General features: G+C 68.8%; 38 protein-coding genes (1 of these 38 running past the window's edge). 22 read left to right on the forward strand and 16 right to left on the reverse strand.

Going from position 1 to position 50,000, the window contains the following annotated elements:
- Nucleotides 1-121 precede the first annotated feature (121 nt).
- Nucleotides 122-766, reverse strand: a complete 645-nt coding sequence (locus ABE488_RS04550) for an OmpW family outer membrane protein (RefSeq protein ID WP_346447315.1) — start codon at nucleotides 764-766, stop codon at nucleotides 122-124.
- 401 nt (nucleotides 767-1,167) lie between these two features.
- Here ABE488_RS04550 and ABE488_RS04555 point away from each other — a divergent pair, with 401 nt between their 5' ends.
- The 7 genes from ABE488_RS04555 (at nucleotide 1,168) to ABE488_RS04585 (ending at nucleotide 13,945) form a co-directional block, all read left to right on the forward strand.
- Nucleotides 1,168-2,973, forward strand: coding sequence for a dihydrolipoyllysine-residue acetyltransferase (locus tag ABE488_RS04555; RefSeq protein WP_346447316.1), 1,806 nt, complete (start codon nucleotides 1,168-1,170; stop codon nucleotides 2,971-2,973).
- A 163-nt stretch (nucleotides 2,974-3,136) separates the two neighbouring features.
- Entirely contained in the window at nucleotides 3,137-4,753 is a 1,617-nt protein-coding gene (locus tag ABE488_RS04560; RefSeq protein ID WP_346445386.1) for a GNAT family N-acetyltransferase, read from the forward strand.
- Complete coding sequence (gene lpdA / locus ABE488_RS04565) at nucleotides 4,753-6,597, forward strand: dihydrolipoyl dehydrogenase (RefSeq protein ID WP_346447317.1); 1,845 nt, start codon at nucleotides 4,753-4,755, stop codon at nucleotides 6,595-6,597. Before ABE488_RS04560 ends, lpdA begins: the two co-directional genes overlap by 1 nt.
- Before the next feature lie 750 nt (nucleotides 6,598-7,347).
- Complete coding sequence (locus ABE488_RS04570; protein WP_346447318.1) at nucleotides 7,348-10,491, forward strand: TonB-dependent receptor; 3,144 nt, start codon at nucleotides 7,348-7,350, stop codon at nucleotides 10,489-10,491.
- A gap of 129 nt (nucleotides 10,492-10,620) precedes the next feature.
- Nucleotides 10,621-11,376 carry a SapC family protein gene (locus ABE488_RS04575; RefSeq protein WP_346447319.1) on the forward strand — a complete coding sequence of 252 codons (756 nt, stop codon included), beginning with the start codon at nucleotides 10,621-10,623 and terminating at the stop codon, nucleotides 11,374-11,376.
- Between the two features lie 5 nt (nucleotides 11,377-11,381).
- On the forward strand, nucleotides 11,382-12,395 hold the full coding sequence (locus ABE488_RS04580; RefSeq protein WP_346447320.1) for a cupin-like domain-containing protein: 1,014 nt from the start codon (nucleotides 11,382-11,384) through the stop codon (nucleotides 12,393-12,395).
- A gap of 20 nt (nucleotides 12,396-12,415) precedes the next feature.
- On the forward strand, nucleotides 12,416-13,945 hold the full coding sequence (locus ABE488_RS04585; protein ID WP_346447321.1) for a tryptophan halogenase family protein: 1,530 nt from the start codon (nucleotides 12,416-12,418) through the stop codon (nucleotides 13,943-13,945).
- A gap of 77 nt (nucleotides 13,946-14,022) precedes the next feature.
- On the opposite strand, the gene ABE488_RS04590 is transcribed toward ABE488_RS04585, so the two are convergent.
- Nucleotides 14,023-14,943 (reverse strand): hypothetical protein, encoded by a 921-nt coding sequence (locus ABE488_RS04590; RefSeq protein ID WP_346447322.1) that lies wholly within the window; start codon nucleotides 14,941-14,943, stop codon nucleotides 14,023-14,025.
- Between the two features lie 642 nt (nucleotides 14,944-15,585).
- Here ABE488_RS04590 and ABE488_RS04595 point away from each other — a divergent pair.
- From ABE488_RS04595 to ABE488_RS04635, 9 genes are all read left to right on the forward strand, one after another.
- Nucleotides 15,586-15,963 carry a hypothetical protein gene (locus ABE488_RS04595; protein ID WP_346445393.1) on the forward strand — a complete coding sequence of 126 codons (378 nt, stop codon included), beginning with the start codon at nucleotides 15,586-15,588 and terminating at the stop codon, nucleotides 15,961-15,963.
- Nucleotides 15,964-16,006: 43 nt separating this feature from the next.
- Nucleotides 16,007-16,804 carry a F0F1 ATP synthase subunit A gene (atpB, locus tag ABE488_RS04600; protein ID WP_346447323.1) on the forward strand — a complete coding sequence of 266 codons (798 nt, stop codon included), beginning with the start codon at nucleotides 16,007-16,009 and terminating at the stop codon, nucleotides 16,802-16,804.
- 84 nt (nucleotides 16,805-16,888) lie between these two features.
- Nucleotides 16,889-17,179 (forward strand): F0F1 ATP synthase subunit C, encoded by a 291-nt coding sequence (gene atpE, locus ABE488_RS04605; RefSeq protein ID WP_183427994.1) that lies wholly within the window; start codon nucleotides 16,889-16,891, stop codon nucleotides 17,177-17,179.
- Nucleotides 17,180-17,286: 107 nt separating this feature from the next.
- Nucleotides 17,287-17,757 carry a F0F1 ATP synthase subunit B gene (locus tag ABE488_RS04610; protein ID WP_346445394.1) on the forward strand — a complete coding sequence of 157 codons (471 nt, stop codon included), beginning with the start codon at nucleotides 17,287-17,289 and terminating at the stop codon, nucleotides 17,755-17,757.
- 10 nt (nucleotides 17,758-17,767) lie between these two features.
- On the forward strand, nucleotides 17,768-18,289 hold the full coding sequence (locus tag ABE488_RS04615) for a F0F1 ATP synthase subunit delta (protein WP_346447324.1): 522 nt from the start codon (nucleotides 17,768-17,770) through the stop codon (nucleotides 18,287-18,289).
- A 142-nt stretch (nucleotides 18,290-18,431) separates the two neighbouring features.
- Nucleotides 18,432-19,982, forward strand: a complete 1,551-nt coding sequence (gene atpA / locus ABE488_RS04620; RefSeq protein ID WP_346445396.1) for a F0F1 ATP synthase subunit alpha — start codon at nucleotides 18,432-18,434, stop codon at nucleotides 19,980-19,982.
- A 123-nt stretch (nucleotides 19,983-20,105) separates the two neighbouring features.
- Nucleotides 20,106-20,966 carry a F0F1 ATP synthase subunit gamma gene (gene atpG / locus ABE488_RS04625; RefSeq protein WP_183427990.1) on the forward strand — a complete coding sequence of 287 codons (861 nt, stop codon included), beginning with the start codon at nucleotides 20,106-20,108 and terminating at the stop codon, nucleotides 20,964-20,966.
- A gap of 99 nt (nucleotides 20,967-21,065) precedes the next feature.
- Nucleotides 21,066-22,466 (forward strand): F0F1 ATP synthase subunit beta, encoded by a 1,401-nt coding sequence (gene atpD / locus ABE488_RS04630; RefSeq protein WP_346445397.1) that lies wholly within the window; start codon nucleotides 21,066-21,068, stop codon nucleotides 22,464-22,466.
- Between the two features lie 104 nt (nucleotides 22,467-22,570).
- The gene (locus ABE488_RS04635) at nucleotides 22,571-22,993 is read left to right on the forward strand and encodes a F0F1 ATP synthase subunit epsilon (protein ID WP_047137719.1); all 423 of its coding nucleotides are present in this window, start codon (nucleotides 22,571-22,573) and stop codon (nucleotides 22,991-22,993) included.
- A gap of 82 nt (nucleotides 22,994-23,075) precedes the next feature.
- On the opposite strand, the gene ABE488_RS04640 is transcribed toward ABE488_RS04635, so the two are convergent.
- Both ABE488_RS04640 and ABE488_RS04645 read right to left on the reverse strand, forming a co-directional pair.
- The gene (locus ABE488_RS04640; RefSeq protein WP_346445398.1) at nucleotides 23,076-23,459 is read right to left on the reverse strand and encodes a GtrA family protein; all 384 of its coding nucleotides are present in this window, start codon (nucleotides 23,457-23,459) and stop codon (nucleotides 23,076-23,078) included.
- A gap of 7 nt (nucleotides 23,460-23,466) precedes the next feature.
- Nucleotides 23,467-25,479, reverse strand: coding sequence for a hypothetical protein (locus tag ABE488_RS04645; RefSeq protein WP_346447325.1), 2,013 nt, complete (start codon nucleotides 25,477-25,479; stop codon nucleotides 23,467-23,469).
- 60 nt (nucleotides 25,480-25,539) lie between these two features.
- Here ABE488_RS04645 and glmU point away from each other — a divergent pair, with 60 nt between their 5' ends.
- Nucleotides 25,540-26,910 (forward strand): bifunctional UDP-N-acetylglucosamine diphosphorylase/glucosamine-1-phosphate N-acetyltransferase GlmU, encoded by a 1,371-nt coding sequence (gene glmU, locus ABE488_RS04650; RefSeq protein ID WP_346447326.1) that lies wholly within the window; start codon nucleotides 25,540-25,542, stop codon nucleotides 26,908-26,910.
- 76 nt (nucleotides 26,911-26,986) lie between these two features.
- Here glmU and ABE488_RS04655 read toward each other — a convergent pair whose 3' ends face one another.
- The 12 genes from ABE488_RS04655 to ABE488_RS04710 form a co-directional block, all read right to left on the reverse strand.
- On the reverse strand, nucleotides 26,987-28,291 hold the full coding sequence (locus tag ABE488_RS04655; RefSeq protein WP_346447327.1) for a HAMP domain-containing sensor histidine kinase: 1,305 nt from the start codon (nucleotides 28,289-28,291) through the stop codon (nucleotides 26,987-26,989).
- Complete coding sequence (locus ABE488_RS04660; RefSeq protein ID WP_346447328.1) at nucleotides 28,291-29,625, reverse strand: sigma-54 dependent transcriptional regulator; 1,335 nt, start codon at nucleotides 29,623-29,625, stop codon at nucleotides 28,291-28,293. The genes ABE488_RS04655 and ABE488_RS04660 overlap by 1 nt, the downstream gene beginning before the upstream one ends.
- A gap of 90 nt (nucleotides 29,626-29,715) precedes the next feature.
- Complete coding sequence (locus ABE488_RS04665) at nucleotides 29,716-30,972, reverse strand: FtsX-like permease family protein (protein ID WP_346447329.1); 1,257 nt, start codon at nucleotides 30,970-30,972, stop codon at nucleotides 29,716-29,718.
- 11 nt (nucleotides 30,973-30,983) lie between these two features.
- Entirely contained in the window at nucleotides 30,984-32,312 is a 1,329-nt protein-coding gene (locus tag ABE488_RS04670) for an ABC transporter permease (protein WP_346447330.1), read from the reverse strand.
- A 20-nt stretch (nucleotides 32,313-32,332) separates the two neighbouring features.
- The gene (locus ABE488_RS04675) at nucleotides 32,333-33,556 is read right to left on the reverse strand and encodes an FtsX-like permease family protein (RefSeq protein ID WP_346447331.1); all 1,224 of its coding nucleotides are present in this window, start codon (nucleotides 33,554-33,556) and stop codon (nucleotides 32,333-32,335) included.
- A gap of 26 nt (nucleotides 33,557-33,582) precedes the next feature.
- Nucleotides 33,583-34,881, reverse strand: coding sequence for an ABC transporter permease (locus ABE488_RS04680; RefSeq protein WP_346447332.1), 1,299 nt, complete (start codon nucleotides 34,879-34,881; stop codon nucleotides 33,583-33,585).
- An 11-nt stretch (nucleotides 34,882-34,892) separates the two neighbouring features.
- On the reverse strand, nucleotides 34,893-36,119 hold the full coding sequence (locus ABE488_RS04685; RefSeq protein WP_346447333.1) for an FtsX-like permease family protein: 1,227 nt from the start codon (nucleotides 36,117-36,119) through the stop codon (nucleotides 34,893-34,895).
- A 47-nt stretch (nucleotides 36,120-36,166) separates the two neighbouring features.
- Nucleotides 36,167-37,471: an ABC transporter permease gene (locus tag ABE488_RS04690; RefSeq protein ID WP_346447334.1), complete on the reverse strand. Its 1,305-nt coding sequence runs from the start codon at nucleotides 37,469-37,471 to the stop codon at nucleotides 36,167-36,169.
- A 19-nt stretch (nucleotides 37,472-37,490) separates the two neighbouring features.
- Complete coding sequence (locus ABE488_RS04695; protein ID WP_346447335.1) at nucleotides 37,491-38,708, reverse strand: FtsX-like permease family protein; 1,218 nt, start codon at nucleotides 38,706-38,708, stop codon at nucleotides 37,491-37,493.
- An 11-nt stretch (nucleotides 38,709-38,719) separates the two neighbouring features.
- Complete coding sequence (locus tag ABE488_RS04700; protein WP_346445410.1) at nucleotides 38,720-40,042, reverse strand: ABC transporter permease; 1,323 nt, start codon at nucleotides 40,040-40,042, stop codon at nucleotides 38,720-38,722.
- A gap of 20 nt (nucleotides 40,043-40,062) precedes the next feature.
- Entirely contained in the window at nucleotides 40,063-40,755 is a 693-nt protein-coding gene (locus tag ABE488_RS04705) for an ABC transporter ATP-binding protein (protein WP_346445411.1), read from the reverse strand.
- Nucleotides 40,756-40,813: 58 nt separating this feature from the next.
- A complete protein-coding gene (locus tag ABE488_RS04710) occupies nucleotides 40,814-42,115 on the reverse strand; it encodes an efflux RND transporter periplasmic adaptor subunit (protein ID WP_346447336.1) in 1,302 nt (433 codons plus the stop codon).
- 313 nt (nucleotides 42,116-42,428) lie between these two features.
- Here ABE488_RS04710 and ABE488_RS04715 point away from each other — a divergent pair, with 313 nt between their 5' ends.
- The 5 genes from ABE488_RS04715 to ABE488_RS04735 all read left to right on the forward strand — a co-directional run.
- Nucleotides 42,429-43,079, forward strand: coding sequence for a TonB family protein (locus ABE488_RS04715; protein ID WP_346447337.1), 651 nt, complete (start codon nucleotides 42,429-42,431; stop codon nucleotides 43,077-43,079).
- A gap of 77 nt (nucleotides 43,080-43,156) precedes the next feature.
- Nucleotides 43,157-44,989 (forward strand): glutamine--fructose-6-phosphate transaminase (isomerizing), encoded by a 1,833-nt coding sequence (gene glmS / locus ABE488_RS04720; protein ID WP_346447338.1) that lies wholly within the window; start codon nucleotides 43,157-43,159, stop codon nucleotides 44,987-44,989.
- Between the two features lie 120 nt (nucleotides 44,990-45,109).
- On the forward strand, nucleotides 45,110-46,558 hold the full coding sequence (locus ABE488_RS04725) for a Wadjet anti-phage system protein JetA family protein (RefSeq protein ID WP_346445822.1): 1,449 nt from the start codon (nucleotides 45,110-45,112) through the stop codon (nucleotides 46,556-46,558).
- A complete protein-coding gene (locus tag ABE488_RS04730; RefSeq protein ID WP_346447339.1) occupies nucleotides 46,555-47,199 on the forward strand; it encodes a DUF4194 domain-containing protein in 645 nt (214 codons plus the stop codon). The genes ABE488_RS04725 and ABE488_RS04730 overlap by 4 nt, the downstream gene beginning before the upstream one ends.
- Nucleotides 47,186-50,000: the 5' portion of an SbcC/MukB-like Walker B domain-containing protein gene (locus tag ABE488_RS04735; protein WP_346447340.1), read on the forward strand. It continues 614 nt past the right edge of the window; 2,815 of the gene's 3,429 nt are visible here — the first part of the coding sequence; its start codon is at nucleotides 47,186-47,188; the stop codon falls past the right edge of the window. The genes ABE488_RS04730 and ABE488_RS04735 overlap by 14 nt, the downstream gene beginning before the upstream one ends.

Here is a 50,000-nt window from a genome sequence, read left to right on the forward strand (position 1 = left end):
TCCTGCGGCCCCTCTCTGTAATGTCGCCCCCTACAATCCACCCCCCCCCCCGGGTTCTTGGCCAAACAAAAACGGCCCCGCACAAGGCGGGGCCGCTGGGCACGCTCTGGGAGAGAGAGGATCAGAAGCGTGCGCCGATACCCACACCCACGGTCCACGGGTCGAGCTTGAGGTCGCGCTGCACCGTCTGGCCGGCCTGCTTGACGTCCGCACGGCTGCGCAGGTAGCGCGCATCGGCACGGGCGAACCAGGTGGAGTTGATGTTCATATCGACACCGACCGTGCCGATCGCGCCCTTGGGCGTGGTCAGGCTGACATGGTCACCACCGCCGCCGAGGTCTTCCCTGCTGATGTTGGACTGGTGGTAGCCCAAACCGACGAACGGACGGAAGGTGTTGTCGACGTCACCGAAGTGGTACTGGCCGCTCAGCGCGATGGGCTGCTGCTCGACAGTGCCGATCTTGCCGCCGTCCTGCTTGACGCGATGATCGAACGAATCGAGTGCGCCCCACAGCTCGGCGCTGATGTTGTCGGTGAAGTTGTATGACACCGAGGCGGTCGGCGCCGGGCCGCCATCGACCTTCAGCCCGTTGTTCCGCTCGCTGTCGTTGGTCGGCTGCAGCAGCGTGACGCCGCCGACGACCGAGAAACGCTTGCCGGCCGCGGTGTCGGTGTCCTGGGCGAAGGCCGCGGACGAGACCGCGAGCGATGCCAGGGTGGCGAGGATGAGGCTGCGCTTGTTGAGGATGGACGCGTTCGGCTTCATGGGGGAGTTCTCCTTATGCTTGTTGCCTTTGGCGCCGGCAGCGCGAACGCGCCGGCGGGATTCTCGCGGTCGGGACCGGAAGTCCTGTCGCGACCCTCCTCTTCGGGAAGGCGCGGCCATGCTGTCTGGGTCATCCTGAATCGGCGATTTGCGCTATCTGAAGCGTTCCTGACGCTTCACGCCGGCTTCGGAAATCTGCGCAGCGCGTTCATCGCAAGGCCCGTTGCCAAGCGGGTTCGTCGGGCGCGGGCCACAACCACCGTGGCTGTACCCCAGACGAACGCCATGGACGCGACGCAATGTTCCGCGATCGACTTGGGTGCCCGATGCGGCATCACGGCAGTTGGCGCCGGACCTGCGGGGCGCCACAATAGTGGGTCACGAGATGCTCGGAGGGCCGCATGGCCGACCTGAAAGAAGCGCGCGTTCCCGACATTGGCGGGTATGACGATGTCCCGGTGATCGAGGTGCTGGTCGCCGTCGGCGATACGGTGTCGGTCGACCAGGGCCTGGTCACGCTGGAATCGGACAAGGCCACGATGGAAGTGCCCTCGACCGTCGCCGGTGTGGTCCGGGAACTGAAGGTCAAGGTCGGCGACAGCCTGTCGGAAGGCAGCGTGGTCGCGCTCATCGAGGCCCAGGGTGACGCGGCTGATGCATCTCCCCCGCAAGCGGGGGAGGTCGACGCGCGCAGCGCGTCGGGTGGGGGCACGGCGCAGGACAAAGGCGGCACGGCACCCGCCCCAGCCTCCGCTGCCAGCGGGACCGCGCGTGAAGAAGCGCCCCAGGCGCCGGCCGGCGGCGGTGGCACGCAGGAATCGAAGGTGCCCGACATCGGTGGCTACGACGACGTGCCGGTGATCGAGGTGCTGGTGGCCGTCGGCGACACCGTGGCCAAGGACCAGGGCCTGGTCACGCTGGAATCGGACAAGGCCACGATGGAGGTGCCGGCCGCGGTCGCCGGCGTGATCAAGGAATTGAAGGTCAAGGTCGGCGACACCCTGTCGGAGGGCAGCGTGGTCGCGGTCATCGAGGCCCAGGGTGATACGGCGCAGGAGCGCGCGGCTGATGCATCTCCCCCGCGAGCGGGGGAGGTCGACGCGCGGAGCGCGTCGGGTGGGGGCGGGGCCGCCGCGCCCGCCAAGTCCAAGGACGACAGCGCGGTCGAGCCGGTCGCGCCGCAGGCCAAGGCCGATCCGATCGCGCAGGCCTCGATGGACCATCGGCCGGCCGGCAGCGGCCAACCGCCGGTCCGTTTCGATGCCGAGGCGATCCTGCCGGGCAACGTGCCCTACGCCAGCCCCGCGGTGCGGCTGTTCGCACGCGAGCTCGGCGTCGATCTGGCCCAGGTGCGCGGGACTGCACGCGCCGGGCGCATCACGCGCGAGGACGTGCAGCAGTTCGTCAAGGGCGTGCTGGCCGGCGGTGGCGCCTCGAAGGCCGGTGCACCGGCCGCGGCCGGCGGCGGCCTGAACCTGCTGCCGTGGCCGAAGGTCGACTTCGCCAAGTTTGGCGAGGTCGAGGTCCAGGAACTGGGCCGCATCCAGAAGATCTCGGCCGCCAACCTCGCGCGCAACTGGGCGATGATCCCGCACGTCACGCAGCACGACGATGCCGACATCACCGATCTGGAAGCGCTGCGCGTGCAGCTCAACAAGGAGAATGAGAAGGCCGGCATCAAGCTGACCATGCTCGCGTTCCTGATCAAGGCTTCGGTCGCGGTGCTCAAGCAGTACCCGCGCTTCAACAGCTCGCTCGACGCGGCCGGCGAGACGCTGACGCTCAAGAAGTACTTCCACATCGGTTTCGCCGCCGACACGCCCAACGGGCTGGTCGTGCCGGTGATCCGCGACGCCGACAAGAAGGGCGTGCTGGAGATCTCCCAGGAGATGTCGGCGCTGGCCAAGAAGGCGCGCGACGGCAAGCTCGGCCCGGCGGACATGCAGGGCGGGTGTTTTTCGATCAGTTCGCTGGGCGGCATCGGCGGCACCAGCTTCACCCCGATCGTCAACGCGCCGGAAGTGGCGATCCTGGGCGTGTCGAAGTCGGCGATCAAGCCGGTCTGGGACGGCAAGCAGTTCCAGCCGCGCCTGATCCTGCCGCTGTCGCTGTCCTACGATCACCGGGTCATCGACGGCGCCGCGGCCGCGCGCTTCACCGCGACGCTGGCGCAGTTGCTCGGCGATATGCGCCGGGTGCTGCTGTAAGAACCCGCTCAATGTCCTGCTGCGCTTGCCATCCGACGCGCGTGCGGTGCTCGGCATGCTCACGTACCCCACGTACGCTGCGCTTCCTGCCCGCCGCCACGCGCCACTTGGCGGTGCTCGCGACGGACCTTGACCGGGTGCAACGCAAGCACTGGTTGCCGGCATGAGCGATCCGTCCACGCGCGAGCGGGCGCGATTGACGTTGCGCCATGCCGGCATCGCCGATATTCCGGCGATCGTCGCACTGAGCGAGCGCGTCTACGGACGCGACAACGGCTACACGGCCGAGATGCTCAACGGCCAGATCGCACAGTTTCCGCAGGGCGTGTTCGTGGCGTTCTACGACGGCGTTGCGGTCGGCTACTGCGGCACGTTCCGCATCGACGAGCGCACCGCGATGGCGCCGCACCGCTGGCTGGAGATTTCCGGCGGCGGCTATGCCTCGCGGCATCTGTCGACCGGCGACTGGCTCTACGGCATGGAGGTCTGCGTCGACCCCGACCATCGCGGGTTGCGCATCGGCCGCCGGCTCTACGAGCTGCGCAAGCGGCTGTGCCAGGAGCTGCGGCTCAAAGGCATCGTGTTCGGCGGACGGCTGCCGGGCTTTTCGCGCCGCGCCCGTACCTATCGCGGCGACGTGCGCGCGTATGTCGCCGACGTGTGCGCCGGGCGCATCCGCGACCGCGCGCTGAGCTTCCAGCTGCGCAACGGCTTCGAGCTGATCGGCGTGTTGCCCGGCTACCTGCCGCAGGACACCGAATCGGCCGGCTACGCCGCGCACCTGGTCTGGCGCAATCCCAAGATCGACCCGGACGCCGACCCGCGCGGCACCGCGCGCCCGTTGCCCGATTCGGTCCGCGTGGCGACCGTGCAGTACCAGCAGCGCCGCGTGGCATCGTTCGAAGAGTTCGCCACCCAGGTCGAGTATTTCGTCGACATCGCGGCCGACTACCGCGCCGACTTCGTGGTCTTCCCCGAGCTGTTCACGCTGCAGCTGCTGTCGGTGGAGAACAAGCCGCTGTCGCCGGTCGACTCGCTGCTGGCGCTGACCGGTTACACCGAGCGTTTCGCCCAACTGCTGTGCGAGTTGGCGGTTCGCCACAACATCAACATCATCGGCGGCTCGCATCCGACCCGGACCAGCGACGACGACGACGGCAAGGTGCGCAACATCTGCTACGTCGCGCTGCGCGACGGCTCGCTGCATACCCGCGACAAGCTGCACCCCACGCCCAACGAGCGCACCTGGTGGGGGATCGGCGGCGGCGACAGCGCCCAGGCGATCATGACCGACTGCGGCCCGATCGGAGTGATGATCTGCTACGACAGCGAATTCCCCGAGCTTGGCCGGCACCTGGTCGACCAGGGCGCGATGATCCTGTTCGTGCCGTTCTGCACCGACACCCGCGAAGGCTACCTGCGGGTGCGCTACTGCTCGCAGGCGCGCGCGGTGGAGAACCAGTGCTACGTGGTGCTGTCGGGCAACGTCGGCAACCTGCCGGGCGTGAACAACTTCGATATCCAGTACGCGCAGAGCTGCATCCTCACACCCTGCGATTTCCCGTTCGCGCGCGACGGCGTCGCCGCCGACACCACGCCCAATGTCGAGCAGGTGGCGTTCGCCGACCTGCGCCTCAACGATCTGACGGTTGCGCGCAACGACGGCACCGTGCAGAACCTCAACGACCGCCGCCATGACCTGTATACGCTGAGCTGGGCCCGGCGCCCGGCATCGCGCGTGGCGGTGCCAGAACAGACGCAACCCCCGGAGAACGCGTGATGGCCAAGACCCTCGAAGTGACAGTCCCCGACATCGGCGGCTACGACGACGTGCCGGTGATCGAGGTGCTGGTCGCCGTCGGCGACACCGTCGCCAAGGACCAGGGCCTGGTCACGCTGGAATCGGACAAGGCGACGATGGAAGTGCCGTCCTCGCACGCGGGCGTGATCAAGGCGCTGAAGGTCAAGGTCGGCGACACGCTGTCGGAAGGCAGTGTGGTCGCGGTGATTGAAGCCGAGGGCGACACCGACGGCGATGCCAAGCCGGCTGCGGGATCTGCCAGCAAGGCGCCCCCACCCCAGCCCGCCCCCGCGAACGGGGGCGGCAGCAAGCGCGAGGCACCGGGCAGCCATCCGCCGGTCGCGCGCTCGCATCGCGCGCCGGCCGAGCCTGACGCGGTGAAGGCCGCCCCGTCGTCGGGCCGCAAGGCTGACGTGGAGTGCCGCATCGTCGTGCTCGGCTCCGGCCCCGGCGGCTATACCGCCGCGTTCCGCGCCGCCGATCTCGACCTGGACACTGTGCTGATCGAGCGTTACGACACGCTCGGCGGTGTCTGCCTCAACGTCGGCTGCATCCCCTCGAAGGCCCTGCTGCACGCGGCCGACGTCATCGACCAGGCGCAGCACGCTAGCGACTACGGCGTGGCGTTCGGTGCCCCGAAGATCTCGCTCGACAAGCTGCGCAGCTACAAGGACAAGGTCGTCGGCCAGCTGACCAAGGGCCTGGCCGGGATGGCCAAGCAGCGCAAGGTACGGGTGGTCGCCGGCACCGGCACCTTCGTGTCGCCGAACGAAATCGAGGTGGTCGCCCAGGACGGCAAGACCACGCTGGTGCGATTCGAGCAGTGCATCATCGCCGCCGGCTCGCAGGCGCTCAAACTCCCGGGCTTTCCCTGGGACGACCCGCGCGTGATGGATTCGACCGATGCGCTGGAGCTGGCCGAGGTGCCCAAGCAGTTGCTGGTCGTGGGCGGCGGCATCATCGGTCTGGAGATGGCCACCGTGTACCGCGCGCTCGGCGCGCAGGTCACCGTGGTCGAACTCGCCGACCAGCTGATGCCCGGCGCCGACAAGGATCTGGTCAAGCCGTTGGCCGACCGGCTCAAGAAGCAGGGCGTATCGGTGCACTTGAAGACCAAGGTCGTCGAGGCCAAGCCGGAGAAAACCGGCATCGTCGTCGCGTTCGATGGCGAGAGCATTCCCGACACGACGCTGTACGACCGCGTGCTGGTCGCCGTCGGCCGCTCGCCCAACGGCGCCAAGATCGGCGCCGACAAGGCCGGCGTGCGGGTGGGCGAACGCGGCTTCATCCAGGTCGACGCGCAGATGCGCACCAACGTGCCGCACATCTTCGCGATCGGCGATCTGGTCGGCCAGCCGATGCTCGCCCACAAGGCCACGCACGAGGGCAAGCTCGCGGCCGAGGTCGCGGCGGGCGAAAAGAAGGAATGGGTCGCGCGGGTGATTCCGTCGGTGGCCTACACCGACCCGGAGATCGCCTGGGTCGGCATCACCGAGACCGAAGCCAAGGCCAAGGGGCTCAAGGTGGGCGTGGGCAAGTTCCCGTGGGCGGCCAGCGGCCGTGCGATCGGCCTGGGTCGCACCGAGGGTTTCACCAAGCTGGTGTTCGACGAGGCCACGCATCGGATCGTCGGTGCCGGCATCGTCGGCGTGCATGCCGGCGATCTGATCGCCGAAGCTGCGCTGGCGATCGAAATGGGGGCCGAAGTCGCCGACATCGGCCACACGATCCATCCCCATCCCACGCTCAGCGAATCGGTGGCGATGGCCGCCGAGGTCTACGACGGCACGATCACCGATCTCTACCTGCCCAAGCGCAAGTAGTCGTCCAGCGCGGCGGATGCCGCGCATGCCGGTGCGTGCGTGCCGATGAACCGGGCAAGCCGCCGGCGCCATCGATCGACGGTGCCGCGCGGCCGGAGCGGGGCCTGTGTACGGCGTGCACGGGCCAGTGGCGGCGTCGACGCGATGCGTGCGGACAGCGCGCAGATCCGGCTTGCGGGCAAGTGCCCGACAGGCCGTGGAAGCGCGGAACCGAAAGACGCCTGTCAGGACACGAGTGCCGGCCGGGATGTTTGAATTGCTGTGCGATCGGCGCCGGCATCTCCAGGCCCGGTCGCGACAGGAACAAGCTCGCAGCCGCGCTTGCATGCCCGCAACTGTTCCGGTCGCGCGCGGCCAACGGGCGATACGCGACGGCGCCGTTTTGTTGCAGTGCATGGTGACAACGCCGGCCGTCCGCTATACACCTGCGTCCGAATGGTAGCGCTATCAGCCGGCTGCCTTTCGTGACACGTGGGTGAGCTGGGGGGCAGTGCGCCAGGCAGGGGGCCTGGATGCGGTGCGGGGTGAAGAAGGCCGTTTCGCCAGGATCGTTTGCACGACACAGCAAACGGGTGCTGCCGTGTTGGGGCGCCCGTTGCGGTGGGAAACGGACGCTTCGTCGAGCCCGAGCGCGCACGCGAGGTACAGAGGTCGGTAGTGCCGGATCCGCTGCCTGCGGAGACGGATCGTGACGTACGCCGGGAGCCGCCAGCTCGCGGTTGTTCCCATTCCGATGCTGAGGACCCGTCAATGAGCAAGAAGTTCAGGCGTTTGAAGTCGACGGCAATGTTCACCTTCGTGGGGGGGGTGCTGATCATCAACCCCGCGTTCGCACAACAACCGCCGACGCCGCCCAATCCGAGTGCGGACACACGTGCCGCCGCCGAGCCGCAGGACGCCACGACGCTCGATGCGGTCGTGGTCAGTGGCATCCGCAACAGCCTCAGCCAGGCGATGGACACCAAGCGCGACGCGGCGGGCGTGATCGATGTGATCAGCGCCGAGGACATCGGCAAGTTCCCCGACACCAATCTCGCCGAGTCGCTGCAGCGCATCACCGGCATCTCGATCGAGCGCCGTGACGGCGAAGGCGCGCAGGTCACGGCCCGCGGCTTCGGGCCGCAGTTCAACATGGTCACCCTCAACGGTCGCCAGGTGCCCGGCGCGGACGCCTTCGGCGCCGCCGGTCAGGTGGCGATCGGTGGCGTGGACGGCGGGACGCGCGCCTTCAACTTCGCGCAGTTGGCGGCCGAATCGATCAGCGGCATCGAGGTGTACAAGACCAGCCAGGCGCACGTGCCGAGCGGCGGTATGGGCGCGACCATCAACATCCTCACCGACAGGCCCTTCAACCACACGGGCATCGTCGCCAGCGCCGGCGCCAAGGCGGTATCGGATCGCAGCCAACTGTTCGACGACGACTTGACCCCCGAACTGTCGGGGATCTTCAGCTACACCAACGCCGACCGGACCTTCGGCGTGGGCTTGAGCGGCAGCTACCAGAAGCGCAAGGGCGGCTCGGTGCAGGCCACCGAGAACTATTGGAACGTCCAGCCGTGGACGGGCACGATGCCGGGCAATCCGCAGGTGACCAACGCGCCGGGCGTCGGCGACCTCTACGCGCGCCCCAACGACCTGCGCTACGCGTTTTCCGAGTTCGACCGCGAGCGCATCAACGGTCAGGCGGTGCTGCAGTTCGCGCCTACCGACAGCCTGACCCTGACCCTCGACTACACCTACTCCACCAACGAGATCACCGAAAATCGCGGCGAGCAGGGCATGTGGCTGCAGAACAGCGACTACACCCATGTCGAGTTCGACACCTCCGGTGCGGTGGCCACGCCGATCTACATCCGCGAGATCGCCGGCACCAAGGATTTCGGCCTCGAGCAACAGCGCAGCATGCAGAAGTATCGGCTGGGCTCGCTGGGCTTCAACGCGGTCTGGGACGTCAACAGTGATTTCCGGCTGAGCTTCGACGCGCACAACTCCAAGACCGAGAGCCTGCCCAATGATCCGCTCACCGGTGGCGGCTCGATCTTCATGAGCGTGGCGGGCACCAACAACTGCACCACCGGGCCCCATTGCGGCGGCTCGTGGGTGCAGGAGCTGGTCTTCAACAACGGCCTGCCGGTGGGCACCCAGACGTGGTACCCCACCACCGCCGATGCGATGGCCGGGACCAACGGGGTCGTCAATCCCGGCTTCGTCGCCGGCGAGATCGGCTCCCAGGTGCTGCGCGTCAATGCGCAGACCCAGGTCAGCGAAATCGAGCAGGCCCGGCTCGACGGCGAATGGATGTTCGATCAGGGCCGCTTCCAGTTCGGCGTGGATTCCAGCACCGCGAAGACCCATCGCCTGCAGGCGGCGGAGGCGTATTCGACGCTGGGCGACTGGGGCGTGGCCAACGTCGATGGGGATGTGGCAGGCGGCTTGATGGATCTGCTGCAGCCGCTCGACCTGGTGGGCCTGTTCCACGGGCGCAGCATCAGCAGTTGGCCGGCCTGGCGGGGCAATGCCGGTGCGCTGGCCCAATGGGCACGGGGGCAGTACGGCGTCGGCCTGGGCGTGAGCCCGCAGAATGCGGCGGACAACCGGGTGGAGGAGAAGACCCGCTCGGCCTACATGCAGGTCTCGCTGGACGGCGAACTGGGCGGCTTCACCACCAATACCCGCATCGGTGTGCGCTACGAGACCACCGATGTCGTCTCCACGTCGGTCATCGCCACCCCCGAGGCGATCGAGTGGCAATCCAACAACGATTTCCGCATCGTGCTGTCCGATCAACTCGAACCCTTCAGCGAGTCGAGCAGTTACAGCTACATCCTGCCGAACCTGGATTTCAGCATCGACTTCACCGACCAGCTCAAGGGCCGGGCCTCGTTCGGCAAGAGCATCGCGCGCGCGCCCTACGGCAATCTCTATGCAGGCCCCGGCGCGCAGCAGCCCTTCGGCTCGGTCCTGCTGGACCCGTCCAGCCGGGCCAGCGGCAACGCGCAGAATCCGTCGCTCAAGCCGCTGGAGTCGGACAACCTCGACTTCGCGCTGGAATGGTACTTCGCCGAATCGAGCTACGTCTCGCTGACCTACTGGAACAAGTCGGTCAGCAACTTCGTCGGCAATACGGTGAGCCAGGAGTCCCTTTACGGCTTGACCGACCCGACCTCCGGGCCCGACGCCCAGGCCGCGCTGGCGTTCTTGCAGAGCGCGCAGTGCCGCGAGCAGGTGGGGCCGGCCAACGCGGCGGCGTGCTCGGGCAATGACACCTCGCTGTTCACCGCGCTGGCGCTGCTGCGCAACGATCCAGCGGGTCTGGGCGCGTTCAACGGCACCGGTGCCCAGGCGCTGGCGACCGAGGCCGCCTACGACCTGTACGGCACGCCGGACGATCCGCTGTACCTGTTCAACGTCAACCGGCCGATCAACCAGAACCAGTCCAAGCTGCACGGGTGGGAGCTTGGAGGCCAGTACTTCTTCGGCGACAGCGGGTTCGGGATCCTGGCCAACTACACCATCGTGCAGGGCGATGTCGGCTACGACGATGGCGGCGATCCGGGCATCGACCAGTTCTCGCTCACCGGGCTGAGCGATACCGCCAACGTCATGTTCATGTACGAGAAGTACGGCTGGTCGGTCCGCCTGGCCTGGAACTGGCGCGACGAGTACCTGATCCTCGCCAACCAGGGCGCCAGCCGGAATCCCTATTACGTGGAGGCCTACCAGCAGTGGGATCTGAGCGTGAACTACGCGCTCGATGCGCACTGGTCGTTCGGGCTGGAAGCGATCAACCTGACCAGTGAGGAGGTGCGTTGGCACGCGCGTACCGATCAGCAGATCATGAAGCTGGCCGATCAGCGTCCGCGCTACATGCTGGGAGTCCGCTACAAGTTCTAGAGAGGGGGGCGCGCGGGCCGCCGGCCCCGTCGCTGGACTCGGCGTCGGTCGTAGACCGGCCGATCCGGCGGCGGGGGCCGCTGTGGATGGCCGGCGTCACAGGTGGGAAACCGGCACGACGGAGAGGTGATGGCGCGTTACGAACTGCTCAACAACGTGGCGCACAAGGACTTGCGCGTCGCGACCGGCTTCGGCGCGCAGTTCGGCGACGACGTGGGCATGGTGCCGGCGTTCCCCAGCGAGTACGCCGAACTGCAGCGCGAGTACCCGATCTTCTTCCGGAAGGACTCGGACGGGCAGTGGGGCTCGGTGGCGTTGCTGGGATTCGAACAACGGGAAAACCTGTACCTGCGCGACGGCCGCTGGAATGCCGCCTACCTGCCCGGTGCCGCGGCGAAGGGGCCGTTCCTCATCGGCTTCCAGGAGCAGCGCATCGATGGCGAGCTCCGCCGCGAGCCGGTGATCCATGTCGATCTCGATCACCCGCGGGTCCGCACGGACGAGGGCGAGCCGGTGTTTCTGCCGCAGGGCGGCAACAGCCCGTACCTCGATCATGTCGCCGGCGTGCTGCGCGGTATCCGCGACGGCGTCGAGTTCGGCGCAGCCATGCTCGCGGCCTTCGATGCCCTGGGGCTGATTCAGCCGGTCAAACTGGCGGTGGACCTGGACGATCGCCATCGGGTGGATGTCGGGGGGCTGCACAGCATCGACCGCGAGGGCCTGGCAGCGCTGGACGGACCGGCGCTGGCGCGGTTGAACCGGGCGGGTTACCTGGAAGGGGCGTACCTGGTGCTGGCCTCGCTGCACAACGTGCGTCGGCTGATGGCCGAGAAGCAGCGCCGCCTGCGCGAGCAGGACGCGGCGACGCCGCTCCCGGACGCCTGAGCGCCATGCCCGCGGTCATGCGCTCGATCGAGGTCCGCGACGCGGACGCACTGCCGCTCGATGCACTGGTGTCCGAGGGGCAGCCGGTGCTGCTCAAAGGCGTGGCGCGCGACTGGGGACTGGTACATGCGGGGCAGGTCTCCACCGCCTCGGCCATGGCGTATCTGCGCGGCTTCGACACCGGCCGGCCGGTCACCTATTCGTTTGGCGAACCCGCGATCCAGGGACGCCCGTTCTACAACGAGGATTTCACCGCTCTGAATGTCGAGGTCCGTCGCGGCGGACTCGGCGAGGTCCTGGATGCGATCGCAGCCCATCTCGACGACGCCCAGCCGCCGACCTACTACGTCGCCTCGCTGCCGGTGGCGGGCGCCTTGCCGGGGTTCGGCCAGGAGAACGACTTGCGCCTGGCCGACCGTGGCGTCCCTCCGGTGCCGGGTATCTGGATCGGCAACCGGGTCGTGGCCTCCTGCCATTACGACGTGCCCGACAACCTGGCCGTCTGCGCGGTGGGGCAACGGGCGTTCACCGTGTTCCCGCCCGAGCAGATCGACAACCTCTACCCGGGGCCGCTCGATCCCACGCCTGGCGGGCAAGTCGTGAGCCTGGTCGACTTCGACCGGCCCGACCCTGCGCGCCATCCGCGCTTTCACAAGGCGCTGGCCCATGCGCAGACCGCGCTGCTGGCGCCGGGCGATGCCATCTTCATTCCCGGCATGTGGTGGCATCACGTGCGCAGCCTCGCGCCGTTCAACGTGCTGGTCAATTACTGGTGGCGCAACGCGCCGGCATTCCTGCCATCGCCGGTGTCGGCGCTCCACCACGCGCTGTGGGCGATCCGCGACCTGCCCGAGCGGGACAAGGCGGCCTGGCGGCACGTCTTCGACTACTACGTGTTCGGGCCGAGCGCGCGCGCGGGCGAGCACATCCCCGAGCAGGCGCGCGATGTGCTGGGCACGATCGACGAGACCCGGGCGCGACGCATCCGCGCCCTGTTGCTGGGCCAATTGAACCGGTGAACGGACACGGAGGCGAGGCGATGGACGAGCACCAGGCAGCGCCTGGCCGGATACGCAAGGTGGTGATCGCCGGCGGCGGCACGGCGGGCTGGCTGGCCGCGTGCGCGCTCGCCCACCAGTTCCGCGATCGGCTGGACATCACGCTGGTGGAGTCGGAACAGATCGGTACGGTGGGCGTGGGGGAATCCACCGTGCCGCCGATCCGGACTTTCCACCGCTTCGTCCAGATCGACGAGCAGGCGTTTCTGCGCGCGGTGTCCGGCACATTCAAGCTCTCGATTTCGTTCGAGCACTGGCGGCGCCCCGGCGATCGCTACATCCACCCGTTCGGGGTCACCGGACAGGGGACGCGGGCGGCGGCCTTCCATCATTTCTGGCTCGACAGCCAACGACGCGGCATGCCGTCGGCGCTGGGCGACTTCTGCCTGGAGACGCTCGCCTCGCGCGCCGACCGGTTCTCGCTCGACACCGACCCGCAGGTCAACTACGCCTATCATCTCGACGCCGGCCTCTATGCGAAGTTCCTGCGCGCGCAGGCCGAGCGCCATGGCCTGGTGCGGGTCGAGGGCCGGATCGAGACGGTCGTGCGCCATGCGATCAGCGGCCATGTCGAGGCCCTGGTGCTGGATGGCGAGCGGCGGATCGACGGCGACCTGTTCATCGATTGCACCGGCTTTCGCGGTCTGCTGATCGAGCAGACCCTGCAGACCGGGTACGAGGACTGGAGTCAGTGGCTGCCCTGCGACCGGGCGGTCGCGGTCCAGACCGAGCCGGTGGGTCCGCCAGTGCCGTACACGCGCGCGATCGCACACGAGGCGGGCTGGCGCTGGCACATCCCGCTGCAGCATCGGGTCGGCTGCGGCCTGGTGTTCTCCAGCCGGTATATGTCCGACGATCAGGCCCGGGCCAAATTGCTGCGCGATGTCGGCGCGCGGCCGCTGCGCGATCCCTGGGTGGTGCCGTTCCGCACTGGCCGCAGGCGCAAGGCGTGGAACGGCAACGTGGTCTCGCTGGGCCTGGCCAGCGGCTTCATCGAACCCCTGGAATCGACCAGCTTGCACTTGACCATCAGTGCCGTCATGCGGCTGATCCAGCTGTTCCCGTTCGAAGGCATCTCGCCGACGCTGGTGGATCTGTTCAACGCGGTCAGCCGCGCGGAGATGGAGCACGTGCGGGATTTCATCATCCTGCATTACCACGCCACCCACCGCGACGAGCCGATGTGGGCGGCGTGCCGGGACATGGCGCTGCCGCCGTCGCTGGAGCTCCGCCTGCGGGCCTGGCGCGAGCGCGCCCATGCCTGGCAGGGCGCCGATGAACTCTTCCGGGTCGATTCGTGGACACATGTGCTGCTGGGGCAGGGCATCGTGCCCCGGCAGCATCACCCCCTGGCGCGCGCGCTGCGCGACGAGGATCTGGGTCATCTGCTGCGTGCGCTCCGCGAGCCGGTCGAACGCGCACTCGAGCAGATGCCCTCCCAGCAGGCCTTCATCGATCGCTACTGCAAGGCGGATGCCGCGATCTGGGGTGCGCGGTCCGCTGCGCAGTAGCCGGCTCGCCCGCAAAAAAGAGCGAAGCCGCGGCTCGGGCCGCGGCTTCGTCGTCCACTCGTTGCCGGCAGATCGGCTTAGAAGCGGAAGGTCACACCCGCCATCGGGCCGTGCACCTTCAGGTCGCCGGTCAGCTTGCCGCCGTAGGGGTAAGGGCCGGCGTCGATGCCCTCGGGCGCGCGCGCGGTGCCCTTGTAATCATCGGAGAGCTTGAGGCGGAACCAGTCGTAGCCGGCGTGGATGCCGAAGCGCTCGCTGACCATGTACTCGACGATCAGGCCACCGCGTTCGAAGTGACCGCGCTCGTCGAGGAAGTCGCCCCAGCGGGTGTCGAGGTACTGGGCTTCCAGGCCGACGGTCCAGCGTTCGGCGGGCGTCCAGGTCAGGCGGGTATGCAGGCCCGGCGAAAAACCGTCGCGCTTCCAGCGGACAGTTTCGAACTGCGGATCGACCAGGTCGGTGCCTTCGGAAGCGCCGTTGGCGAATGCCTCCAGTTCTGCATAGGTCACGCCCAGGCCCAGGCCCCACTGGAAGCTCTCGTTCTTCACCACGCTGTACTCGTAGTTGAGGCTGGCGAGGCTGAAGGACAGGCGGCCGTCGATGCGGGCAGCGGGGATGTCGATCGGCTCACCGCTGCCGCCGATCGTGCCGGTATCGAGCACGGTGCCGCCATAGTTCCAGGTCTCGTCGCGGCGGTAGTCGTAGTAATTGCCGACCAGCGCCTGGCGGTCGCTGATGCGGAAGCCGAACGCGCCGCGCGGACGCCACTCGCGGCCGGTGTCGAAGCTCTCGTTGAAACCGAACGTCGCCTCGTCAGTGCCGTCGGTGACGGTGCCGTTGCCCGAGAACCCCAACTCGGCCTCGGGATTGAAGGCGCTCAGGCGCAGGACGAAGCGATCGTCGCGGCTCTGGGCGTGGGCCGGCATCGCGAGCGTGGCCAGGACCACGGCGACCGGGAGGGCGGCCAGGGCGAGGGAGCGGAAGGGGGTCGAGGACATCGGCGTGCCAGAGTCGTGGGAGAGGAGGCGATGGTCGGTAAGTGAAGGTCTCGCTCGCGTGAAGTGATGGCGCGGATAACGAATGGCCTACTCACTGATGTCCCGGCCGGGCGGGGGATCTGGCGGTGGACGGGCGATCGACGCGCCGTGCCGGACCGGACCGATTCGTGCATCGGAAGCGGGCAAGCGCCCCAGTCGAGGCGGGGTAAGCCTGGATGGCCTGCGCGGCAGTGGCGCGCATCCACGCGAGCGCCACGCGTGCTTCGCGTGGTCGGACCGCGTCGCGGCCTTGCCGAGGGAAGAGCGACGACCGGGCAGCAGGCCGCTGCCCCTTCGGGGCAAAGGCAGAGCCAAAAAAGAGCCCCGGCGGCGGGCCAGGGCTCGGGTGACGATCTGCGGACACGACCGACGAGGAAAGTACGGCAGATCGGGCACGGTAGATGGGACCCTGCCGATGGGCACAAGTTCCGCATTGCACCGAAGAAAATTATGAATGGGGCGCGCGTTTTGCCCGCACCGGTGCCCGGCGCGGTAACGGGACCTTCGCCGGTTGTGGGTCAAATGGCTCCGCTGCTATACTTTTGCGGCTCGACGGGGCCGTTTCGACGCGTTCCGTGTCCCTCAGATGCCCAGGATCCTGATGTGTTGACATCCGTCGCTGTCGGTCGGCGGCTGGCACAGCGCGCACTCGTCTGGCAGGCGGTGGCGATCGCGGTGACGGCCCTGGCCTTCCTTGCAAAGGATGGCGCCTGGGCGCTGGCGGCCGTACTCGGCGGCGCGGCGATTGCGATCGGCGGCTGGCTGTCGAGCGCGATTGCGCTGGGGGGCGGGGTCAATCCTTCGGCAGGCGCGCTTGCGCGGCTGCTGGCGGGAATGGCGCTGAAGTGGGTCGTGGTGGTGGCCGTGTTGCTGCTGGGCACAGGGATGGCGGGCTTACCGCCGGTTCCGATGCTCGCCGGGGTCATCGTCGCGCTCTTCGCGCAGTTGCTTGCGATGGCCAGGCCTCCGGCCGGCTCCTGACACTTCGGCACTGAATTTCAAACACAGGCAGGTCTTCGATCTTATGGCGGCTGATTCGGAACTGACCCCAACCAGCTACATCCAGCATCACCTGCAGAACCTCACGGTTTCGACCGGTGAGGGCGGTTTCTGGACGTTGCACCTGGACACGCTGATCACCGCGCTGCTGATGGGCGGGCTGATGGTGCTGATGTTCTGGATGGCGACGCGCAAGGCCACGTCCGGTGTGCCGGGCAAGTGGCAGGCGTTCGTCGAGATCTGCCTGGAGTTCGTCGACAAGCAGGCGCGCGATACGTATCACGGCACCAGCAGGCTGGTGACGCCGATCGCGATCACGCTGTTCTTCTGGATCCTGCTGATGAACCTGCTGAAGATGATTCCGGCAGACTTCATCGCCAAGCCGCTCGAACTGGCCGGCGTGCATTATTGGAAGCCGGTGCCGACCGCCGACGTCAATGCGACGCTGGGCCTGTCGATCAGCGTGTTCTTCCTGACGGTCTTCTTTGCGCTGCGGTCCAAGGGCCTGGGCGGGTTGACCAAGGAATTTCTGACCGCGCCGTTCGGCAAGTGGATGGTGCCGTTCAACCTGATCCTCAACATCGTCGAGTGGCTGAGCAAGCCGATCTCGCTGGCGATGCGACTGTTCGGCAACATGTTCGGCGGCGAAATCGTGTTCCTGCTGATCTGGGTGCTGGGCGGTGCCGGCCTGCTGGGCATGCTCGGCGGCGGCGTGCTGGGCCTGGGCTGGATGCTGTTCCACCTGCTGGTCATCCCGCTGCAGGCCTTCATCTTCATGATGCTGTCGATCGTCTACCTCAGCCTCGCCGAGGACAGCCACTGATCGGCGGGCGGCACCCGGTTTCGTTCCACCTTTTGTCTCAATCCCAGTTCCACCCTTAACAAGCAATCCGTTCCGGAGAAAACAATGGAAATCGCACTGACCTCGTTCGCCCAGATCCAGGCTTCGACCGTTCTGGCCGTCGGCATCATGATCGGCCTGGCCGCGCTGGGCGCAGGTCTGGGCCTGGCCATCATGGCCGGCAAGTTCCTCGAGTCGGCCGCGCGTCAGCCTGAGCTGATCCCGGTGCTGCAGGTCCGCATGTTCATCACCGCTGGCCTGATCGACGCCGCGTTCATCATCTCGGTCGCCGTCGGCCTGCTGTTCGCGTTCGCTTCGCCGTTCGTCGGCCCGATCGCCGCCCAGATCGCCGGCTGATCCAGACGAGCGCAGGCGCTTCCGATGCGGCCGGCCTACGGCCGCATCGGCGGTGACAGCGGGCATGTACACATGCCCGGCCCTTCACGACAGGCAGCCACAAGCCCATGAATATCGGTCTGACCCTAATTGCACAGGCGATTGCGTTCGCCGCCCTGATCTGGCTCATCGCGACCAAGATCTGGCCGCCGTTGCTCAATGCCATCGAAGAGCGCCAGAAGAAGATCGCCGAAGGCCTGGCCGCCGCCGACAACAGCCAGCGCGCGCTCGCGCAGGCGCAGGAAACCGCCAACGAGGAACTCAAGGCCGCGCGTGCGAAGGCCAATGAGATCATCGAGCAGGCGCACCAGCGCGCCAACCAGATCGTCGATGCCGCCAAGACGGAGGCGGTGACCGAGGGCCTGCGCCAGAAGGCGCTGTTCGACGCCGAACTCCAGGCGTCGGCCACGCGGGCCCGCGAGGATCTGCGTCGCCAGGTCTCGCTGCTGGCGGTGACCGGCGCCGAGCGTCTGCTCAAGCGCGAGATCGACGCCGACGCCCACAAGGCGCTGCTCGACGAACTCGCTGCCGAGATCTGAGGCCGACACGATGACGCTGACGATCGCCCGTCCCTATGCCCGCGCCGCGTTCGCGATTGCGCGCGATGCCGGCCGGTTCGCGCCGTGGTCGGACGCGCTGGCGTTCTCGGCGCGCGTCGCCGCCGATCCGCAGGCCGCCCCGGTGCTGGGGCATCCGGCGCTGGCGCATGCCGATGCCGTCGCGCTGCTCGCTCCCGAGGGCGCGGACGAGGCGTTTGCCTCGTTCCTGGCGTTGCTGGCCCAGAACGGCCGGCTGCCGCAGCTGCCCGAGATCGCCGGACTCTACGAGCAGCTGCGCGCCGAGGCCGAACACGTGGTGCTGGCCAAGATCACCTCGGCCACCGCGTTGCCCGACACCGAGGTCGAGCAGATCCGGGCTGCGCTCAAGCGCCGTTTCGGTCGCGAGGTCCAGGTGGAGACCGCGGTCGACGACACACTGATCGGCGGCGCGGTGATCGCGGCGGGCGACGTGGTGATCGACGGCTCGCTGAAGGGCAAGCTGGCGCGCCTGCAGTCCGCGCTGGCGCATTGAAGCGGTGATGCATGATGGGGCGTTCGTGATTCGAAACAGCAGGCGCTGAGCCGCTCTTCCAATCGCCCATCACGAATCACCCGTCACGAACATACAGAAATCCGAATGCCGCACGTCGCGGCATGCGACCAGGAAACCAGACATGGCTACCACGCACCTCAATCCCTCCGAGATCAGCGAGCTGATCAAGTCCCGCATCGAGAAGGTCAAGCTGTCCGCCGAGTCGCGCAACGAAGGCACGGTCACCAGCGTGTCCGACGGCATCGTGCGTCTGCACGGCCTGGCCGACGTGATGCAGGGCGAGATGATCGAACTGCCCAACGACACCTTCGCGCTGGCGCTCAACCTCGAGCGTGATTCGGTCGGTGCGGTGGTGCTGGGCGACTACGAGCATCTGCGCGAAGGCGACGTGGCCAAGACCACCGGTCGCATCCTCGAAGTGCCGGTCGGTCCGGAGCTGCTGGGCCGCGTGGTCAATGCGCTCGGCGAGCCGATCGACGGCAAGGGCCCGATCGATGCCAAGCTCAGCGCGCCGGTCGAGCGCGTGGCGCCGGGCGTGATCTGGCGCAAGTCGGTCGACCAGCCGGTGCAGACCGGCTACAAGTCGGTCGACGCGATGATTCCGATCGGCCGCGGCCAGCGCGAGCTGGTCATCGGCGACCGCCAGACCGGCAAGACCGCGATGGCGATCGACGCGGTGATCAACCAGAAGAACACCGGCATCAAGTGCGTGTACGTGGCGATCGGCCAGAAGGCCTCGACCGTCGCCAACATCGTGCGTCGCCTCGAAGAGAACGGCGCGCTGGCGCACACGATCGTGGTCGCCGCGACCGCGTCCGAGTCGGCCGCGATGCAGTACATCAGCGCCTACTCGGGCTGCACGATGGGCGAATACTTCATGGACCGCGGCCAGGACGCGCTGATCGTCTATGACGATCTGTCCAAGCAGGCGGTGGCCTATCGCCAGATCTCGCTGCTGCTCAAGCGTCCGCCGGGCCGCGAAGCGTATCCGGGCGACGTGTTCTACCTGCATTCGCGTCTGCTCGAGCGCGCCGCGCGCGTGTCCGAGGAGTACGTCGAGAAGTTCACCAATGGCGAGGTCAAGGGCCAGACCGGCTCGCTGACCGCGCTGCCGATCATCGAGACCCAGGCCGGCGACGTCTCCGCATTCGTGCCGACCAACGTGATCTCGATCACCGACGGCCAGATCTTCCTGGAGACCGACCTGTTCAACGCCGGCATTCGCCCGGCGGTCAACGCCGGTATCTCGGTCTCGCGCGTCGGCGGCTCGGCGCAGACCAAGATCATCAAGAAGCTCTCGGGCGGTATCCGCATCTCGCTGGCGCAGTACCGTGAGTTGGCTGCGTTCGCGCAGTTCGCCTCCGACCTCGACGAGGCGACCCGCAAGCAGCTCGAGCGCGGCCAGCGCGTGACCGAGCTGATGAAGCAGAAGCAGTACAAGCCGATGTCGATCGCCCATCAGGCGCTGTCGATCTATGCAGTCAACGAGGGCTACCTCGACGATGTGCCGGTCTCCAAGATCCTGGCGTTCGAAGAAGGCCTGCATGCCCACTTCGACAACACCGACGGCGCGCTGATCGAGAAGATCAACGCCTCTGGTGGCTGGAACGACGAGATCGAGGCGGCGTTCAAGAAGGGCATCAGCGAGTTCAAGGCCACCGGCTCCTTCTGAGCCGGCGGTGGTGATGCGTGATGGGTGAGGCGTAACAGCAACAACAGGTGCGTGACGGCGCGCGATTCGCTTCTACGAATCGCGACGCCCCGATCACGAATCGCCGCAAGCGGAGCGAGCTAAATGGCTGGTGGACGGGAAATCAAGACCAAGATCAAGAGCGTGCAGAACACCCGCAAGGTGACGCGCGCGCTGGAGATGGTCTCCGCATCGAAGATCCGCAAGGCACAGGACCGGATGCGGTCCTCGCGCCCGTACGCCAACGCCATGCGGCAGCTGATCGGACACCTGGCGCAGGCCAGTTCCGAGTTCCAGCATCCCTACCTGGTCGAGCGTGAGATCAAGCGGGTCGGCTACATCGTCGTCTCCTCGGACCGCGGCCTGGCCGGCGGCCTGAACAACAACCTGTTCCGCAAGCTGCTCGGCGAGATCCGCCAGTGGCAGGACAAGGGCGTGCAGGTCGACGTGGTGACGATCGGGCAGAAGGCGACAGTGTTCTTCCGCCGGCTGAAGGTCGACATGCTCGCCAGCGTGACCCACATCGGCGATACCCCGGAAGTCGAACAGCTGGTCGGCATCATCAAGGTCATGCTGGACGGCTACACCGACGGCCGCCTGGATCGGGTGTTCCTGGCCTACAACCACTTCGTCAACACGATGACCCAGAAGGCCAGCTTCGATCAGTTGCTGCCGCTGCCGGCCTCGGAGACGAAGGTCGTCAAGCACGACTGGGACTACATCTACGAGCCGGACGCCGAGTCGGTGCTCGGTCACGTGCTCACCCGTTACATCGAATCGCTGGTCTACCAGGCGGTGATGGAGAACGTGGCCTCCGAGCACGCGGCGCGCATGGTGGCGATGAAGGCCGCCAGCGACAACGCGACCAAACTGATCGATACGCTGAACCTGGTCTACAACAAGGCCCGGCAGGCGGCGATCACGCAGGAAATCTCCGAGATCGTCGGCGGTGCGGCGGCGGTGTAACGCGAGTCCCTTCGCAACAGCCCGCACATCGTTGTGCGGACTTTCCAAACAAGCAGCGACGCGTTCGCTCAGAAAATTTCAGAGCTAGAGGTTCTCACCATGAGTCAGGGCAAGATCGTTCAGATCATCGGCGCCGTCGTCGACGTCGAGTTCGCGCGCAACGAGGTACCGAAGGTCTACGACGCACTGAAGGTCGACGGGACGCAGATCACGCTGGAAGTGCAGCAGCAGCTCGGCGACGGCATCGTGCGCGCGATCGCGCTCGGCTCCACCGACGGCCTGAAGCGCAACCTGGTCGCCGTCAACACCGGGCGCGGCATTTCGGTGCCGGTCGGCACCGGCACGCTGGGCCGGATCATGGACGTGCTGGGTCGCCCGATCGACGAAGCCGGCGACGTGCAGGCGTCCGACCACTGGGAAATCCACCGTGCGGCGCCGTCGTACGAGGACCAGGCCTCGACCACCGAGCTGCTCGAGACCGGCATCAAGGTCATCGACCTGATGTGCCCGTTCGCCAAGGGCGGCAAGGTTGGCCTGTTCGGCGGCGCCGGCGTGGGCAAGACCGTCAACATGATGGAACTGATCAACAACATCGCCAAGGCGCACGAAGGCCTGTCGGTGTTCGCCGGCGTCGGCGAGCGGACTCGTGAGGGCAACGACTTCTACCACGAGATGAAGGACTCCAACGTCCTCGACAAGGTGGCGATGGTCTACGGCCAGATGAACGAGCCGCCGGGCAACCGCCTGCGCGTCGCACTGACCGGCCTGACGATGGCCGAGTACTTCCGCGACGAAAAGGACGAGAGCGGCAAGGGCAAGGACGTGCTGCTGTTCGTCGACAACATCTACCGCTACACGCTGGCCGGTACCGAAGTGTCGGCGCTGCTGGGCCGCATGCCGTCGGCCGTGGGCTACCAGCCCACGCTCGCCGAGGAAATGGGCGTGCTGCAGGAGCGCATCACCTCGACCAAGTCCGGTTCGATCACCTCGATCCAGGCCGTCTACGTGCCTGCGGACGACCTGACCGACCCGTCGCCGGCGACGACGTTCGCCCACCTCGATTCGACGGTGACGCTGAGCCGCAACATCGCATCGCTGGGCATCTACCCGGCGGTCGATCCGCTGGACTCGACCAGCCGCCAGATGGACCCCAACGTCATCGGCAACGAGCACTACGAGACTGCGCAGCGCGTGCAGTCCACGCTGCAGAAGTACAAGGAGCTCAAGGACATCATCGCGATCCTGGGCATGGACGAGCTGTCGGAAGAAGACAAGCAGGCCGTGTCGCGCGCGCGCAAGATCGAGCGCTTCTTCTCGCAGCCGTTCCACGTGGCCGAAGTGTTCACCGGTTCGCCGGGCAAGTACGTGCCGCTCAAGGAGACGATCCGCGGCTTCAAGGGCATCGTCGACGGCGAGTACGACCACCTGCCCGAGCAGGCGTTCTATATGGTCGGCAGCATCGACGAGGCGGTCGAGAAGGCGAAGAAGATCGCCGCCTAAGCGTCGATCCTCGGTGAATCGTGGTGCGTGCTAGGCGAGCGACGTCCGCCTTCACCGATCACGCACCACGAATGTAAGTTGAGCGAGCAAAGCGAGCCAAGTCCATGAGCACCATCCGTTGCGACATCGTCAGTGCAGAGGCTGAGATCTTCCACGGCGAGGCGACCCTGGTCGTCGCGACCGGCGAACTGGGCGAGCTCGGCATCGCGCCGCGCCACGCGCCGCTGATCACCCGCCTCAAGCCCGGCAAGGTCGTGGTCACCCAGCCCAACGGCGAAGTGCTCGACTTCGCGATCGGCGGCGGCATCCTCGAGGTGCAGCCCCAGGTCGTGACGATCCTGGCCGATACCGCGATCCGCGCCGACGACATCGATGAGGCTGCGGTCAAGGCGGCCAAGGACGAGGCCGAGCGGGTGCTCGCCGGCCGCGGTGAGGCGATGGACGTGGCCGAGGCGCAGCAGAAGCTCGCCGAAGCGGTCGTCCAGTTGCAGGCGCTCGAGCGCCTGCGCAAGACGCTCAAGCACTGAGCCGCTTCGCAGTTCGTTCGTTCGAAGACGCCGGCCTCGTGCCGGCGTTCTTGTTGGGGGGCATTGGCGCGGCAGCACGCAGCTAGCGCCTGTACACCCACTGCCGCGAGATCACGAAGCCGAGCGCGCCCAGCGCGACCTCGACCAGTGGCTTGGCCAGCCATGCCCAGTGCCGGCCGAGGTAGTCGTCGATGTGGCCGATCGCCCAGGTGCTGAGCACCGTCATCATTCCCCACATCACCACGAAGCGCAGCAACTGGCTCCGATTCGGCCCTTGGCCATCGGCACCGAAGGTGAAACGCCCGTTCAACCAGAAGCCCATCAAGGCGCCGCAGACCCGGCCGACCACGTTGGCCTGGCGGACCGGCAGGCCGGCGTGGCTGAGGGCGACCATCACCGCCCAGTCGAGCAGCCACTGCAAGCCACCGATCAGCAGGTAGCTGCCGCCTTGTCGCTTCAATCCCATCGCGCGCTCACTCCTGCCCGCGCCGCCACAGCGCGATGCCGTTGAGGCTGCGGACATGGACCGCGTTGCTCGCGTCCAAGCCGGCGCGCAATGCCGGGGATGCCTCGGCCTCGGTGATCAGAATCCAGCGCGCATCGGTGTCGGCGAGCACCCGGCGCCACGCGTCGCCGGACGGATCGGCGTCGGCAGCCAGCCGCGCGGCAGAGAGTGCCGGTGCGTGGAGCGACATCAGTCGTCCGCGACCGCCGAGTTCGGCGATGTGTCCGCGCTTGGGATCGGTGGCCAGCACGATGCCGCCATCGTCCGGAAGCCCGGCGATCAGTGTCCGCTCGGCGACGTAATGGGGCAGCACTACCGAGGCGTCGCCCGTTGCGCGCAGCGTGCGCTTGAGCGCGGCGCTGTGATGGGTCCAGCCCGCGTTCGCCTGAAACGCAAGGTTCAGCGCACACAACGCCACGATGCCCCAGCGCCAGGCCCGATCGCCGACCTGTGCACGACTGCCGGGCAGGCAGGCGACGATCAGCAGCGCAATCCCCGGATAGGCATAGCGCGCATACTGCATCGGCAGCAATGGCAGCAGGGCGACGCCGGTGGCCGCGAGCGCGAACCCGCGTGTGGCACCCCGTCCAAGCGCGAGCAGCCAGGCACCGGCCAATCCGATCAGCACAAAGCCGGTGCCACCGTCCCAGGCCTCGACATAGCGACTGCTTGCGAAGGTGAGTTGCCAGGGCAGGTCGAGCCCCAGTCCCGCGTGCCAGCGTCCGTCGCTCATGTTCTCCGGCGGATGGAACGGGGATTGAAACACCGCATTGAACAGCGGCAGGACTGGATTGCCGGTGTACCACCAGGCATTGGCGTAACTCGAGCCGGCGATCAGCAGGCCGGCCGCGAGCGCCGCCAGTCCGTGGCGCGTGCCTGGCCACTGCAGGCCGCGTGTGCCGGCCCACGCCAGCAACGGCAGTGCCGAGAGTGCATGGACCGGCTTGAGCGCGGCGAGGGCCGCCAGCAGCAGCGTGGCGGCCATCAGCCGCGGGCCATCGCCGTCGCGATAGGCCAGTACCGAGCACAACGCGAACAGCACCGCCATGGCCGGCAGCTCGGTCTGCATGCCGGCGGTCAGCCAGACCAAGGGCGGGAAGCTCGCGAACAGCGCGATCGCCGCGTTGCGCTCCAATGGCGTCGCCCCCAGTGCCCGCGCGCAACTGCCCAGGGCGCAGGCCGCGCCGATGAGCCAAAACGCGTTGAGCGCGCCGCGCGCTTCCTGGCCGGCGATCAGCCATGCGATCCCCTGGCCGATATCGCCCAACCACGGTGCGAACGCCCAAATGCCATGTTGGGGGGCGGCCTCGTAGTGCGCGTGCAGCGCCAGCTGTGCGGGCAGGTTGAGATGGTAGGTGAGGTCGTCCATCTGCATCGTCGGTAACCACGCCCCGGTCGATGCCAGGCCCAGCAGCATCACGCCCCACGCCAGGGCGCGTGGGTGCTCGGCGGCGGCCACGCGCCACGCGCCTGCGGATGCGCGCAGTTCGGCGACGAGCGCCTTGCGGCCGATCGCGACAAGCGCGGCCAGCGCAATCAGCCACATCGGCGCGTGGTGGATCGGCAGCCGGAGCAGCCAGCCGGTGACGCCGGCGATCGCTGCATAGCCGACAATGGCCGCGATCGCCGCACGTCCCGGAAGCCCCGCTGGCACCCAGCGCAGCCCGGTCGCCATCGCTGCGATCGCCAGCAGCGCCACTGCCAACACCGGCCGTGGTCCGGCGAACAGCAGCAACGCACCGCTCCAGACCGCGACCAGTGCCGATGCCCAGCGCCAGTGAAGCCAGCGCACGGCCGGCCAGGCCAGGGCGGCGGATGTGAGCACCAGTCCCAGCGCGAGTGCGACGCGTTCCCAGGGCGCCTGCGCCCACAGCCCGTGGGTCGTGATGCCGATCACGACGAGGGCAGGGCCGGCCGCCCAGATCAGCGCCGGCCAACGTTGCGGCGCTTCGGCAATCGCGAGCGCTCGTGAACGGAACATCGCAGGTCCTGAGAGCACGGGCGTCGATTATCATCGAACCTCCGCCAAGTTTCGAACGCCATGAGCCCTCCGTTGCACGTCGTCATCCTCGCCGCTGGCGAGGGCAAGCGCATGAAGTCCTCGCTGCCCAAGGTGCTGCAGAAGATCGCGGGCCGGCCGATGCTCTGGCACGTGGTCGCGGCGGCGCGCGAGCTTGCGCCGGCGGGCATCCACGTCGTGTACGGCCATCGCGGCGAGCAGGTGCGGGCGGCATTCGCCGACCAGACCGATCTGCAGTGGGCCGAGCAGCGCGAGCAACTGGGGACCGGGCATGCGGTCGGCCAGGCGATGGATGCCGTGCCCGACGGCGCCCAGGTTCTCGTGCTCTATGGCGACGTGCCGCTGCTGCGCGCGCAGACCCTGCGCCGGCTGGTGGCGGTCGACGGCCGGCTGGCGGTGCTGGCCGCCGAACTGGAGGATCCGACCGGCTACGGCCGCATCGTGCGCGACCCCGAAGGCCATGTCGGTGCGATCGTCGAGCACAAGGACGCCGATGAGGCGCAGCGCCGGATTGGCCTGGTCAACACCGGCATCCTCGCCGCCGAGGCGACCGCACTCAAGTCCTGGCTGGCGCGCCTGTCGTCGGACAACGCGCAGGGCGAGTACTACCTCACCGATGTGTTCGCGATGGCCGCCGACGAGTACAGCGCCGCGCAGATCGTCATGGTCGACGATCCGCTCGAAGCCGAGGGCGCCAACGACCCGTGGCAGCTGGCCCAGCTCGAGCGCGCCTGGCAGCTGCGCGCGGTGCGGGCGTTGTGCCTGCAGGGCGCGCGGTTCGCCGACCCTGCGCGCGTGGATATCCGCGGTGAGGTGATCGTCGCGCCCGACGTCGAGATCGATGTCGATGTGGTGTTCGAGGGCCGCGTCGAGCTGGGCGAAGGCGTGCACATCGGCCCGTTCTGCCGGCTGCGCGATGTGGACCTGGGCGAAGGCACCAAGGTCCGCGCACATTGCGACCTGGACGGCGTGCGCGCCGAGGGCGCGGTGACGATCGGCCCGTTCGCAAGGCTTCGTCCGGGCACCGTGCTGGCCGACGGCGTGCATGTGGGCAATTTCGTGGAGACCAAGAACACGACCCTCGGCGTCGGCAGCAAGGCCAACCATCTGACCTATCTGGGCGATGCCGAGGTCGGCGCCGGCAGCAACATCGGCGCCGGCACGATCACCTGCAATTACGACGGCGTGAACAAGTCCAGGACCGTCATCGGCGACCGCGCCTTCATCGGCTCCAACGCCGCGCTGGTCGCGCCGGTGCGCATCGGCCACGACGCCACGACGGCCGCCGGCTCGGTGATCACCGCCGACGTGCCCGACGGCAAACTCGCCGTTGCGCGGGCGCGGCAGAGTCTGGTCGAAGGCTGGACGCGGCCGGTCAAGCGCCCACGCTAAGCTGACGGTTGCCGGGCGCGTCCGCACCTGCCGCTTCCGGCCCGGCGAGTCGTGACGCCGGCACGGCCGCCGCGCGTCAGGCCGGCAATTGCAAGCTCACCCGCAGCCCGCCCCCGTCGCGGTTCTGCAGGGCGATCCGCCCGCCGTGGGCTTCGGCGATCTCGCGTGCCAGCGCCAGCCCAAGGCCGGTGCCGTTGCGCTTGGTCGAGTAGAACGGCAGCAGCGCGTTGGCGAGCACGGCCTCGTTCATGCCGTCGCCGCGATCGAGGACATCGATGCGCCAGCCATCGGGCAGTCGGCGCAGCCGCAGCCGCACCTGGTCGGCAGGAGATCCGGATTCGTGCGCGTTGCGCAGCAGGTTGATCAGGCATTGCGCCATCTGCGCGGCGTCGATCCGCACCTGGCCGCCGTCGTCGCCTTCGAGCGTGAACGGCACCTGCTCGCGCAGACGCGCGAGGAATGTGTGCCAGGGCACCGACTCGGTCCGCGGCGCAGGCAACTTCGCGAAGCGCGCGTAGTCGCGGATGAACCCCTCGAGATGGCGCGCGCGCTCCTCGATGGTCGCCAAGGCGTCGGGCAAACGCGCAAGCTGGCCGCGCCGCAGCAACTCGGCGCCCGAATGCGCGAGCGAGGCGATCGGCGCCAGCGAATTGTTGAGCTCGTGGCTGATGACGCGGATCACCTTCTTCCACGTCTGCACTTCCTGTCGGCGCAGTTCGGTCGTCAGCCGGCGCAACAGCACCAGTTCGTGGCGCCGGCCGTTGAGCCGGAATGAACGCCGCGACAGGTGGTAGATGTCCTCCTGGTCTTCCTCGCCGACGCTCAACAGACCGTCGCCGCCGCGCAGCAATGCCTCGCGCAGCGCCGCAGGCGCCTGCGCCGCCAGCGCGTCGAAGCCCTGGCCCTCCAGGCGTCGTCCCTCGCCGAGCAACTGGCGCGCGGCGACGTTGCCGAGCACCACCCGCTGCTGCGGATCGAACAGCACCATCGCCACCGGCGTGTTCTGCACCATCGTGTCGAGCAGCAGTTCGCGCTGGACCAGCGCATGGCGCTGCTCGCGCAGCACGTCGCCCAGCCGGTTGTGTGCGTCCACCAGTTCGCCAAGTTCGCCGCCGCCGTCCCAGCGGATGCCGAAGCCATAGTCGCCGTCCCGGTAGGACGTCACCGCCCCGGCCAGCGCACGAAACAGCGCGCGGACCGGGCCGAGGGTGCGTTGCGCCGCCCACAGCAGACCCGGCAGGCACAGCGCGGCCGCAGTCAGCACCGCCGACCAGGCCGGCAGCCAGCGTGTGAGCCAGGCGGCCAGCAGCGCGACGGCGATCGCGAACAGCGAGGCCAGGGCGCCCAGACGGAGCGTGAGCGGCAGCTGGCGCGCAGGCATCAGTCGCGCCGCAGACCCAGGCGGTCCATGCGCCGATACAGCGCTTGGCGCGAGAGGCCGAGCTCGGTGGCCGCCTGGGCCAGCACGCCGCCGGCCCGCGCCAACGCGGCCTCGATCGCCGCGCGGTCGGGCTCGGACGCACCGGATGCCGGCATGGGGGCTTGCGGCAGGCCGAGCGCGTCGGCGCCGATCGCCGCCTCCGGCGACAACAGGGCGGCGCGCTGGACTGCATTGCGCAGCTCGCGCACGTTGCCCGGCCAGCGGTGCGCCAGCAGGGCGCGCTCGGCGGTGCGCGACAGCGATCGGCCGGCAGGCAGGAAGTGCCGTGCCAGCGGCAGGATGTCGTCCGGGCGATCGGCCAGCGCCGGCACTTTGAGTTCGATCGCGTTGAGCCGGTAGTAGAGGTCCTCGCGGAAGCGGCCGTCGGCGATCGCGGCAGGCAGATCGGCGTTGGTCGCGCTGACCACGCGCACGCGCACCTGACGCTCGCGATTGGAACCCAGCCGCTCGAAGCGTCCGGTCTCGAGCACGCGCAGCAGCTTCATCTGCCCGGCCAACGGCAGGTTGCCGATTTCGTCGAGGAACAGCGTGCCGCCATCGGCGGCCTCGAACTTGCCCTCGCGCGCCCGGTTGGCGCCGGTGTAGGCGCCGGCATCGGCGCCGAACAGCTCGGCCTCGATCAGGTCGGCCGGCAGCGCACCGCAGTTGAGCGCGACGAACGGACCGTCGCGGACCGCGGAGTTGGCGTGGATGATCTCGGCGATCTTCTCCTTGCCTGCGCCGTTGGGCCCGGTGACCAGCACCGGCAGCTCGGAGCGGGCGACCTGGACCGCCAGGTTGAGCACGCGCTCGCTCGCGGCGTCGTCGAAAACCGTACCGCGCAGATCGTAGGCGTCTTCGAGCGCGTGCCGGTCACGCTGCTCGCGGCTGCGCCGGCGCTCGAGTTCGCGCCGGCTGGCCGAGAGCTCCAGCAGGTTGGCGACCGTCGCCATCAGTTTGTGATCGTCCCAGGGCTTGGCCAGATAGTCGGCCGCGCCGGCCTTCACCAACCCGACCGCCGACTCGAGATGCGTCCACGCGGTCAGCAGCACCACCGGCAGGTCGGGGTGGCGCGCGTGGATCGCCTCGAACAACGCCGCGCCCTCATCGCCGGACGTGGTGTCGGCGCGGAAGTTCATGTCCTGGATCACCAGGTCCACCGGTTCGCGCGCGAGCGCGTCCAGGCCGGCTTCGGGCGAGTCGGCGTACACCGTGTCGATGTCGTGCAGCGAGAACAGCACGTCGAGCGCGGTGGCGACCGCGGGATTGTCGTCGATGATCAGGACGGTGGGCATGGAGGAGCGTTGGGGCCTGTTCGCAAGGGACGCGTCCGGGGGGCCATTCTGGCACCGCCCGGCGCGGTGTAGGTCGGTTCGGGCATCGCCTCACGCACTGCGCGTGGCGACTGCCGGCGGCACCGCCGCTGCGCGTCGCGCCGGACCGAGCACGGCGAGCTGGCCCAGCAGCCACAGCAGCGCCGCGCCGATCGGCAGGTAGGCCAGCGGCAGACGTGCCATCGCGTAATGCTGCATCAGCCACTGATTGATCGCGTATGCGGCGAGCAGGCCCGGGACCAGGCCCGCCGCGACGATGAGTGCGTTCTCGGCCAGAAAGTGCCGCAGCACATCGCCGCGGGTCGCGCCAAGTGCGCGGCGAATGCCGATCTGGCGGATCCGCTGCTCGATCCAGTAGCCAGTCAGGCTGGCGATGCCGATCAACGTGATCAGCGTGACGACCAGGCAGACGGTGCCCAGCAGCCACACTGCCGCGCGCCGGGTCTTGAACGCATCCAGGCGCTGGGACTCGTAGTCGACGACGATCGGCGCGATGCCGGCCATCAGCTGCGGGCCATCCTTGCGTGCGAGCACCGCCTGGATCTCGGCGCGTACCGCCTCGCGCGCGTCCGGCTCGGTGCGGACCGCGAATGCCAGGATCGGCAGGTCCTCGAACACCCGGTTGGGGATCAGCATCGAGTATTCGGCCCGGCCATCGTCGAGCTCGGAGAGCTGATAGCGCAGCAGGCGGCGCACGGTGCCGACCACGACATAGCGCGGGCTGCCGGCATCGCTGAGCACGCTGCCGATCACCTCGCCGTCCGGGAACAACGTGCGTGCCAGCGCCTCGGTCAGGATCACCGGCACGATGCCACGGTGCGCGTCGTCACCGAACAGGGGGCCGTTGCTGGCGTATTCGCCGTCCTCGAAGTCGCGGCCGCGCACCACGTCCAGCCCGAGCGTCGGTACCAGACCTTCGCCGGCGAAGCCGGTCGCGGTGACGCTGACACCCGACGGGCTGTCGAGGGTGATGGTGAAGGTCATTGTCTGGCGCATCGGGATGCCCAGGGTCGGTGCCACCGCACGCACGCCCGGAATCGCCTGCAGCGCCCGTTGCAGCGACTGGACCTCCGCGGTGCTCCAGCGCCCCTGCGCCTGGATCAACTGATCGACCAGCAGCAGCTGTCCACGCGCGATGCCGTCGGGAATCAGCATCGGGGCCAGCTGGCGCTGCAGCAGAAACAGCGCATTGGTCAGGATCGCGCAGGCCAGGGCGATCTGCGCGATGACCAGCAGCGGCATCAGCCGTTGGCGGTGCAGCACGGAGAGAATCGGCCGCAAGGGCGGCAGCGTTGCCGATCGGATCATCGAGGGCTCCATCAAAGGCTCTTGACCTGCAGCGCGGGTTCGATCCGCGCCGCGCGCCAGGCGGGCAGCAGCCCGACCAGCAGGCCGACTGCGACGGCGAGGCTGAGCAGCACGACGAACAGCCCCGGGTGCAGCACGGCCTGTTCGGTGTAGCCACGGTCCTGCAGCCGCACCACCCATAGCCCGAACAGCGTCAGCGGCAGCGCCAGCAGGCCACCGGCCAGGCCCGCCGCACCGGCCTCGACCAGACACTGGACGACGACCGTCCGGCGGCTTGCCCCCAGCACCCGGCGCACGCCCAGTTCGCCGCCGCGACGCAGGAAGCGTGCGGCCAGCAGCCCGGCGACGTTGACCATGCACAGGCTGAGCAGCCCCAGCGACAGCCAGAGGTTCAGCCGCACGCTGTCAGGCACCACGCGGTTGGCCGTCAACCACGCCCGCACGTTGTACACCTGCGCCTGCGGTGGGCGCTCGAACGCGCCGGTGTCGTGGCGCTGCCGGGCATACTGATCGAGCGCGGCGCGGAATCCATCGACCGCCTGCGATGTCGGCAACTCGGCCCAGAGCTGCAGAAAGCGGCAGGCGCCGAGGTCGAGCTCGTTGAAACGGAAGCCTCCGGTCCCGCCGCGATCGCAGTCCTGCGCGCTGATCGGGGTCACGCCGAGCGCGAGCGCGCTGTCCAGCGGCAGAAACGCGCGGACCGTCAGCGCCTCGCCCCAGCCCGAATCCGATTCCTGCAGCGCGTAGAAGCCCGGCTGCGGGTTCCATTCGGCGCTGACGCCCACGACCCGTACCTGCCCCTGGCCGATGCGGAACAGTTGGCCGGTGCCATCGGCGCGGCCGAACAGCCGCAGGCTGGTGCGTGCGTCGATGATCGCGACCGGCGCGCGATCGCGCGCTTCCTGCTCGGTCCAACTGCGCCCGTGCAGCAGCGGCACGCCGAACATCGAGGGCAGAGGGCCGGTCGCGAGCAACGCACGCACCGATTCGCGTCGCGCGTCCTCGCCTTCCAGGGTCAGCGAGGTCGGCACCAGCGCGGTCTGCCGGACGCGGGGCTGGGCATCGGCGATGGCCTGGACGTCGGCCAGCTTCAACAGCCGGGGCGGGGCGCCGACGTCGTCGGTCGCACGTGCCCCCGCGGCCGGAGCCTGGCGCGAATCGACCCAACCCAGGTAGAGGTGCTGACTCAGGCCGGGCAAGGGATCGGCCGACAGCATCGACAGCAAGGTCAGCATCGTCATCGTCGCCGCCAGCCCCATCGCCAGCGTCGCGATGGCCAATCCCATCGTGCGCGGATGCCGCAGCAGGCCACGCAGTCCCAGCTCGAACGCATACCGCATTCCCATCCTCCTCGAGCGCGTCAGGTGCTGCGCGTGGCGACCGCCGGCGGCACCGAAGCGGCGCGCCGTGCCGGCCAGTACACGGCGATCTGCCCGAGTGCCCACAACACCAGGGCGCCGGCCGGTAGATACATCAGCGGCAGCCGGCCCAGCTCGTAGCGCGCCATCAGCAACTGGTTTAGGCCGTAGGCCAGCAGCATCCCCAGCGCGATGCCCATCGTTGCCAGCAGGAAGTTTTCTACCTGGAAATAGCGCAGGATCTGGCCGCGGGTCGCACCGAGCGCGCGACGGATACCGATCTGCTTGGCGCGCTGCTGCACCCAGAAGCTGGCCAGGCCGATGATGCCCAGCGCGGTGACCACCAGCAGGGCGATGCACACCACGACCAGAAGCGCCGCCATCGCCCGGTCCTGCCGGTAGTACTTGTCTCGCAGTTCGCTGATGAGGTGCTTGTTGACCGTCACCCGGTTGGGATCGATCCGCTTGAGCGCGGCCTCGGCCGCCTCCAGTACCTCGCGGCGCTGCGCGGGATCGGTCCGGATCAGGTAGTTGAGATTGGGCGAGGCCACGCGGACTGGCAGCAGCATCGTCGCATCGCCGGGACCGCTGTTGTCGTTCGGACGCGCCAGCGTCTCGACCACCCCTACGATCGGCATCGGCGCGCTGCCCCAGCTGTAGATGTGCTTGCCGACCGCGTCTTCGCCCGGGAACAGCGCCTGCGCCATCGCACGGTTGACGATGACCGCGGGCACCTTCGCGTCCTCGCCGCCGGCATCGATGCGCGCCATGTCCACGTAGTCCTCGGCATTGAAGCCGCGGCCGGCGATCAGGCGCAGCCCGAGCGTATCGAGCAGGTCCTCGCTGCCCAGGTACGGCGAGGCGATCAGCGTGTTGTTCACCTGGTCGTCGCTGAGCCGCACGCCGCTGCTCGAGCTGCTGTTGCCGTACGGGATCTGGGTGGCGGCCGCCACGTGCCGGACCCCCGGCACTGCGCGCAGCGCAGCGAGGTCGCGCGCGACGTAGGCATTGAGATCGAGTGTGTCGTCGCGACTCACGCGCGGCATCTGCAATTGGACCAGCTCGTTCTCCACCGCCCCGCTGGGGCGCGCCATGCGGTCGATGCGACGGTCGATCAGGTAGATGGCGTTACAGATGATCGCGCAGGCGAGCGCGATCTCCATCACGATCAGGGCGGCCGCGGTCTTGTGGCGGCGCAGGGTGGAGAAAATGGGGCGGATGTCCATGCGGGGTGTCCGTCGGGTGGCCGGGGTCAGTTGGATTTGAGCTGGATCGCGGGCATGACCTGGGTCGCCCGCCACGCGGGCAGCAGGCCGGCCAGCAGGGTCGCGACGATCGACAGCACGAACGTGGTCAGCAGCATGGTCGGGTCGAGCCGGGCGAGCTCGGCGTAGGTGCTTGGCGCCTGACGCACGGCCCACAGGCCGCAGAGCGCGACCGCGAGCCCGGCGATGCCGCCGGCCACCCCGATCGTGCCGGCCTCGACCAGGAACTGCGCGAAGATCGCCTTGCGCGAGGCGCCCAGCGAGCGTCGCACCCCGATCTCCGACGCGCGGCGCAGGCTCTTGGCCAGCAGCAGGCCCACCGTGTTGACCAGGCACACCAGCAGGAAGCCGAACGCCAGCCAGACCTGCAGGCGCACGTCGCCGGGCACGATCTGGGCGTAGTCGAGATGCGCGCGCACATCGCGCAGGCGTACGTTCGCAGGCCGCACGAAGCGCCCGGCCTGGCGTTGCTGTTCGGAGTACGCAAGCAGGTAGTCGCGATACGCCGCGGCATCGCCGGGCGTATCGAGCTCCACCCAGTACTGCAGCCAGGCGCACGGCGCGTTGCGGGCATTGGAATCGATGCCGCTCGAATCGCCCCAGCAGCTCATGCTGCCCATACGCGAGAGCTTGGCGTCCATCGCGGCCGAGAACGGTACGAACACCGATTCCAAGGGCTCGAACCCGTCGAGATTGAGGTCCCAGAACCGCGGCGTCGGCCGCCAGGGTGCCAGCACGCCGATGACCTGGAACGCGTTGCCGTCGATGCGCAGCGTCTTGCCGGTGCTGTCGCCGCCGCCGAACACCTTCTGGTTGGTCTCGGCCGAGATCACCGCCACGCGCGCAGCGTCCGCATCGTCCTGTGCGCTCCAGCCACGCCCGAACGCCATCGGCGCATCGAACATCGGGAAGAACTCGCCGGTGGTGTAGCGCGCGTCGGTGAAGTAGGGCGACGCGCCTTCGGGCTCCAGCGCCACGAATCCGCCGGTCATGAAGGCCTGGCGCTTGCCCCGGGCTTCGTGCAGCAGCGTCTCGGAGTCGAAACGGGTCATATTCCGCGCCGGTTCGCCGCCGGCCATGTAGCCGGTCATCGGTTCGGGATCGAGCTGGACATGGAACAGCCGGTCGCTCTTGTCCGGGATCGGGTCGCCCGACAGCACGTGGAACACGGTCAGCGTGGTCATGCTGGCGCCGATGCCCAGCGCGATCGCCAGCACCATCAGCGCGGTCAGCATGCGATTGCGCCGGAAGCTGCGCACCGCGAGATTGCAGTAGTAACCCAACATGGCGGAAGTCCTCAGGCGGCGCGGGTGGCGATGGCGGGAGAGATGGCGGCGGCACGCAGCGCTGGCCACAGCACGGCGGCCTGTCCGAGCGCCCACAGCAGCAGCGCGCTGATCGGCAGATAGGTCAGCGGCAGCCGCGGCAGTTCGTAGCGCCCCATCATCAGCTGGTTGAGCGCATAGGCCAGGGCCATGCCCAGGACAATGCCGGCGCTGGTGAGCAGGAAGTTCTCGGTCTGGAAATGGCGCAGGATCTGCGCACGCGTCGCCCCCAATGCGCGGCGCACGCCGATCTGGCGCGTGCGCTGCTGCACCCAGAAGCTCGCCAGACCGACGATGCCGAAGGCGGTGACCACCAGCAGCGCGATCAAGACGGTCGACAGCAGGCCGATCATCTCGCGGTCGTTGCGGAAGTAGTCTGCGCGGATGGCTTCGTAGGTGCGGTGGGTGAGGATCAGCCGATTGGGATCGACCGCTTCGAGCGCATCGGTCGCGGCCGCGAGCACCGCGTCGCGGCGCGCCGGATCGGTCACGCGGACGAGATACGAGCCGCCGTTGTTGTAGTGCATGCGGATCGGCACGAGGAAAGAGAAGGTACCCTCACCGTCGCTCGGCGAAGGCCGGGCCAGGGATTCGGCGACGCCGACGATGCGCAGGGGCATCGGCCCGAGGTAGATCGTGCGTCCGACCGCCTGCGCGCCAGGAAACATCCGCTCGGCCATCGAGGCGGTGACGATGGTCGCACCGCGCAGGCCTTCGCTGCCGTCGAGCGCTTCCACCTCGGCGACGTCCATGTACTCGTCGGGCAGGAAGTCGCGACCCGCGACCAGGCGGATGCCCAGCGTCGCGGCAGTGGTCTCGTCGGCGGAGTAGCGCGCCGCGTGCAACGTGGGCTGCGCCTGGTCGGCGCTCAGCGATACCCCGGAGTTGCTGGACGAGAACCGGTAGAACGGCAACTGGTTGGTGACTGTGACGCCGGCGACGCCGGGGACTGCGCGCAGCGCCGCCAGGTCTTCGCGCGTCCTGGCGCCGGCATCGGTCTGCGGCCCGATGCCGCTGAGTCGGATCTGCAGCAGTTCGCGTTCTGCGATGCCGCTGGGCCGCCGCACCGCGTCGATGCGTTCGCCGATCAGGAACAAGGCGTTGCAGACGATCGCGCAGGTGAGCGCGATCTCCAGCACGATCAGCAACGCGGCGGTCCGGTGGCGGCGCATGGACGAGACGATGGGGTGGACGTGCATGGTGGGGGCCTGTGGAAAGCGCGATAAGGGAGCAGGGCGAGCGCGTGTCATTGGGACTTGAGCTGGAGGGCCGGTGCGATCTGCATCGAGCGCCAGGCCGGCAGCAGGCCGGCGGCGATGCTGGCGCCGAGTGCGAGCACGAAGGTGAGCAGCAGCATCGCGCCGTCGAGATGGGCGAGCGCGGCGTAGTCGGTCGGGCGCTGGCGCACCGCCCACAGGCCGGCCTGCGCGAGCCCCAGCCCGAGCACGCCGCCGGCGACCCCGACCGTGCCACTTTCGACGAGGGCCTGTACGAACACGTCGCGGCGCGAGGCGCCGAGCGCGCGACGCACGCCGATCTCGCCGCCGCGACGCAGGAACTTGGCCAGCAGCAGGCCCACGGTGTTGACCAGACAGACCAGCAGAAAGCCCAGCGCCAGCCACAACTGCAGGCGCACGTCGCCGGGCACGACCTTGCGGTGGTCGAGCCAGTCCATCACGCTGCGCAGCCGCACGTTGGCTGGCCGCTCGAACCGCCCCGCCGCCTTCTGCTGCGCGGAATAGTTGGCCAGGTACGCCCGGAAGCCATCGGCCTGCGCCGGGTCCTCGAGTTCCACCCAATACTGGATCCACGTGCAGGGCGCGTTGATCGCCCGGCTGTCGTTGGTCGGTGCGTTGCCGAAACAGTTGCTGCTGCCCGAGGTGCCGATCCCGAGTTCGATCGCCGTCGAGAACGGCAGGAACAGATGCTCCTGGCCATCGAAGCGGCCGGTGTTGAGGTCGTAGAACTTGGGCCGCGGCAACCAGTCGTCGATCACGCCGACGATCCGCAGCGCATTGCCGTCGACGCGGATCTGCCGACCGACGCTGTCGGCGCCGCCGAACAGCTTGTCGTTGAGCGTGCGGCCGATCACCGCGACGCGGCCGCGTCCGGCGTCGTCCTGCGCGCTCCAGCCCTGGCCGTAGAGGAAGGGCACATCGAACATCGCGAAGAAGTCGACCGAGGTGTAGCGCATGGACGCGAGAAACGGACGTACCGCGCTTTCTTCGGCCTCGATGATGCCGCCACCCCCGGTCATCATCGCCTGCCGCGTGGCGTGCTTGTCGGCCAGCAAGGCCTCGGCATCGAAGCGGGTCAACTGGCGATCGGGTTCGGCGCCCGGCACGTAGGTCGCCAGCGGCTCGGGATCGAGCTGGACGTGGAACAGCCGCGCGCTCTTGCCCGGAATCGGGTCGCCCGACAGCACGTGGAACACCGTCAACGTGGTCATGCAGGCACCGATGCCCAGTGCGAGCGTGATCACCATCAGCGCGGTCAGCACGCGGTTGCGGCGGAAGCTGCGCAGAGCGAGGTTGAGGTAGTAGCCGAGCATGAGGGGTTCCGGTAATGGATCAGGCGCTGCGGGTGGCGATGGCGGGGGAAATGGCGGCGGCGCGCAGGGCCGGGCCGAGCACGGCCAGCTGACCGAGCAGCCACAGCAGCGCCGCGCCCAGCGGCAGGTACGACAGCGGCAGGCGCGCAAGTTCGAAATGGCGCATCAGCAGCAGGTTGCCGCCGTAAGCCAGGGCCATGCCCAATGCGATGCCCAGGCCGGCGAGCAGGAAGTTCTCGAGTTGGAAGTAGCGCAGGATGTCGCCGCGGGTCGCCCCGAGCGCGCGGCGAATGCCGATCTGCCGGGTGCGTTGCTGGACCCAGAAGCTGGCGAGTCCGACGATCCCCAAGGCCGTCACCAGCAGCATCGCGGCGATCACGCCAAGCAGCAGCCAGGCCATCGCACGGTCGCGTTCGAAGTAGCGCGCGCGCAGGTCCGACAGCGGGCGGCTCTGGCCCAGGTCGATCACCGCCTCGGGCACGGCTGCGGCCACCGCGTCGCGCGCGGCGATCGCCAGGCGCGGCAGGTCGAGCGGATCGGCGCGCAGCGCGTAGACGCCCGACTGGGCCTCGTCGCGCACCGGCACGATCACCGACCATTGCGCGCCGGCGACGCCGTTCTCGCTGCGTCCCGGATTGGGGCGGGCGAAGTGCGGCAGCAGACCGGCGACGCGGAAGTGGTAGTCGCCCATCCAGAACTCGCGGCCGACCGCCGGTTCGCCGGGCCACAGGTGGGCGGCGAAGGCCTCGGTGATCCAGACCTCGGCGTCGGTCGGCAGGAAGTTCTCGATGGGCTGGAAGTCCGCCGCCTCGAATCCGCGCCCCTGCGATGGCCGCAGGCCGAGCGTCTGGATTGCGTCGGGACCGAAGGTATAGAAATGCGGCACGCCGCCGAAATGCCGGCCCTCGGCGTCCAGCGTCACCCCGGCGTCGGCGTCGCGGATGCCGAACGGCGTGGCATTGAGCACGCCGGCCGCCTGTACGCCCGGCAGGCCGCGAATGGCCGCCAGCACCCGGGCGTTGATGTCGGCGTTGACGCAGCCGTCGCAGCCGCGCAGCGCCACGACCGCCAGCGACGGCGCATCGAGGCCGCTGTCGATGCGCATCAGCGCCAGGCGGCCGGCGATCAGGAAGCAGGCATTGCACAGCACCGCGCAGGCGAGCGCGATCTCGAGCACGATCAGGCTCGTGGCGACGCGGTGCCGGCTCAGCGCGGCGACGATCGGTCGGATGTCCATCACCAGCGTCCTCACAGCGATTTGAGTTGCAGGGCCGGTGCGATCCGACTGGCGCGCAGGGCAGGGAACAGGCCGGCGAGCAGGCTGGCAGCGAGTGCCAGCGCAAAGGTCGCCGCAAACATCGACAGGTCCAGGCGCGCCAGATCGGCGTACTCGACCGGCTGGCGGCGGATCGCCCACAGCCCCAGCAGCGTCAGTCCCCAGCCCAGAACGCCACCGGCCAGCCCGACCATGCCCGCTTCGACCAGGCACTGCACGAAGATCGCCCGGCGCGAGGCGCCGAGTGCGCGGCGCACACCGATCTCGCCGCCGCGGCGCAGGAACTTGGCCAGCAACAACCCGACCGTGTTGAACAGGCAGATCGCCAGGAATGCCAGCGCCAGCCAGGTCTGCAGCCGGACATCGCGCGGAACCACATGGTTGTAGTCCAGCCAGTCCATTAGCCCGAGCACGCGCGCGTTGTCCGCGTGCTGGATCCGGCCCTGCGCCTGCTGTTGCCGTGCGTACGTGGCGACGAAGTCGCGATAGCGGGCGACCTTGTCCGGGGTGTCGAGCTGCACCCACAACTGCAGCCACACGCAGTCGCTGCCCTGCAGATGGCCCGGGACCTTGGGCAACTGCCAGCAGGTGAACTGCTGGAAATGACCGTCGTTGAGCTCAAGGCCCGTGGGAAACGGCACGAAGACGTCCTGCGGCGCGGCGTAGAAGCTCGCGGTATCGCCCTGCGCGAAGTTGCCGCCGGCCAGGCGGTAGTACAGCGGCGAGGGCCGCCAGGGCGCGAGCACGCCGACGATGCGCACATCGGCGTCGCGGATGCGCAGCGTCCGGCCGACGCTGTCGCCGCCGCCGAACAGCGTGCGGTTGAGGTCGGAGGAGATCACCGCCACGCGGGCGTGGCCGGTGTCGTCGGCGGCGCTCCAGCCGGCGCCGTAGGCGAACGGCACATCGAACATCGGAAAGAAGTCGGCATGCGTGGACAGCATCTGGGTCATCAGCGGCGGGCGCCCGGTCTCGGGCGCCTGCAGCCGGATCTCGCTCTCGACCACCAGCGCCTGCCGGTCCGCACGGCCGGCGCGCCACAGATCCATCGCCGTGGTGTAATCAAGCATGTCCGGGGGGTTGGGGCGCATGGGTTCGCCTGGCCTCGGGTCGACCTGCGGGTAGAAGAGCGTGCCGCTGCGGCCGGGCAGCGGATCGCCCGACAGCAGGTGCATCACGGTCAGCGTGGTCATCGCCGCGCCGATGCCGACCGCGACCGACAGCACCATCAAGGCCGTCAGGACCTGGTTGCGGCCGAAGCTGCGCAGCGCGAGCCGGGCGTAGTAGGCGAACATCGCGGGGTGCATTCCTGAGGTCAGGCCGCGGCGGTCGCGGATTCGCGGCGCAGATCGGTCGCCAGGCCGTCGACGATGTGCACATTGCGCTGGGCGCGCGCGGCGAGCTCGGGATCGTGGGTGACCATGACGATCGTCGTGCCCTGCGCGTGGATCTCCTCGAGCAGTTCCAGCACGCTGCGCGCCATCTGCGAGTCGAGGTTGCCGGTCGGTTCGTCGGCCAGCAGCAGGCGCGGACTGCCGGCCAGCGCACGGGCGATCGCCACGCGCTGTTGCTGGCCGCCCGACAGCTCGGCCGGGTAATGCTTCATGCGCGAGGCCAGGCCGACCAGGCCCAGCGCTTCCTCGATCCGCAGACGGCGTTCGGAGGCCGGCATGCCGCGATAGCGCAACGGCACGTCGACGTTGTCGAACAGGTTGAGGTCGGGGATCAGGTTGAAGCCCTGGAAGATGAAGCCGATCTTCTCGTTGCGCAGGCGCGAGCGCTGGTTGTCGTTGAGCCCCTGCACATCGACGCCGTCGAGCTTGTAGGTCCCGCTGGTGAAGGTTTCCAGCAGGCCTGCAATGTTGAGGAACGTCGTCTTGCCCGAACCCGACGGACCGGTGACGGCGACGAACTCGCCTTCGCGGACATGCAAGTCGAGCGCGCGCAGCGCATGGGTTTCGACGAGCTCGGTGCGGTAGACCTTGCCGACCTGGTTCATCTGCAACATGGGGCGATCCTTATCTTGGACATGGAAGGAGCGGACCCGCGTGGGTCCGGGGGAAATCTCAACGGCTGATGCGCACCCGTTCGGCCTCGCCGAACAGGTCGCTGCCCGACACGACGATGCGCTCGCCGGCCTGCAGGCCCGACACGATCTCGACCGCGCCCAGGCTGCTGGCGCCGGCCTGGATCGGACGGCGCACCGCGCTGTTGCCATCGACGACATAGGCGTAGCGGCCACCGGACTGCTCGACGAATGGGCCGCGCTCGACCATCAGCACATCGCGCCGGGTGTCGAGCAGGATCCGCGCCGACAAGCGCTGGTTCTGGCGCAGGCCGGCCGGCTGGCGCTGCGAGAAGCGCACACGCGCGGCGACTTCGCCGGCGACGACTTCGGGCGAGACCGCCGACACCTCGGCCGGGAACACTTCGTTGGCGCTGCGGATCTCGGCCGGCATCCCGATCGCCAGGTCGCGCGCGAAGCTTTCGGGCACCTTGATCTCGACCTCGAACACCGACAGATCGACCACGCCCAGCACCGGTGCGTTGGCAGCGACGTTGGTGAACTGGGCCACCTGCACCTGGCCGACCTGGCCATCGAAGGGCGCGCGCAAGGTCAGCGCCTGGACCTGGCGGCGGGCCTCGGCGACGACGGCGCCCTGGCGGTCGGCGAGCAACTGCTTGTTGCGCGCGTCCAGGCCGGCGCCCTGGCCCTGCAGATTCGCATCCTCGCGCGCAGAGGCCAGACCGATGTCGGTCTTCTTCAGCGCATCCTCGGACTTGGCCAAGTCGACCTGGGCGACGACACCGGCTTCGAACGCGCGCTGGTAGCGCTGCAGATCGCGCTCGGCCGCGGTACGTTCGATCTGCGCCTGGTCGAGCAGCTTGCGCGCCTCGGCGCGGGCGATCCGTGCATCGAGCGTCGCGCGTTCGGCCTCGGCCTGGAGGCTTGCGAAGGTGGACTCCTCCTGGACCAGCTTGCTACGCAGCTCCGGACTGTCGATCTCGGCCAGCACCTGGCCCTTCTCGACGCGGTCGCCAGCGACCACTTTCAATGTCACCGTGCCCGGCGCGATCGCGTACAGCGTGGGGCTGTTGGCCGAGATCACGCGCCCCTCGGCGGCGATGTCGCGCACCAGGTCGCCCCGGGTGACCTCGGCGATCCGCAGCCGGGCCGCGTCGATCGACGTGGCGCCCGACGCCCAGCCGGCGACCAGCCAGGCGAGCGCTGCGATCACCGCGATCGCGGCCGCGGCGATCGCCAGCCAGCGACGCCGGCGCACTGGGCGCGCAGTATGGACCGTGTCCTGCGCAGAGGTGTCGCGGATACCGCGGCGGACAGGAGGAAACGAGGTGGGTGCGGACATGGGACGGGCACGTTCGGGATCTGACAGTCACAAAGCAGGGATCGTGCCAAAATCAAGCCATTGATTGTATTGAGAATTTCCGGGGTGTTCGGGTGTCCGCGGCGGCGTCCGGACGTCCGCGGCGCGGACAACCGCGCGCCATATCCTCCCGAGGATGTGAGAAAATGCGAATCATTCGCATCATGGAGTCGCCAGCGTCATGCCGACGTGCCTGGGACCGGCCGCAGCCGGAACGGCCCGATCCCGACCGTTGCGCTGTACGGACCGTGCCGCACGCATCCAGCGCGCATGCGCCGCACTGGGCGCCATCGCGGTGCACGCCGTGGTCGTGCTGCTGGTGTTGGGGCCGGGCGAGGACCCGCACTCGCCGCCGAGAGCTGATGCGGTGATCGAGGTGAGTTTCCTGCCCGCCGCCGCGCCGCCGGTCCCGGTCGAGTCGAGGGACGCGCCCGCACCGGTGCCCGAGACGCGTCGGAGGCCAGCGCCGCGAACGCCGCAGCCACAGCCGCACACGGCGCCGTCCGACCCGCTGCCGGTGCTGGCAGACATTGCGCGTCCGGAGCACGCCGCTGCCTCGACCGCCACGGAGGTGTCTATGGACCCACCGGCGCCGCACGACCAACAGGCCGCGGCCCCGCCGAGTCCACCCGCACCGTCCACCGATGCCCTGGCCGGTCGCCGCGACGATCGCTGGGAAGCGCGGGTGATGGCGCGACTGGCCCGGTATCGACATTACCCGAGCGCGGCGCGGACACGCGGCGAGGAAGGGGTGGCGATCGTGCGCCTGCGCATGGACCGGGCCGGTCGTGTGCTCTCGGCGGCGCTCGCGCGCTCGTCGGGATCGACCCGGCTCGATGCCGCCGCGATCGAGACGTTTCATCGCGCCGCGCCGCTGCCGGCGATTCCGGCCGATCTGCCGGCCCCGATCGAGATCGCGGTGCCGGTCGAGTTCTTCATGCACTGAACGGTGGCGTGTGGCGCCACGGCGCCCGGCCCCGGCCGGCCGCTAGAATGGCGCATTGACTGGCAGGAGCGGGCGGCATGTGCGGAATCGTCGGTGCGATCGCGGATCGCGATGTGGTCCCGGTCCTGGTCGAGGGCCTCAAGCGGCTGGAGTATCGCGGCTACGATTCGGCCGGCATCGCGGTGCTCGACGGCGACACGGTGCGGCGCGTGCGCCGGACCGGCCGCGTCGCCGAGATGGCCGCGGCCGCGCAGGCCGAGGCGCTGCAGGCGCGTCTGGGCATCGGCCACACGCGCTGGGCGACCCATGGCGGAGTCACCGAGCACAACGCGCATCCGCACATCAGTCACGACACGCTGGCGCTGGTGCACAACGGCATCATCGAGAACCACGAGGCGCAGCGCGAGCGCCTGGCCGCGCTGGGCTACGTGTTCGAGTCGCAGACCGACACCGAGGTCATCGCCCATCTGATCCATCACCACCAGACCCAGGGCCTGGACCTGCTGGCCGCCCTGCAGGCCGCGGTCAAGGAGCTCGACGGCGCCTATGCGCTGGCGGTGATCGATCGACGCGACCCCGGCCGCCTGGTCGCGGCCCGGATGGGGTGCCCGTTGCTGGTGGGCCTGGGCGAAGGCGAACAGTTCGTCGCCTCCGACGTCTCGGCGATCCTGCAGGCCACGCGCCGGGTGATCTTCCTCGAAGAAGGCGATACCGCCGAGCTCACCCGCGATGCGGTGCGGATCTTCGACGGCACCGGGGCCGAGGTAACGCGCTCCGAGCACCTGTCCGACGTCTCGCTGGCGTCGCTGGAGCTCGGGCCGTACCGGCACTTCATGCAGAAGGAGATCCACGAGCAGCCGCGCGCGCTGGGCGACACGCTCGAGGCGATCATCGATGCGGCCGCGTTCGAGCCGGGTCTGTTCGGCGATGCCGACGGTCAGGTGCTGCGCGAGATCGAGGGCGTGCAGATCCTGGCCTGCGGCACCAGCTTCTATGCCGGCTCGGTCGCACGCTATTGGATCGAGTCGATCGCCGGGCTGCCGTGCTCGGTCGAGATCGCCAGCGAGTACCGCTACCGCGAGGCGGTGGCCAATCCCAAGCATCTGATCGTGACCATTTCCCAGTCGGGCGAGACGCTCGACACGATGGAGGCGCTCAAGTACGCCAAGTCGCTCGGTCACCAGCACACGCTGTCGATCTGCAACGTGCCCGAGAGTGCGATCCCGCGCGCCAGCCGCCTGGTGTTCTACACCCGCGCCGGCGCCGAGATCGGCGTCGCCTCGACCAAGGCGTTCACGACCCAGCTCGTGGGCCTGTTCGCACTGGCCGCCACGCTCGGCAAGCTGGCCGGCCGCGTCGACGCCGCGCAGGAGGCCGATTACGTCGAAGCGCTGCGCCACCTGCCGGGCAGCGTGCAGCACGCGCTCAACCTCGAGCCGCAGATCGCCTCGTGGGCCGAGCGCTTCGCGCCCAAGCAGCATGCGCTGTTCCTGGGCCGCGGCGTGCACTACCCGATCGCGCTCGAAGGCGCGCTCAAGCTCAAGGAGATCTCCTACATCCACGCCGAGGCCTACCCGGCGGGCGAACTCAAGCACGGCCCGCTGGCGCTGGTCGATGCCGACATGCCGGTCGTGGTGATCGCGCCCAGGGACGGGCTGCTGGAGAAGGTGAAGTCCAACATGCAGGAAGTGCGCGCGCGCGGCGGCGAGCTGTTCGTCTTCACCGACGCCGACAGCAACTTCGGCCCGTCGGAGGGCGTGCACGTGATCCGCACCCCGCGCCATGTGGGCGTGCTGAGTCCGATCGTGCACACGATCCCGGTGCAGCTGCTGGCCTACCACACCGCACTGGCGCGCGGCACCGACGTCGACAAGCCGCGCAACCTCGCCAAGTCGGTCACCGTCGAGTAGGCCCTGTGGAGCGCCGCCGCCCGGCCGTTGCCGGGCGCGGCAGCATGCCCACGCCGGCCGCGCGATCTGTGAAAATGCCGCGGTGAAGACGATGCACCACCCGCACGGACGCGCCGCCAGATGAGCGATCCGACTCCGCCCTCGCTGTTCTCGGTCGTGCCGGCCGGCGTGTTCGGCCCGCTGGCCTCGGCCAACCGCGAGCACTACTGGCTGCTGTTGCACCGGTTGTTCGACGAGTTCTTCGGCCCCGATGCGCCGATGCCGCCCAGTCACGGCTTGCCGCGCCGCGAGATCACCGCCGCGATCGAGCGCTACCTGGTGGCCGACGACCCCTGGGAGGACGAGGACGGGCAGGGCCCGGACACGCCGCCGGGCATCCGTGCGCACGGCATCTACGAACGTTTCCGCAACGCCGGCTGGCTGCGCCAGGAGCGCATCGGCGCGCGCGAGATGGTCGCCATGCCGCCGGCGGTCTCGCAACTGCTGTCGACGCTGGTCGAGTTCGCCGAACACGGGCCGACCTTCGTCTCGGCCAAGGTGCGCTCGATCGAACTGCAGATGCAGCAGGTCATCGACGGTGGCGGCGCTGGCGACGCCCTCGACGAAGCGGCCGACCAGGCCCGCCGGCTGCTGGTCTCGCTGGCGTCGATGAGCCTGCAGGTACGCGACCTGATGCCCGAGCTCAGCCGTGCCGAGACCACCGCGCAGTTCGCGCGGCAATGGTTCGAGCAGTACGTCTCGCGCTTTTTCATCGGCGACTACGCCGGCCTGCATCGTGCCGACCACCCGCTGGCGCGCCGCAGTTCGATCCTGGCGATGGTGCAGCAGGTCGAGACCGGCCCGCGGCACGAGGCGCTGCGGGCCTGGTACCGCGAGCATCTGACCGGTGGCGACGATGCGCGGGCGGCGCTGCGGCTCGGGCGCAGCCTGCGCCGGCTGCGCGAACTCGAGCGCATTGACGAGTACCTCGGCCGGCTCGATGACGACATCCGCCAGGCCAATCGCCGCGCGCTGGCCTTCCTCGACTACCGGCTGCGCGCGCCCGACCGGCTCGACATCCTGCTGCGTCGCGCTTGCCGCGGCGTGCTGACTGCGCCGGCCGAGGCGCTGCGGTTGCCGGTCGCCCCCGGCGCGCTGATGGACGAGACGCGCCTGCGTCCGCCGCGGACCCGGCCACAGCCGATCCCTCGCAGCGCCAATGCCGCCCAGGTCCCGACGCCCGAACAACTCGCGCGGCTGAGCCTGTTGCGGCGCATGAAGCGGGCGCGGCTGGTCACCGCCGAGGATATGGCCCGTTATGTCGGCCGCCATCTGGGCGAGGCCGACCGCGTCGATTCGGATCAGATGCGCGTGGCCTCGATCGAGGACCTGCGCGCCTACCAGACCTTGCTTACGCTGGCGCTGCGCAGCCAGCGGATCGGCGGCCTGCGCCGCGACGATCCGCTCAGCCGGCTATTGCGCGGCTTCCGCGTCGAGCTTCTCGATTCCACCGAGCCGCTGGACAACGGCGTACTGCGCGCACCGCGCTTCGTCGTCCGCCGTCTCGCGCCCACCCGGACCCCCGCATGAAACGCAGCTGGAACACCTTGAGCCAACAGTCCAACGGCCTGTACGCCGTGCAGGACTTCGAGCGCGCCGCCTACCGGCTGGTCACCGAGCAGGTGCTCTACGCCGCCGATCGCACCGCACGCGTGGCCTATCACTTGGTCGAGGACCATTTCGACGATTTCGTCGGCGCGCTCGCGCCGCTGGGCATCCGGCTGGCGCGCAATCCGCACTACCGGTACCTGGTCGCGTTGCCCGCGCATGGCGAGGGCGTCGCGGTCACGCTCGATGAGACCTTGCTGCTGTTGGTGCTGCGCCAGCGTTACGACGAGGCGATGCGCCAGGGGCAGATCGAGGAACACGGCGAGGTCGTCGTCGAACTGCCCGAACTTCAGGAGGCCTACCAGGCGCTGGTCGGCCGCCCGATGCCCGACGTCGGCACCTTGCGCACGCTCGCGCGCAGTCTGCGCCGCTGGGGCCTGGCGCGGTTGGTGGATTCTGATCGCGACGATCCGCAGCCATTCCATCTGGTAGTGCGCCCGGCGGTCGTGGAGATCGTCGGCGAGCTGTGGTTGCAACGCCTCGACCAGCACAATCGCGACGACGACGGCGCCTCGGACGACAGCGCTCAGGACGAGTCGGAGGACGACGATGCAACTGCTTGAACGCGTCCATCTGGTGCAGTTCTTCCTGTTCGAGGCGCAGACGCTCGAACTGGACGCGACCAGCGCGATCATCGCCCCCAACGGCGCCGGCAAGAGCGCGTTGCTCGACGCGCTGCAGATCGTGCTGCTGGGCGGCGACCGCAGCCGCATCCGCTTCAATGCGCAGGCCGGCGGCAGCGCCCGCGCGCGCACGATCCGCGATTACTGCCTGGGCGTGTACCGCAGCGGCGACGACGGCCGCAAGCGGCGCACCGCGACCACGTACATCAGCCTGGTGTTCCGCGACCAGGAGACCGGCCAGGCGCTGACGGCCGGCATCGCACTGGGTGCCTCCGTCGACGAACCCGAGCATCGCCTGCACGGCCTGTATCTGCTGCCCGGCGTCGCGCTGGAGCGCGACGACCACCTGGAACGCATCAAGGGCCGCGAATTGCCGCTGGCGTGGCCGACATTTCGTGAACTGGCCGCGCGCCGCTGCCGCGAGGCGGGCGAGAAGGTCGAACTGCACACCACCAGCGAGCGCTTCGTCCGCGACCTGCTGTTCCGGCTGCGCGCCGGGCCGGGCGTCCAGCCCGACCTCAACGCTTACCGAAAAGCGTTCCAGAACGCGCTGAACCTGCAGCGGGTGGAGGATGTCGACCTGTTCGTGCGCACGCTGGTTGCCGAGGACCGGCCGACCGACATCGCCCGCTTCCGCGCGCTGCTCGAGAGCTTCCGGCAGATCCGCGACAAGATCGAGCAGGTCCGCCAGCGCATCGAGTCGGCCGAAGAGGTCGAGCGCCAGTACGGCAAGATCGCGGCGCAGGCCGTGCGCGCCGCTTCCTACCGTGCACTGGCGGCCGAGTACCGCCGCGACCTGCTCGGCGAGCAGGTGGAGCAGGCCGAACAAGCGGGCGAAGCGGCCCGCCAGGCGCTGGCGGCCGCCCGCGTGCAGTTGCAGGACGCGCGCAGCGAGCGCGAAAGCCTCAAGCACGAACTCGAGCTTGCCCAGCAGCAACTCCAGGGCAGCCGCGGCTACGGCGAACAGGCCTCGTTCGATGAACTGGCCGAGCGCGACCGCGAGGAACTGGCCCGCCTCAAGCGGGAACTCGGCACCCAATTCGCCTATGTGCGCGACCAGTTGCAGGCGGTGCGCGGCCTGGCGGACCCCGAGCTCGATGCGGCCCGGATCGACGACGCCGTTGCCCCCTGGCGCGACTGGGCCAATGCGCTGAACGACCTTGCGCCCGACGCTGCCATCGCGCTGGCGCCCGATCGCTTCCATGCCCAGGCCTTGGACGCGCTCGCGGCGGCGGCGCCACTGCGCGCGGCCGTCGCCACGCGCGCCCGCGCCGCATACGAGGCCTGGCAGACAGCGCGCAGCCGTCGCGATGCGCTCAAGGGCAACCAGCAACGGCTGAGCGTCGGCAAGGCCGGCCTGCGTGACGACGTCATGCGGTTGATGAACTACCTGCATGAAGCCGGGATCGAAGCGCAGCCGGTCTGCGACCTGGTGCGTGTGCGTGACGCGGCTTGGCAACCGGCCATCGAAGCCTATCTGCGCAGCCACGTCGAAGCGTTGCTGGTGCCGGCTGGCCAAGAGGAGCAGGCGGTGCGCGTGTATCGCGCGCTGCAGGGCGCGCGCGCGGTCTACGGCGTCAAGCTCGCATTGCCCGGCGCGGCGCGCGGACAACGCAGTGAACGTCCTGCGGCCGACAGCGTCGCGGCGTTGATCGAGGGCGACAATGCCGATGCGGTCGCCTATCTGCGGCGGCAGCTCGGCGATCTGCGTTGCGTGGAGACCGAGGCCGAGGTGGTCCGCAGCCGTCAAGGCCTGACCCGCGACGGCCTGGTCGCCAAGGGCGGCGGGATCGAGCGGCGGCGCCTGCCCGCCGGCTCTGAGCTTCGGATCGGCGCGAACGACGGCCGCGAACGCCTGCGCGTGTTGCGTGAAGAGCTCGAGGCGGTCGAGCGCGACCTGCGCGAGTGCGAACCCGAGGCGCGGCGCCTCGACGCACTCCAGCAAGCCCTCGCCCGGTTCGCCGACGCCGGCGAGACCGCCGACGCCCTGCACGCGCAGTTGCTGCAGCATCGCCAGATCGAATCGCGCTACCGCGCCCGCGTGCGCAGCCAGGCCGAGGCGGTCGATCCCGACCTGCTGCGCCTGAGCGAACAGCTGCGCGCGTTGCGCGAGCGTCATGACGAGAACGAGCGCCGGATCGAGGGTCTGATCGGCACCGAGGCGGTGTCGCGCAGCGGCGTCGACCAGGCGCAGCGGGTGCTCGAAGGCCTGCAGGCCCAGGAAGCGCTCGTCGCCCAGGCCGCGGTCGATGCCTTCCGCGACGGCGACGTCGATCCGAACCGGGTGGAGCGCCAGCGCGAGGAGCTCGACGCCAAATGGCCCTCGCTCGAGGAGCGCAGCCGGCGTTGCGACGAGCGCGCCCGCGACAGCGACAGCCAGCTCGCCCGGCTGCTGCCCGAGGCCTGGAGCGCGCTGGCACAGTACGCCCGCGATCATGGCCTGAGCCTGGAGTTCGACGCCAGCGCCTGGCGCCCGGCGCGCAGTCTGCTGCAGCGCGAACTCGCCCAACTGCGCGACACCGAGCTGGTGCGCTACCAGGGCGAAGCCGAGCAGGCCTACGCCACCGCGGTCGAGACCTTCCGCGCCAGCGTCGCGTCGGCGCTGTACGACAACTTCAATCGCCTCAAGCAACAGATCGCCACGCTCAACCGGACCTTGCGCAGCAGTCCGGCGTTCTCCAACAACGAGCGCTACCAGTTCCATTACGAGGTCGTGCCCGAGTTCCGTGATCTCGAACGCT

The sequence above is a fragment of the Luteimonas sp. TWI662 genome, assembly GCF_039673825.1.
Taxonomy (GTDB): Bacteria; Pseudomonadota; Gammaproteobacteria; order Xanthomonadales; family Xanthomonadaceae; genus Luteimonas.

What these genes read in the sequence shown, in the direction of transcription:
- glmS (WP_346447338.1), top strand. Translation starts at nt 43,157, where the DNA reads ATGTGCGGAATCGTCGGTGCGATCGCGGATCGCGATGTGGTCCCGGTC.
- ABE488_RS04710 (WP_346447336.1), bottom strand. Translation starts at nt 42,115, where the DNA reads ATGTCCGCACCCACCTCGTTTCCTCCTGTCCGCCGCGGTATCCGCGAC.
- glmU (WP_346447326.1), top strand. Translation starts at nt 25,540, where the DNA reads ATGAGCCCTCCGTTGCACGTCGTCATCCTCGCCGCTGGCGAGGGCAAG.
- ABE488_RS04730 (WP_346447339.1), top strand. Translation starts at nt 46,555, where the DNA reads ATGAAACGCAGCTGGAACACCTTGAGCCAACAGTCCAACGGCCTGTAC.
- ABE488_RS04700 (WP_346445410.1), bottom strand. Translation starts at nt 40,042, where the DNA reads ATGTTCGCCTACTACGCCCGGCTCGCGCTGCGCAGCTTCGGCCGCAAC.
- ABE488_RS04655 (WP_346447327.1), bottom strand. Translation starts at nt 28,291, where the DNA reads ATGCCTGCGCGCCAGCTGCCGCTCACGCTCCGTCTGGGCGCCCTGGCC.
- lpdA (WP_346447317.1), top strand. Translation starts at nt 4,753, where the DNA reads ATGGCCAAGACCCTCGAAGTGACAGTCCCCGACATCGGCGGCTACGAC.
- atpD (WP_346445397.1), top strand. Translation starts at nt 21,066, where the DNA reads ATGAGTCAGGGCAAGATCGTTCAGATCATCGGCGCCGTCGTCGACGTC.
- ABE488_RS04555 (WP_346447316.1), top strand. Translation starts at nt 1,168, where the DNA reads ATGGCCGACCTGAAAGAAGCGCGCGTTCCCGACATTGGCGGGTATGAC.
- atpE (WP_183427994.1), top strand. Translation starts at nt 16,889, where the DNA reads ATGGAAATCGCACTGACCTCGTTCGCCCAGATCCAGGCTTCGACCGTT.
- ABE488_RS04705 (WP_346445411.1), bottom strand. Translation starts at nt 40,755, where the DNA reads ATGTTGCAGATGAACCAGGTCGGCAAGGTCTACCGCACCGAGCTCGTC.
- ABE488_RS04685 (WP_346447333.1), bottom strand. Translation starts at nt 36,119, where the DNA reads ATGCACGTCCACCCCATCGTCTCGTCCATGCGCCGCCACCGGACCGCC.
- ABE488_RS04675 (WP_346447331.1), bottom strand. Translation starts at nt 33,556, where the DNA reads ATGGACATCCGCCCCATTTTCTCCACCCTGCGCCGCCACAAGACCGCG.
- ABE488_RS04560 (WP_346445386.1), top strand. Translation starts at nt 3,137, where the DNA reads ATGAGCGATCCGTCCACGCGCGAGCGGGCGCGATTGACGTTGCGCCAT.
- ABE488_RS04635 (WP_047137719.1), top strand. Translation starts at nt 22,571, where the DNA reads ATGAGCACCATCCGTTGCGACATCGTCAGTGCAGAGGCTGAGATCTTC.
- ABE488_RS04575 (WP_346447319.1), top strand. Translation starts at nt 10,621, where the DNA reads ATGGCGCGTTACGAACTGCTCAACAACGTGGCGCACAAGGACTTGCGC.
- ABE488_RS04670 (WP_346447330.1), bottom strand. Translation starts at nt 32,312, where the DNA reads ATGCGGTATGCGTTCGAGCTGGGACTGCGTGGCCTGCTGCGGCATCCG.
- ABE488_RS04680 (WP_346447332.1), bottom strand. Translation starts at nt 34,881, where the DNA reads ATGTTGGGTTACTACTGCAATCTCGCGGTGCGCAGCTTCCGGCGCAAT.
- ABE488_RS04585 (WP_346447321.1), top strand. Translation starts at nt 12,416, where the DNA reads ATGGACGAGCACCAGGCAGCGCCTGGCCGGATACGCAAGGTGGTGATC.
- ABE488_RS04590 (WP_346447322.1), bottom strand. Translation starts at nt 14,943, where the DNA reads ATGTCCTCGACCCCCTTCCGCTCCCTCGCCCTGGCCGCCCTCCCGGTC.
- atpA (WP_346445396.1), top strand. Translation starts at nt 18,432, where the DNA reads ATGGCTACCACGCACCTCAATCCCTCCGAGATCAGCGAGCTGATCAAG.
- ABE488_RS04645 (WP_346447325.1), bottom strand. Translation starts at nt 25,479, where the DNA reads ATGTTCCGTTCACGAGCGCTCGCGATTGCCGAAGCGCCGCAACGTTGG.
- ABE488_RS04695 (WP_346447335.1), bottom strand. Translation starts at nt 38,708, where the DNA reads ATGGACATCCGACCGATCGTCGCCGCGCTGAGCCGGCACCGCGTCGCC.
- ABE488_RS04580 (WP_346447320.1), top strand. Translation starts at nt 11,382, where the DNA reads ATGCCCGCGGTCATGCGCTCGATCGAGGTCCGCGACGCGGACGCACTG.
- ABE488_RS04610 (WP_346445394.1), top strand. Translation starts at nt 17,287, where the DNA reads ATGAATATCGGTCTGACCCTAATTGCACAGGCGATTGCGTTCGCCGCC.
- ABE488_RS04660 (WP_346447328.1), bottom strand. Translation starts at nt 29,625, where the DNA reads ATGCCCACCGTCCTGATCATCGACGACAATCCCGCGGTCGCCACCGCG.
- ABE488_RS04570 (WP_346447318.1), top strand. Translation starts at nt 7,348, where the DNA reads ATGAGCAAGAAGTTCAGGCGTTTGAAGTCGACGGCAATGTTCACCTTC.
- atpB (WP_346447323.1), top strand. Translation starts at nt 16,007, where the DNA reads ATGGCGGCTGATTCGGAACTGACCCCAACCAGCTACATCCAGCATCAC.
- ABE488_RS04665 (WP_346447329.1), bottom strand. Translation starts at nt 30,972, where the DNA reads ATGATCCGATCGGCAACGCTGCCGCCCTTGCGGCCGATTCTCTCCGTG.
- ABE488_RS04550 (WP_346447315.1), bottom strand. Translation starts at nt 766, where the DNA reads ATGAAGCCGAACGCGTCCATCCTCAACAAGCGCAGCCTCATCCTCGCC.
- ABE488_RS04690 (WP_346447334.1), bottom strand. Translation starts at nt 37,471, where the DNA reads ATGCTCGGCTACTACCTCAACCTCGCTCTGCGCAGCTTCCGCCGCAAC.
- ABE488_RS04615 (WP_346447324.1), top strand. Translation starts at nt 17,768, where the DNA reads ATGACGCTGACGATCGCCCGTCCCTATGCCCGCGCCGCGTTCGCGATT.
- ABE488_RS04640 (WP_346445398.1), bottom strand. Translation starts at nt 23,459, where the DNA reads ATGGGATTGAAGCGACAAGGCGGCAGCTACCTGCTGATCGGTGGCTTG.
- ABE488_RS04725 (WP_346445822.1), top strand. Translation starts at nt 45,110, where the DNA reads ATGAGCGATCCGACTCCGCCCTCGCTGTTCTCGGTCGTGCCGGCCGGC.
- atpG (WP_183427990.1), top strand. Translation starts at nt 20,106, where the DNA reads ATGGCTGGTGGACGGGAAATCAAGACCAAGATCAAGAGCGTGCAGAAC.